We start from the raw sequence: 55,095 nt of genomic DNA on the forward strand, positions 1-55,095 counted from the left end.
CACCAGACACGCCTTGAAGGCTGGGCCAGCTGGGGCGATTACGATCGCAAGCAGTTGCTTCAGGAATGGCAGCGACTGCAACTCGACAGCGCCCTGAGCCGGGTGCCGCACATGAATCTGAAACAGCGCTTTGCCAAGGCCCGACGCCTCGAACGGCCGCTGGGCCTCAATGGCGCGTTGCAACTGGCGGGCATGCAGTTCAACGGTCAACAGCACCGGGCGCTGGAAGATGCGCGCAATACCGCCCGATTATTGCCGTTGGTGCTGCCGCTCTAGCGCAGGTGACGGCGCCAGAAGCCTTGTGCATACTGGCCGACCTTTTTAAGCCCTTTTCGAGAGGAATCGCCCATGTTTAAAGTCAACGAGTACTTCGACGGCACCGTCAAGTCGATCGCTTTTGGCACTGCTGAAGGCCCTGCGACCATCGGCGTCATGGCCCCGGGCGAATACGAATTCGGCACCAGCCAGCGTGAAATCATGCACGTGGTTTCGGGCGCACTGACCGTCAAACTGCCGGACAGCAGCGACTGGGAAACTTTCGCTGCCGGTAGCCAGTTCAACGTGCCAGCCAACAGCAAGTTCCAGCTGAAAGTCGCCGTCGACACCGCCTACCTGTGCGAATACCGCGGCTGAAACCACGGTTTCCTGCGGTCATGAAAAATGCCCGTGTCCAAGGACACGGGCATTTTTCGTTTCAGGAGCGGTTATTCGAGGATTTCCACCGGCATGCCGATTTCAAGCCGGCCATTGCTGTCATTGACCAGGTTCTGGCCAAACATCGCGCCGTCGGCCTGGGCGCGGGTCTTCTGTAAGGTTGCCAGCGGCTCGCGGTCAGCGCTGCGCTCACCGGTCTGCGGATCGATCGTGGTGAGAATGCACCGCGAGCAGGACTTGACCACGCGGAACTCGACATCGCCGATCCGAATCCGCTTCCAGCCATCCTCGGCGTAAGCATCACTGCCTTCGATCACCAGATTCGGCCGGAACCGCAGCATTTCCAGAGGGCGCCCGACTTCCTGCGACAGGTGTTGCAGTGATGCCTCACCAATCAGCAACAGTGGAAAGCCGTCGGCGAACGCCACTTGATCGTCGTCGTTGCCGTACCCGGCCTGAGTCGTACGAGCGCGTTCAAGCGGCACTTGCACCAGGCGCGTCGGTTTGCCGATGAAATCGCTGACCCAACGGGCCGCCTCTTCACCGGCATCCGGTACGCGCAAGGTATCGCGCCAGATGGTCACGCCACGCAGGTCGTCGTCGCTGCCAGGCAAGGCGACATCGATTGCCGAGTGCCCCGGCGCGCTGAGCGTCAGGCCACCGCTGGCGTTCCACAGCGCCGAGAGCTGGCTCATTTTCGCTTCGGCACGCTGGGTCAGGAACCGTCCGCTGGCCTCGTCCACCAGCATCCAGCGTCGGTCGCCCTCAAGCCCCAGTTTGTCCAGGCCGATCCCTTGCAGGACCTCGCCCTTGGCGGATTTCAACGGGTAACGATAAAGCGCGCTCAGACGCAGCATGGCCAGCTCCCTGGTGGGTCAAAAACGCCACCCTATACGAGCTTTGTCAGCGAATCAAAGGCTGACGCGAGGTCAGCCTCGACAGGTTGATCAGGCCGGTACTTCGTCGAGCATCAGACGCTGGCGCACCACGTCGACCAATTTGTCCGGCTGGAACTTGGAGAGGAAATTGTCGCACCCGACCTTCTTCACCATCGAATCGTTGAAGCTGCCGGACAGCGAAGTGTGCAGCACCACATACAGGCCACGCAGGCGCGGGTCGTTGCGGATTTCGGTGGTCAGGCGATAGCCGTCCATCTCCGGCATTTCGGCGTCGGTGAACACCATCAGCAGTTTGTCGGTCATGTTCACCCCGGTGTCCGCCCAGGCCTTGAGCATGTTCAGGGCTTTAAGGCCGTCGCTGGCGATGTGCATCTTCACGCCCAACTGGCCGAGGGTGTCGCGCAATTGCGAGAGCGCCACGTTGGAGTCGTCCACCAGCAACACTTCGCGGCCACGGGCGCGTTCCAGCACCGGATCGTCCAGTTTGTCGCGGGAGACCTTGGCGTTGTACGGCACGATTTCGGCGAGGACTTTCTCGACGTCGATGATTTCCACCAGTTGATCGTCGACCTTACTGATGGCTGTCAGGTAATGCTGGCGACCGGCACTGGTCGGTGGCGGCAGAATGGCTTCCCAGTTCATGTTGACGATGCGATCCACGCCACCGACGAGGAACGCCTGCACCGAACGGTTGTACTCGGTAACGATGATCGTGCTGTTCGGGCCCGGCACCAGCGGGCGCATGCCGATCGCCTGGGACAGGTCGATCACTGGCAGCGTCTGGCCACGCAGGTTGACCACACCGCAGACAAACGGGTGACGCTGGGGCATCAGGGTCAGCTTCGGCAGTTGCAGGACTTCCTGAACCTTGAACACGTTGATCGCGAACAATTGGCGTCCGGCCAGTCGAAACATGAGAATTTCCAGGCGATTCTCACCCACCAGTTGCGTGCGTTGGTCTACCGTGTCGAGAATGCCGGCCATCAATGACTCCTGGGCTTGTTCTGATGAATTCACTATTGGGGGTTATCGGCTGAATCTGGCGGATCTTGATCCCGTCACAAATCACCAACAAAATGCCATGCACAAGCATTGATGTCACATTAACATCATGCTTTACTGGCTCGGTGAAATCATCTGCTACATTCTCTTCGGCGCGACCCCGATTTGCGCCACAGGTTCCCGTGCCTAAGGGAATCCCCTAGTGACAATCAGGCCCAACCTGATGTTCGCGATATCCAATAGCCATTAATGTGACGCCATTCTCATTGCATGAACGGAGTCAGGCTATTGTGTGCGATCGCAGTTCAGTGGAAACACATCCTCTTGAAACCCCAGGTCTGTGCCAATGCACACCGGGGCGCGGTCTCGCGACGGTTCACGATCGTCGACACACACGGCATTCCCTCATCAGACATGACGTGGTGGAGATAAGCATGCCGAACGACCGTAGTGACTGGGCGCAGCGGTTCCCCGAATTTCTCGTCGAGGCTGAAACGCTCCTGGCCAAGTCTGAAGAATGCCTCAGTCACTTGCAGCTGATCAGCAATGACAGGGACGCGATTGACTGCATGCTCAGTACTCTCCTCAAATTGGCAAACAAGGCCGATGCCCTGGCACTTGAGGCGATATCCGAATTTTCCCTGCACCTGCATGGCCTGCTCACCCAGGTTCAGGATCATGTGGATCTGCATGCGCAGGCCCTGGAAGCGCTCAAAGACTGCTTCACCCTGATGGCCTGGCAACTGGAACTGGTTGACCCAAGTACCGGCCAATTAGGCTTGGATGAAAGCGAGCAGGCGTCGCTGATCGAAGCCTTTGCCTGCCAGGTCGGCCAGACCCACTTTCAATTGCCGCACACTGGCAAGTCCCTGACCCTCGTAGCCTGGTCGGAACGGCAAGCGTAACCGGGCACGCCTTGGGCCGTTTGAGCCGGTCAGCTTTCGCAGTCGAATGTCGCTAATGAATAGTTCATGCCTGCCTGCGACACCCCCCAATAAATAATTACGCTCACTGAATGCAGACTACCCTCTGCTGATATCAGGGTTTTCCTGTGTAAAAGAAAACTTGCGACCGCATCGATAATTATCGGATCAGGTATTTCAACTTTCCATTATGGAACCTTCGTCCAACATGGCCTGTTTCCTGACTCTTTGGACATATAGGCCAAACGCGACCAACGGTATGTTAAGTGGTATTATGCCGCCCGTTAGTTGTTTCAGTTAATGGCATTGTGGCTTCGATGATCGGTCACCACCGAACTTGGCGCTCAATTATCGATCACTGAACCATTTTGAAATCAACAACCTGAATGACAGTTTTCCAGACAGAGACCGCCAGCCTTTCTGACCGGTCTGCCCGCAGCGAACATCCATTGGCTCCATCCGCTATGTACGCCAGCCTCAAGTCAATCACCACATGGCCTCCCTCCCGAGAAAATGCCCGCAGGTTCACACTTCTGCTGTGTACAGGTTCGGCTCTGGGCAGTCTGTTGACCTATGGATTGTCAGCGCAGCTGCCGCTCGGCCTGCTGCTGATCAATGTGGCGGCTGCGGGCTGCGTCTGGACACAACATCGCCTGTCGCGCAAATCCATCAAGTTCCAGCCTCAGGAACTGGCCGACCGTTTGCTGGAAGTCCAGGAAAACGAGCGCCATCGCCTGAGCCGTGAACTGCATGACGATATCGGCCAGTTGCTGACGGCCGCCAAACTGCAAAGCGAATGGCTCAAGCGTCGCTTGCCCGCGGACATGCAGGAACACTGTTCGGTACTTTGCGAGACGCTGGAAGAAACCCTCAATAAGGTGCGCGACGTTTCGGCCATTCTCAACCCACGGCAATTGACCAGCCTTGGTCTGGAAGCGAGCCTGCGTGCACACCTGCTCAAGGTACTGACCAATACTTCGGTGCACTGGAGTCTGGACTGCCAGCAGCGCCTGAATGGAATCCCCGAAGAAATGGCCGTCGCCGCCTTTCGCATCACTCAGGAAGCGGTGACCAACATCCTTCGCCACGCGCAGGCCAAAAACCTGTTGATCCGCGTGCAACGCCTGCCACAGGGTCTGACCCTGCTGATCAGCGATGATGGTCTGGGATTTTCCCCGGCGGCCAATCCAGGTCGTGAAGGACAACGGGGCATGGCCGGGATGGCCGAACGCATCGAGCAACTGGGCGGCACACTCAGTGTGACCAGCGAGCCCGGCAAAGGTACTCAAATCGAAGCACTATTCCCCTGGGCGCCCCGTGCACTCGAGCGGGCCAGTACGAATAAGGTTATGCGTTGACTTGTAACTTACTTCTGGTGGATGACCACTCGCTGATCAGGGCCGGCGTGCGCGCCCTGGTACTGGATATTCCCGGTTATGCGGTTATCGGCGAGGCCAATGACGGCTCGCAGTTGCTTGAGATGGTCGAGCTGCTGTCTCCCGATATCGTATTGCTGGATATTTCCATGAAAGAAACCGGCGGTCTGGAGGCCCTGCAACGGCTCAGACGCGTACGCCCGCACGCCAAAGTGCTGATTCTGTCGATGCACACCGACCCCGCGCTGATCATGCAGGCGCTGGAGTCCGGTGCTCACGGCTATCTGCTCAAGGACACCACGGCCACCGAGCTCGAACATGCACTGGAAGCGCTGCGCAACAACGAGCGCTATTTGAGTCCTGCCATCGCCCATACCGTGATCAATCAGGCACTGACCCGTAATCTCAAGCAGCAGCCGGAAGTCGCCGAATCACACAACCTGACGGCTCGCCAGCTGGAAATCCTGCGCTTGATCGTGCGTGGCAAATCCACACGGGAAATCGCCAATGGGCTGGGCCTGAGCATCAAGACCGTGGAAACCCACCGTTCGCAGATCATGAAACGCCTGCAGATCTACGATGTGGCGGGCCTGGTGCTGTTTGCCGTGCGTGAACAGATCATCAGTCTGGACGACTGAGTCGAGGCGTTGCGCTCAACAGCGGCGAATCCTTCGGCAGATGCACACGCAACGCCCCGGCGCGCGCCGCAAACCGCAAACTTTCGCCCTCCAGTGGCTCGCCGTCGAGATTGATGTAAAGCCCTTCGGCGACCTTGATTTCAACCCATGGCAAACGGGCGCGCACAAACATGTTGTCGATGCCGAAGCCGTCGCTGAGCAGATTTTTCAGCGTGCCAACCAACTCCTGCGGCGCCGGCAGGATGCTGATATCCAAGAGACCGTCGTCCACCAGCGCTTCGGGGCACAACACGTGTCCGCCGCCGGCCTGACGACCATTTCCGATACCAAGAGCCAGCAACTCGCCCTGCCAATGAAAATCCGGCCCCTGCAATTCACCGTAAGCGGCATGCAGTTCACTGAACCGCGTCAAACCGGTGAACAGATAGGCTGCGCCACCCAACACCTTTTTCAGATCTTCCGACGTATTGGCCGTTACCTGGCTGCCGAATCCCCCAGTCGCCATGTTCAGGAAGATCTGCCCGCCGACTTCACCCAGATCGATATCGTGGGCGGGCGCTTCAAGCAACTCAAGCGCCTCGGCCGGCTCCAGCGGAATACCCGCCGCGTGGGAAAAGTCGTTGGCAGTTCCCAGCGGTAAAAGCACCAGAGCGGCTTTTCCCGGCTGGGCCGCCAGCGCTTCGGCAATGTCACGCAGAGTGCCATCTCCACCACCGGCGATGATCTGGCGATATCCCGCCGCCAGCGCCTCCGTTACCAGTCGCTGGGCATCGCCAGCTTCCCAGGTCAGGCGCACAGCCAGTTCCCAGCCCTGCTTTCGCTTGTTCTCGACAGCGGCACGAACCGCCTCGTTGAGTGCCTGCTTGCCATGCAGGATCAACAATGCCTTGCGTTCACTCATTTCGATTACTCCCGGAATTGAATCAGTACAAGATATCTTGACCCTCAGCGCGGGTAAAAAAGTCGCACGCCTTCTGATTAATTCCTGAAGCCAGTCCTGCCCGTCCTACATAACCGGTAATTTTTCGTACAGAACATAAGGAATCAGCTCAATTGACCAAGCCTGGTCATTGGTAGAACGTGTGGCGGCGTCAGCAATCTTCAATTCAATTACACAAGGATGTGCATGTAATGAGTGCATACAGTTTCAGGACTTTCGACAATTTGCATTCCGGCATTTGCCCACAAAACCCCATCACATCAGGCGGGTGTTTCCATGCAAAGCCATGAAGCAAGAGTATCCGTGAGTCCGGTTGCCTCTCTCTCCGACAGTCGCGCCAGTATTAAAGACGAATTCAAATGCAACGCCAGAAATACTGGAGAAAACGATATGGAAACGCGCGTCATCGAGCTGGAAACCCACCTCAAGTACATTCGACGTGACATGGACGAAGTCAGAGGCGACGTCAAAGCCATCAAACACCGTCTTGCCTACTCGGCAGGTGCGACAGCGATGGTGCTCGGACTGCTGGGCTGGATTGCCAACAGCCGGTTTGATCAGCTCGTCACACTGCTCGGCCGTTGACCCGTTGAAAGGCAGGCATCGTTTAGCGACTGTGCCTGCCTTTCAAATGCCTGCAATCAATCGAGAAGCTCGCTGAGTGGAATGAATGGCACCTGGTCTCCCTTGGCCAAGACTCGCCCTTCCTGCACTTCCACCAACCCCTCGGCCCAGGCAGCGCTGCGCAGAACACCCGAACTCTGGTTACGGTAGATAATCGCCAGTCCCTGCTCCAGGCGACCACGCAGAAATTCACGACGGTTACCGGCCTGAGGCCAGACAAATCCTGCTGGGACTGAAAACTTCAGCGGCTCGACATCCTGCACGCCTTGGCGACGCAACAGGTAAGGTCGGGTCAACAAGGCAAAAGTCACCAGTGTCGAGGCAGGATTTCCCGGCAATCCAATCACCGGAACGCCACGAAAATGTCCGACCGTCAGCGGCTTGCCGGGTTTGATTGCCAGTTTCCAGAGGGTCAGCTCACCCTCTTCCCTCAATGCAATTCCAAGGAAATCCGCTTCTCCGACCGATACGCCACCGGTCGACAGAATAAGGTCTACATTCTGCAGCTCTCCAAGTCGCTCACGGGTGATGTACAGGTCATCAGGCAGAATACCGGCATCCACCACTTCACATCCCAAACGCTGCAACCAGCTGCACAACAACACCCGATTGCTGTTGTAGATCTGTCCCGGCCCCAGTGTTGTGCCCGGTTCGACTAATTCGCTCCCCGTGGACAGCACCGCCACACGAACCCGGCGAACCACTTCGAGCTCTGCACAACCCAGCGATGCGGCCAGCCCCTGTTCGATCGGCCCCAGCCGGGTTCCGGCGGCCAGGACCAATTCCCCGACAGTCGTTTCCTGCCCTTGCGGGCGAATGTTCTGCCCGGCCACCATCGTTTCGATGAACCTCACGCGCTCATCGGCATGAATCTCGACGTTTTCCTGCATCTCGACACAGTCGGCACCCGCAGGCACCGGCGCGCCGGTAAAGATCCGGGCACAGGTACCCGGCTTCAAGGGCTCGGGCGCCTGTCCGGCAAAGATCTTCTGACTGACCGGCATCGGCTCGCCGGTCCAGTCGGCCAGATTCAAGGCATAACCGTCCATGGCGCTGTTCGGCCATGGCGGCAGATCCAGTGTCGAAACCAGATCCTGCGCCAGCACCCGCCCTTGAACCTGCGCCAGTGGCAAAAACTCGCTCTCGACAATCCGCGAGCCCTCGGCCATTTCCAGCAACCGCGCCAATGCCGCTTCGACAGGCATCAGGCTGCCGGTCTTGCCCGGCTTACCCACGGGATTCACAAGGCGCCGCCTGTTTCAGATGAGTGACGAAATTGCACGGGCGGTGACGTGAGTCCAGTTGCTCGGCGAGTATGCCGTCCCAACCGGTACGGACCGCGTTGGTTGAACCTGGCAGGCAGCAGACCAGCGTGCCATTGGCCAGTCCCGCCAAAGCCCGGGATTGCACGGTGGAGGTGCCGATGTCGGCCACCGAGATCTGGCGGAACAGCTCACCAAAACCATCAACCTGCTTGTCCAGCAGGCAAGCGACCGCTTCCGGGGTGCTGTCGCGGCCGGTGAAACCGGTTCCGCCGGTAATCAGCACCACTTGCACGACGTCATCGGCAATCCACTGAGCGACTTGCGCACGGATTTTGTACAGGTCATCTTTGAGCAGCACCCGCTGCGCCAGATGGTGACCTGCGGCCATCAAGCGGTCGACGAAGACCTGACCGGAAGTATCGGTTTCCAGGGTTCGGGTGTCGCTGACCGTCAGCACCGCGATATTGAGTGGTGCGAAAGGCACATCAGCCTTGGCTTTCATAGGCTCGTCCAGTTGTAGGAGAAACAGCCCGGTGTTATATCACAGCGCCCCCTTTTTACGCCGCCCCTGCGGAGAGCTGCCATGACCTCGAACACGCCATTATCACCCTGCTCCGTCCTGCTGCTGGCGGGTGGACGCGGTCAGCGAATGGGCGGACAGGACAAGGGACTTGTGCAATGGCACGGTGAACCGCTGATTGCGCATCTGCAGCGCAAGGTTCGTCCGATGACAGATGATCTGATCATTTCGTGCAACCGCAATCGTGAGCGCTATGCACCCTTTGCCGACCAACTGGTGAGCGATGACGAGGAAGATTTTCCCGGCCCGCTGGCTGGAATACTTGCGGGTCTGAAAGCCGCTCGCCACCCCCATCTGCTGGTGCTGCCCTGCGATGTGCCGCGAATCGATCTTGCGCTGTTGCGAGACATGCGCGAGGCGGCCGGTCTGAATCCTGAAAAACCTTTAATGTTGCGACATGACGAACATTGGGAGCCCCTGCTTTGCGTGATTCCCGCGGCACTCCTGCCCGCATTCGAAAGAGCCTGGAACGCGGGAGAACGCAGCCCCGGCCGGCTGATGCGCGACCTTGATGCCCAGGCCCTGATTTGCCCTGACAACGACCCACGCCTGGCTAACCTCAACACCCCTGAACTGTTGAGTTCACACAACACTGTGTCAGACTGACAGCATTCAAGGAACTTGCACGCCTTGTATACGTCTCAAGCTCAGTAACCAAAAGAATTTCCCTTCGGAGACACACTCATGACTCAACGGACCCTCGCCACTTTCATGCTCGCACTGGGCCTCGCCACCCTCGCCGGTTGCGCTTCGCCAACAGTGATCACCTTGAATGACGGTCGCGAAATCCAGGCTGTCGACGCCCCCAAGTATGATGAAGATTCGGGCTTCTACGAATTCGAACAACTGGACGGCAAGCACACTCGCATCAACAAGGATCAGGTTCGTACTGTCAAAGAGCTCTGATTTTTCAGTTCGACACCCGATACAGAAAAGCCCGCAATATGCGGGCTTTTTCGTATCTGACCGAAAAGGATCGATGTCGGGATCACCAATCCAGCGTTATGCGGCTCTCGAACTCACGGGGCTCTCCCGTAACCGGATCAATGAACCGCAGGCCTTGCGCCAGGAGTTTCAGCGGATTGGCATAATCATCCACCGCGTCTTTGAGCACTTCAGGGTAAAACGGATCATTGCAGATGCTCGCCCCGAGCGCCGTCATGTGTACCCGCAGCTGATGCTTCTTGCCGGTTACCGGATAGAGGCCGTACCGCCATAGGTCACCATTCTTTTCACGCACCTCCACCGCCGTTTCGGTGTTACTCACACCCGGCCCTTCCTGCATGCGGAAAAACGGTTCGCCATCGATCATGCGACTCTTGTGCACCAACGGGAATTCCAGCCCGGGCAGCGCGGCAGCAATGGCCTCATAGCGCTTCTCGATCTGCCGCGTCGGGAACAGCGACTGATACGCCGACCGCGTCTGCGGGTTGGCAGAGAAAATCACCAGCCCAGCCGTGTGCCGGTCAATCCGGTGCAGCGGCACCAGATGAGGATTGTCCAGACGCCGGATCAACCGGCGAAGCAACGTCTGTTCGACGTACTCGCCTGCCGGGGTCACAGGAAGGAAATGCGGCTTGTCCGCCACCACCAGATGATCGTCCGCATACAGGATCGACTCGACTACCGGGATCGGCTTTTCATCCGGCACTTCTCGAAAGTAGTGAATACGCAGCCCTTCTTTGTAAGGCAAATCCAGCGCGATTGGTTGGCCGTGGCCATCAAGCACCCGCCCCCGGGCGATTCGATCCAGCCACTGGTCGCGCCCGATGGCACTGAAATGCTCACACAGACAGTCGAGCACTGTCCGCCAGTTACCGGGGGGCAGATAAAGCGTGCTGGCCTGATTCTGTGCGGCGGAAAACGTGGGCGTACTGGACATATGGAGAACTCGAACCCTCAAAGCAGAACGGCATTATCCAACACCGAACGCAGCAGACCTAGCGCAGAATCAGGCGGGGATCGATTTGAGCGCCGCCGCCTCGGTGAACTCTTTGAGCCAGCGCAACACATCCACGGCCTCCCAGCGGCCCGGATCGTACAAGGCGTACAGAAGTCCCTGATATCCGACCACATCCAGTTGCTTGTGATAGCCAGCACGCTGGAACAAGGCTTCGATCTCGGCAAAACACGTATTGAAATGCAGCTTGTTGAAGGGTGTCTTGCCTTCCGTGACCAGACCGTCCAGGCGCAATTCGCGAACGGCCTCGCTCACCACGTCAATCGACATCCCGTTCACGCTGCTTTTCAACTGTTCGACATTGACCACGGTTGCTCCCTCTGACATCCGGCTTGCCCCGATGAATGCCCGAAAACGGCATGGCAGGCCAATCCAATTACTGTATGCGCATACAGTAACCGAATAACCCGAACAGTGCCAAGCCGTGATTGAGCGAAGGTGACGAGCGCCATCAACGCAGAAAATAAAAAAACCTCAACGCAGGAAGGCCACCACCTGATCGGCACTGAATGGCCATCCCAGTTCCGCGCCGGTATCGACCCTGCGCAAGACCGGGATCCGCAGGCTGTAGGCCTCGAACCACGATTCATCGTCAGCAATATCCACCAGCTCAACCAGCAGACCATGCTCGACAAACGGCATCAGTTCGGCCTCCGCGACTTCACACAAATGGCACCCCAGGGTGCCGAACAACTGGCATTCAGGAAGCATGTGCGCTCAACCCCAAAAATCGAGTGATCATTCTAGGCTTGCCCGCAAAGCCCGTCGACCCACCCTCCGGGTTCGATCCCGCCCCTCGTAAAACCCTGATGTAAATCAGCCCACAAAATCGCCATTTACGCGATGCTCCGGTGTTTTTTACCTCTACGCTTGAAGAGCCTGACCTGTCCCGGAGTGTCTTGTGTTTGCCAATCTGCTGATCATTCTGGCGTCGTCCCTGGTGATGATTGCCCTGTTCCGACGCCTGCGCCTGCCCCCTGTGCTGGGCTACCTGTGTGTGGGGTTGATGGTCGGGCCGAAGGCGTTCGACTGGATCAATGAAAGCGAACACTTGCCGGATCTTGCCGAACTGGGCGTGGTGTTTCTGCTGTTTTCCCTGGGGCTGGAATTCTCTCTGTCGAAAATGATTGCCCTGCGCCAGGTGGTTTTCCGTCTGGGCAGCCAGCAGGTAGTGATCACCACACTTTTGCTGGGAAGCGTGCTGATGCTGCTGGGCATGCCGGCCATACCGGCCTTGCTGCTGGGCGCCGGCCTGTCGCTGTCATCCACGGCGATTGTGACCAAGGAATTGGGCAGTCTCGGCGAAATCTTCAGCAGCCACGGCCAGAACGCCGTCGGCGTTCTGTTGTTTCAGGATGTGGTAGCCGTATTGCTGCTCACGCTGGTACCGGTATTCGCCGGCAGCAGTGATCAGGCCTGGTACTGGGCGCTGCCCCTGACCTTGTTGAAGACCGTATTGCTGTTTTTCGGTTTGTTGCTGGCCAGCCGCTGGCTGCTGCCCCGCCTGTTCCAGGAAGTCGCGGCGTCGCGCTCGCCGGAGCTGTTCGTGCTGCTGGCCCTGGTGATCGTATTGCTGACAGCCTGGCTGACCCACCTGCTGGGCCTGTCTCCGGCCCTCGGCGCCTTCCTCGCGGGCATGCTGCTGGGCGAGAGCCATTACCGGCATCAGATCGAGGCCGATATCCGGCCGTTTCGCGACATTCTGCTGGGACTGTTTTTCGTCAGCATCGGCATGCTGATCGACCTGCAACTGTTTGCCAGCCACAGCCTGCTGATTATCGGCATGACTCTGGGATTACTGGTTATCAAAGGTCTGGTGGTGGCGCTGTTGGTGAAATGGCGCGGCAGCGACAGTGAAACGGCCTGGCGCAGCGGCCTTGCCCTCGCCCAGGGCGGTGAGTTCTGCTTCGCCCTGATGGCGCAGATGCAACAGACACGGCTACTCCCCGCCGAACTCGGTGCCCTGCTGCTCGCCGCCACGTTCTGCTCGATGCTGCTGACACCCCTGCTGTTACGCGCCGCTCCACGCATCGCCGCCGCCCTGCACCGCAAGCCCAATCAGGAAGCACAGATCGAGGAAATCAGTGCCCTCAATGCCGGGTTCGACGGGCATGTGGTGATCTGTGGCTACGGCCGTGTCGGCCAGTCGATCGGACGCTTCATGCGCAATGCCGGGCAAACCTACGTCGCGCTGGACAACGATCCGGTGCGGATCCAGGAAGCCGCCACCGCCGAACGCGACGTCCACTACGGCGATTCAACCCGCGGCGATCTTTTGATCGCCGTCGGCTTATTGCGCGCCAGATTGCTGGTGATTGCCGTGGACCAAGCCGACGTGGCCCTGCGGGTTCTCAAGGAGGCCCGACGCCTCAACCCGACCGTGCCGATCCTGGTGCGAACCCGGGACGACAGCCAGTCGGCCGAGTTGAAAGCAGCCGGCGCCAGCGAAGTGGTGCCGGAACTGCTGGAGTCGAGCCTGATGCTCGGTTCCCATGCCCTGATCCTGCTTGGGTTTCCCGCGCACCGGGTGCAGGAGAAAGTCGATCAGGTGCGCATTGATCGTTATCGCCTGCTTCACGGTTTTTACCCCGGAGCCGACGATGAAGAGACCTAGTCCTGGCTCACCGCGCCGATCTTGTGCAGCGACAGGTCAGCGCCGTAGTACTCCTGTTCCTGGCTCAGGCGCAGACCATGCAGCGCCTTGATCGAGCCGTACACGGCGAAACCGCCGATCAACGCCACCGCCACTCCAAGGGCGGTGCCGATCAACTGGCTGATCAGGCTGACACCACCGAGCCCACCCAGCGCGGTCGAGCCGAAAATTCCGCAGGCAATGCCGCCCCACACGCCACACAGACCGTGCAATGGCCAGACACCCAGCACATCGTCGATCCGCCATTTGACCTGCGCCGCCGTGAAGCACCAGACAAACAGGGCACCGGCAATCGCGCCGGTCATCAGCGCGCCGACCGGGTGCATCAGGTCGGAACCGGCGCACACCGCCACCAACCCGGCCAACGGGCCGTTGTGCAGGAAGCCCGGATCGTTGCGCCCGACGATCAACGCCGCCACCGTGCCGCCGACCATCGCCATCAGCGAGTTGACCGCCACCAGTCCGCTGACCCCTTGCAGAGTCTGCGCGCTCATCACGTTGAAGCCAAACCAGCCGACGATCAGAATCCACGAACCCAAGGCCAGAAACGGAATGCTCGACGGCGCGAACGCGACCAGCTTGCCGTCACGATAGCGTCCGTTGCGCGGCCCGAGCAGCAGCACTGCCGCCAACGCCAGCCAGCCGCCCATGGCATGCACCACCACCGAACCTGCAAAGTCATGGAAAGCGGCGCCAAACTGCGCGGTCAGCCAGGCTTGCAGACCGTAGTTGCCGTTCCAGATCATCCCTTCGAAAAACGGGTAGATGAACGCTACGATCAGCGCCGTGGCGCACAGTTGCGGCACAAACCGCGCCCGCTCGGCGATGCCGCCGGAAATGATCGCCGGGATCGCCGCTGCAAAGGTCAGCAGGAAGAAAAACTTCACCAGTCCATAACCATGATCGGCACTGAGCACCGCCGCCGGTTGCAGGAAGGTCACACCATACGAAAGCCAGTAGCCTATAAAGAAATAGGCCAGGGTCGACACCGCGAAGTCGCTGAGAATCTTCGACAGTGCGTTGACCTGGTTTTTCTGGCGAACCGTTCCGACCTCCAGAAACGCGAAACCGGCGTGCATGGCCAGAACCATGACTGCACCGATCAGAATGAACAACGTATTGGAACTGTGGACCAGCGTGTCCACAGCGCTTTGCAGATTTTCCATGAGGAGGCAGACCCGAGGCTGAAAAAGGCACCAAAGCGGTTCATGCGCACATTTCATGCACCAAGTTGCGACCACGCAGTCACTGATCCGGTAGGTCGGTGAACCGCTTTGGCGCACAAGGTCGATGGGCTGACATGAACCTTCATCATCCGGGCCTTGCTCTGCCCGGCTTCGCGCCCGGCAACAGCGCACTGCCACCGATCGACGCACCACGACACAGCAAAAGTTGTACCAGCCATTTGCACTGAACCTTCACTCTTGGCTCATACTCGAACGCTTCAGAACACCGCTTCAGAACGCCACTTACGGAGATCCCCCATGGCCAGCATCAAGGCAAAGACTGCTCAAGAAATCCTGATGAACGACTTCCAGACCCTGGTCAGCGACACTGAACGCTTGCTGGAGCACACCGCCACGCTGGCCGGTGATCAGGCTGACGAGCTGCGCGAACAGATCCACGAAAGCCTGCTGCGCGCGCGGGAAACCCTGAAGCTGACCGAAGACACCCTGCGCGAGCGCGGTCAGGCGGCGGTCACCGCGACCGAGGAATATGTGTCGACCAACCCTTGGCAATCGGTGGGCATTGCTGCTGGCGTCGGCTTCCTGATTGGCCTGCTGGCCACGCGGCGCTGATCATGTCGATCGGTGAATCCGGCCCGAACTCGGGCACCGCCTCCTCCACGCGTCGTCTGGGTGCTGCCGTTCTCGGTCTGCTGCACAGCCATGTCGAGTTGTTCGGCATCGAACTGCAGGAACAGAAAGCACGCACCGTCAGTCTGTTGCTGTTCGCCGGCCTGGCGCTGGTGTTTGCGCTGCTGTTGCTGGTCGGCCTGTCGACCCTCGTACTGATCGTGTTCTGGGATACGTATCGCCTGGCTGCAATCATTGGTCTGTGCGTGTTCTACACCCTGGCGGCAATCTTTTGCGCGCTGCGTCTGAAGGCCGCAATCTTCGATGAATCCTCGCCCTTCCACGGCACGCTGGAAGAACTGGCCAATGACCGGGAGCGCCTGCTGCCATGAGCCTGCCTGAACTTCCGCACAACAGCTCACGCCGGGAAATGCGCAAGGCACTGATCCGTCTGCGCATGGAAATGCATCGTCAGGAAATCCGCCACGAAACCGGCCAGGTACTGCAACCTCTGCAACGCATGCGTGGCATGACGCAAAACCTGCAGGGCGGTTTCGGCATCAAGCACGCGCCGTTATGGGGCGTGGCGGCCGTGACGCTGCTGGGCTTCATCACCGGTAAAGGGGCCAAAAACGGTGGTGTCGGCGGCTTGACCCGCCTGATCCGCCTCGGCACCAGCCTCGCTCCGCTGATCAAGCTGGTCATGCAGAGTTCGAACAAGCGCTGAAACCCTCGCATCTGGCTGCATTCTTGCAACACCAGCGGGATTGAATCTCTTATCCGGAGGTTCAATCCCGCTTGCCTATCCGGCCGGCAGAATTCGACCAGAACAAGAACGACAAGGAGGCCCCGTGATCGACGGGCAACCGCTCGCCTGCTTTCAACCCTTCATCGATACCGCCACCGGACGCATTGCCGGCGTCGAGGCACTGGGTCGTCTGCGTCAGGCCGATGGCCAACTGGCATCCGTCGGACCGCTGTTCGCCGACCCGCGTACACCGGCCATCGCGCTGCGCCGACTGGATCGGCAGATACGCGACAACGCGCTGAGCCGATTGCACGAAGCACCGCCGGACTGGTTTCTCAGCCTGAACATGTCACCGCGCTGGATCAGTCGCTTGCGGGCCGACCAGGCACTGCCGAGCCTGAAACAGCTCGCCCGGCATGGTATCGACCCGCAACGGATTGTTTTCGAGATCACCGAACTCGGCGGTAACAGTCAGCGCCTGAGCGAAGTCGTGGCACGCTATCGCGATGCCGGCGCCCGGATCGCCATCGACGATTTTGGCGCCGGTTATTCGCAGCTCGATCGAGTGCTGGCGCTGCAACCGGACATTCTCAAACTCGACATGCGCCTGTTTCAGGCGGCCGCACTGGGCGGGCCAAGCAGCGACGTGGTCAAGGCCCTCGCGCAAATGGCCGAAAAAACCGGCTGCTGGATCATTGCCGAAGGCGTGGAAACCGATGCGCAACTGAATTTTGCGCTGGAATGTGGATCGCGCTACGTTCAGGGTTTTCTGTTCGCCCGGGCACAGGAGGCGCTTTTCGGTACCAATGACTTCGTTGAACGCTTCGCCGGCCTGCGCCAGTCGTATGTGCGTCAGAAGCTGGCCGAACGCAGCAAATGGATGTTCATGCGCCAGCAACTCAGTGAACTCATGACCATCCTGCAAACCTGGGCCCAGGCCCGTGCCCCGCTCAGTGCCCTGCCGCAGCTCGATGCCTTCCCGTGGCTGCTGCGTTTTTACCAATGCGACCGTCACGGCACCCAACTGACGCCGAACCTGGAATGGCGCTCCAGCGGCTGGGTCGCCGACAATCGCTACCTGGGTCACAACTGGTCGTGGCGACCGTACTTCTATCATCTGCTGGCTGAGGGCTGGGAAGAACGGCGACTGACCCTTTCCAACACCTATCGCGATGCCACCAGCAATCAATATTGCCTGACCGCCGGACAGTTTTTCGATAACGGCGAGCGCCTGCTGCTGATCGACATCGATGCTGCGGGCTTGTAGTTGCGCTTGCAGATGCCAGCCTGAACCGGGAAGCTAGGGAACCAGTCACCCGACGGAGAGAATCAGCCTTGGATTGGCATACCCTGCTCAACCGCGAACGTCTCGGCAAACCGTTGCACAGCCCGCAGGAACTTGGCCGCAGCCCGTTCCATAAAGACCATGACCGTATCATTTTCTCTGGCGCCTTCCGCCGCCTGGGGCGCAAGACCCAGGTGCATCCGGTGTCGAGCAACGACCACATTCACACGCGCCTGACCCATTCGCTGGAAGTCAGTTGCGTCGGCCGCTCGCTGGGCATGCGCGTCGGCGAAACCCTGCGCCGCGCCCTGCCCGAATGGTGCGAACCTAGCGATCTGGGCATGGTGGTCCAGTCGGCCTGCCTGGCGCACGATATCGGTAATCCACCGTTCGGCCACTCCGGCGAAGACGCGATCCGTCACTGGTTCCAGCAGGCTGCCGGGCGCGGCTGGCTGGACGCGATGAGTGACGCCGAGCGCGGCGACTTCCTGAACTTCGAGGGCAATGCCCAGGGTTTCCGAGTGCTCACGCAGCTGGAATACCACCAGTTCGACGGCGGAACCCGGTTGACCTACGCCACCCTCGGCACCTACCTGAAGTACCCGTGGACCGCCCGTCACGCCGACTCCCTCGGTTACAAGAAGCACAAATTCGGCTGCTATCAGAGCGAGCTGCCGTTGCTTGAGCAGATCGCTCACAAACTCGGTCTGCCGCAACTGGAGGAGCAACGCTGGGCGCGCCATCCGCTGGTGTATCTGATGGAGGCGGCGGACGACATCTGTTACGCCTTGATCGATCTGGAAGATGGCCTGGAAATGGAGCTGCTGGAGTACGCCGAAGTCGAGTCGCTGCTGCTTGGCCTGGTAGGCGATGATCTGCCGGAAACCTATCGTCAGCTCGGCCCGCAGGATTCACGCCGGCGCAAACTGGCGATCCTGCGCGGCAAGGCCATCGAGCACCTGACCAACGCCGCCGCCCGGGCCTTCGTCGAACAGCAGGACGCATTGCTGGCCGGTACGCTGCCGGGGGATCTGGTGGAACATATGCACGGTCCGGCCAAGCGCTGCGTGCTGAACGCCAAGGACATCGCCCGCAAGAAAATCTTCCAGGACAAGCGCAAGACCCTGCATGAGATCGGCGCCTACACGACCCTGGAAATTCTGCTTAACGCGTTCTGTGGTGCAGCCCTGGAACAGCACAACGGCCGCACACCGTCGTTCAAGAGTCGTCGAATTCTCGATTTGCTGGGGAACAATGCGCCGGATCCGCACGGCCCTCTGCACGCGTCATTCCTGCGAATGATCGATTTCATCGCTGGCATGACCGACAGCTACGCCAGTGACATGGCGCTGGAAATGACCGGACGTTCCAGTCATTGACACTTGCCACCCGATCGGTCTGCAATGGATCGGTCGGGCCCGGGGAGGCGGAAGCGAAACGACAAATACTTCCGTCGGGACTTGTTCAGAAAGCTCAAAGATAAAAGCAGAAACAATCAATTGCGCCTCACTCTTTTAAACTTCCCCGGCATCGATGATGCTTGATCATGAACAATCCTTGAACATCTCACGCCTCTACCTACGCCAAACTCAGTTAACACGTAGTCTGATTCCTCTTTGTTTGTAGGATTACTCCTAGATTGCCGCTACCCCCCTGTCAGTTCATGCGAGCGTTCATTCATCTGAGCTAAGGTTCGCCCTTTATTTGCGCTCGTATGGGATTTGATTATGAACTCCGTTTTTATTGTCGACGATCACCCGGTCATCCGCCTTGCCGTTCGAATGTTGCTGGAGCATGAAGGCTATAAAGTCGTTGGAGAAACCGATAACGGTGTCGACGCCATGCAGATGGTTCGCGAATGCATGCCCGACCTGATCATTCTCGACATCAGCATTCCCAAGCTCGATGGCCTGGAGGTCCTGGCCCGCTTCAACGCCATGAGTTCGCCCTTCAAGACGCTGGTATTGACTGCGCAATGTCCGACCCTGTTCGGCATTCGCTGCATGCAGTCAGGTGCATCGGGTTATGTGTGCAAACAGGAAGACCTGAGCGAACTGGTCAGTGCGATCAAGGCAGTTCTTTCCGGCTACAACTATTTCCCCAGTCAGGCGTTGAACCCTGTTCGTCACGATGACGTGCGTTATGCGGAGCTGGAGCTCTTCAAATCCGTCAATGATCGTGAACTTATGGTCTTGCAACTTTTTGCCCAGGGCCGCACCAACAAGGAAATTGCCAAAGGCATGTTCCTCAGCAACAAAACTGTAAGCACTTATAAAAAACGACTGATGCAAAAACTGAAAGCCAAGTCTCTCGTAGAACTTATTGAAATGGCCAAACGTAACGCACTCGTGTGAGAGTCAACATGTCCAGCCGTTTAATGAGTGTTCTGATTGCATGGAGTGCATGTCTGGGGTTTTGCACCTCTCTGACAGCCGCATCACCCTCCTCGCAAGACTTCACCCTGCTGGGTCGCTCGACCGAGCGGACAGTGCAGGCTGTGTTCGACCCATCGCAGGTGGCGTGGCTGCACAGTCGCAGCGAGTTGATTCTGGGGACCTCCGCACCCGACTATCCTCCCTTCGACATGACAGCCAGCGGGCATGACTACGAAGGATTCACGGCGGATTACGCCATGCTCGTTGGTCAGGCAACCGGTCTGCCGATAAGGGTCAAACGGTTCTCCTCGCGGGAAGGGGCCATACGGGCATTGATCGACGGTCACATCGACATGCTTGGCACTTCCAACGGATTTGAAGCAGAGAACACCGATATCGTGCTGTCCAGGCCCTACGCCATTGATCAACCAGTCCTTGTGACGCGCGAAGGCGAAACCCGCACGCTGACCGAAGGTCTGGCAGGCCTGCGGCTGAGCATGCTGTATCACTACTTGCCGCTGGAAGATGTCAAGGCCATCTATCCCAAAGCCCTCATCACCTCCTATCCGTCCTATCAGAACGCAATCAATGCGGTAGCGTTCGATCAGGCGGACGTGTTCCTCGGTGACACCATTTCCACCCATTACATGATCAGCAAGGGATACCTGAACAACATCCGCATGGCCAACTTCGGCAAGCACGAAGCCCATGGTTTCAGCTTCGCCGTGCATCGCAACAATCCGCAGCTGCTTGCCATCATCGATACCGTGCTCAAGGCCGTGCCCGGCAGCGAGCGCGAAAACATCGCCAAGCGCTGGAGCGTCGGCAGCGACACACTTCTGACCGACCAGAAACTGCAACTGACCAAGCGCGAAGAGCAATGGCTGAAAAAGAATTCGGTCGTGAGCGTGGTGGTCAACGAAGCTTTCGCACCTCTGACGTTCTTTGACAGTGACGGCAATTTTCGCGGCATCAGCGCCGACTTGCTCGAACTCATCCGGCTGCGCACCGGACTGCGCTTCGAAATTCGCCGCAGCCGCAGCGACGCCGAAATGATCAAGCAGGTCGAGCACCACCAGGCTGACCTGATTGCGGCCCTGCTGCCTACCGCTCAACGCGAGGAAACCCTGAACTTCAGCCGCCCCTATCTGGAAAATTCATACGTACTGTTGACCCGGAAAGCCGCCGACAGTCCCACGCACCTTGGGCAACTCAAACGCAAGCGTCTGGCGATCGCTCAGGGCAATCCGATGATCGAATACCTGCGCAGGGAGTTTCCACGCATTCAACTGATCGAAACGCCGGATACTTTCAGTGCCGTGGCGCTGCTGGACGAAGGTCAGGTCGAAGGCGCAGTCAACTCCCTGGTCATCGCAAACTACTTCATTGCATCGCGAACCTTCGAGCATCCCTTGCAGATCACCACCACCATCGGCACCCGTCAGGCGGCTTTTTCTCTGGCGACTGCGCGGGACAACACAGAACTGAGCTCGATCATCGATAAATCGCTGATGAGCATCACGCCCGAAGAACTGGGCATCATCAATGGGCGCTGGCGTGGCTACTCAAGCGTTTCGCAAGGCACCTGGCGTCAATATCAACGCTTTTTCTATCAAGTCATCGGCGGCGCCTGCCTGCTGTTGCTGCTGTCACTGCTCTGGAATGCTTACATGCGGCGCCAGATCAAACAGCGCAAGTCGGCGGAACGGGCCTTGAGCGATCAACTGGAATTCATGGGTTCACTGGTCAACGGTACGCCCCATCCAATCTACGTGCGAGATCGTGAGGGTCTGCTGCAAAGCTGCAATGACAGTTATCTTCAGGCGTTCAATGCCCGGCGCGAAGACGTCATCGGCAAAAGCGTGATGCAGGGCGCCTTGAACAACGCTTGCGAGGCCCTGACCTATCAGGCCGACTATCAGCGGGTAGTGGCCGAAGGCCGACCGCTTGTGCTCGACCGGCCGCTCCAGATCGGCAACCGACACCTGACGATCTATCACTGGATCCTGCCGTACCGGGACTCCAGCGGCGAAGTCCAGGGAATCATCGGCGGCTGGATCGACATCAGTGAACGCCGCGAGCTGCTCGATGAGCTGCGTGCAGCAAAGGAGCGGGCGGACGATGCCAGCCGGGCCAAGAGTACGTTTCTGGCGACCATGAGCCACGAGATCCGCACGCCGATGAACGCGGTGATCGGCATGCTCGAATTGACGCTCAAGCGCATGGACAAGGCTCATCCGGATCGCTCCGGAATCGAAACGGCCTACCATTCGGCCAAGGACCTGCTGGGCCTGATCGGCGACATACTGGACATTGCCCGCATTGAGTCCGGGCGACTGAGCTTGAACCCCGAGCGAATCAATCTGGTCGACACCATTGGCTCGGTGGTCAGAATCTTCGAAGGGCTCGCCCGGCAGAAACAGCTGTCACTGACCCTGTCCGTCTCTCCCCCTGAACTGAATGTCGATGTGCACCTCGACCCTCTGCGCTTCAAACAGGTGCTGTCGAACCTGATCAGCAATGCCATCAAGTTCACTGAAGCAGGACAGATCAGGATCACGCTGGATGTACTACCCACCGATGATCCCGAACGCTCGATGATGCAATTGACCGTACAGGACAGTGGCATCGGGATATCGACGCAGGATCAGTTGCGATTGTTCGAACCCTTTGCCCAGGCCGGCAACGGCGGGCCGCGAACGGTAAGCGGCACAGGGCTGGGGCTGGTTATCAGCCGCAACCTCTGCGAAATGATGGGTGGAAAGCTGCGGTTGAGCAGCCTGGCCGGAATCGGCACCCAGGTCACTCTGTCGCTGCCGCTGGCCATTCTGCCTGCAGAAGTGCCAAGCACCGAAGACGAACCGCAGATCCAGGCGTCTCTCACTCCGCTGACCGTTCTGGTGGTTGATGACCATCCGGCGAATCGGCTGCTGATGTGCCAGCAGCTGGAATACCTCGGCCATCGTTTCTGTATCGCCGAAGATGGCCAGCAAGGGCTGGAGCAATGGAAAAACGGCGAATTCGATCTGGTTATCGCCGATTGCAACATGCCCGTCATGAGCGGTTACGAGCTGACCCGGGCCATTCGTCAGCACGAAAAGCTCACCCGCCGACCTGCCTGCACGGTGCTGGGGTTCACCGCCAATGCCCAGCCGGAAGAGATTCTGCGCTGCAAGCAGGCAGGCATGAACGACTGCCTGTTCAAGCCCCTTAGCCTGACCAGCCTGAGTCAATGGGTCGACAGTGTTCAGCCACTGTTCCGCGCACCTGTGTTCAATCTGCAGGGACTGACGCTGCTGACCGGTGGCAATCCTGCCCAGACCCATCGATTGCTGACAGAACTGCTCAGCAGCAGTCGCCTTGACCGACAGGAGTTGCAGGCGCTGTCCCTCACCCGGGATCCCCCCGCACTGGCCGTCATCGCACACAAGATCAAGGGCGCCGCGCGCATTGCCCAGGCGTCGCGCCTGATCGACTGTTGCGATGCGCTTGAACAGGCCTGTCTGCAAGCACTGCCGGAGGATGAGATCGAGCGTCGCTGCCGGGCCAGCCGTCTTGCCATCCTGGAACTGGAGCAGGCACTGGAGCAGCAACTGGTCCGGCTCACCCGAAGCAAAGTGGCCGGAGCTTAACTATGCTTGAACGCTGAGCAGTGTGCTTACCTACACGGAGAGTCCGCAATGCCCAGCCCACTGCGCCCGGAACAACGCCGGTTTCCGCTGCACGTGCATATCAGCGTCATGTTCACCTTTCTGCTGTTGCTCACCGGAGTGGTGCTGGGTCTGTTCAACTATCGGCAGACCACGCAGATCATCCTGTCGAGCAGCGAAAAGCTGTTCAACCGCATCGAGCAGGATGTGCGCCTCGATCTGCAGGCCACTTACGCACCGATCCGACACCTGCTGAGCCTGCTGGCGGAGACCCCCGCCGCCCGCTCTTCCGGCCTCGAAGCGCGCCTGGCGTTGCTCAAGCCGTTCAGCCAGTCCCTGACGGACAATCCGGATCTGGCCTCGCTGTACCTGGGGTATGGCAACGGCGATTTCTTCATGGTCCGTCCGTTGCGCACATCAGCGCTGAAAACCCTGCTCAAGGCGCCGGACTCGGCGGCCTTTCAGGTCTGGAGCATCGAGCACGACGCCAGCGGCCAGACGCATTCACAGTCGTTGTTCTTCGACCAGGCACTGTCCCCGGTCGGCCGGCAGGACAACCCCGACGACCCTTATGATCCCCGCAGCCGGGCGTGGTACATCAACGCGCGGCAACAGACCGAACAGATCACCACCGAACCCTACGTCTTTTTCTCCACCCACAACGTCGGCACGACACTGGCCCGGCGCAGCGGTGAAGACGCCGTGATCGGTGCCGACCTGACCCTCGACGCACTCTCCGCAACCCTGATCAAGCACGTGGTGACACCGGCCACGCAAATCGTCCTGTTCGACGCCGATGGCAACGCCGTGGCCTACCCCGACAGCAGCCGACTGATCGTCGATGACCGAACGGCGCGTCTGGCCAAGGCTGCCGACTTGAGCCCCGCCCTTGACGCCTTGTTGTCCGGCCATCAGGGCAATCGGCTCAAAGCCGACGGCCGGCTATGGATCGTCGCCCGCAGCCAGTTGCAGGAAGGAGGACCGAAAGGTTTGCAGATGGCGTTGCTGGTGCCGGAGGACGAGTTACTGGTCGACGCCTATCGCATGCGCTGGCAAGGCGCACTGATCACATTGGCCACCCTGCTGCTCTGTCTGCCGCTGGGCTGGCTGATCTCGCGAATTCTGGTCAAGCCGCTGCATGCGCTGGTCAAGGAAGCCGATGCGATTCGCAGTTTCGACTTCAACTTTCCCATGACCCGTCGATCGCTGGTGCTGGAGATTGATCAGTTGAGCCTGTCGATGGCGCGCATGAAAGACACCCTGGCCAGTTTCTTTCGGATCACCGACAGCCTGACGGCGGAAACCCGCTTCGAACCGCTGCTGCAGAGGGCGCTGTTCGAAACCGTGCAGATCGCCCAGGCTCAGGCGGGCCTGATCTATCTGCGGGAAAACGACGGCAATCGCATGGAGCCCTACGGGCTGGTGGTCGATGGCGCCTCTCAAGCCCTGACCGCGTTCGACATTCAGGGACGCAACCTTGACGCTACTCAGGGGCCCGAATGGTTTCGGCAATTGGCGAGCGCCGACACAGTCGTGAGCAATCTGGGCTTCGAACAGGCCACCGATCTGCGCAAAGTGCTGCTGGCCATGGCGTCACCGAGGGTTCATCTGATCGGTATCCGTTTGCATAACCGGCACAACGAAACCGTCGGCCTGCTGGTGCTGCTGATCAATGACAGCGGCACGGCGAGTGATCTGGAAAAGCTGCGGCCCGACCGTATCGCCTTCCTGCAAGCGGTGTCCGGGGCGGCGGCGGTGAGTATCGAGAGCCAGCGCCTGCAAGCCCGGCAGAAACAACTGCTGGACGCGTTCATTCAATTGCTGGCCGGCGCCATCGATGCCAAGAGCCCTTATACCGGCGGGCATTGTCAGCGCGTGCCGGAACTGACCCTGATGCTCGCCCAGGCCGCTGCAGCCAGTCAGGCGCCGGCCTTCAGCGCTTACCAGCCGAACGAAGATGAATGGGAGGCCTTGCACATCGCCGCCTGGCTGCACGATTGCGGCAAAGTCACGACCCCGGAATACGTGGTCGACAAAGCCACCAAACTGGAAACCCTGAACGATCGCCTGCACGAAATCCGCACTCGCTTCGAAGTGCTCAAGCGCGACGCCTGGGTCAGCTACTGGCAAGCCTTGGCGATGGGCGGCGAAGCGCAGCAACTGGCCGACCTGCGTGACGCAACCCTGACAGCGCTGGATGATGATTTTGCATTCGTCGCCCACTGCAATCTGGGCAGTGAAGCGATGGCCGAGGCCGACCTGCAACGTCTGCAAGGCATCGCCCGACGTACCTGGACGCGCACGCTGGATGATCGGCTGGGCCTGTCATGGGAGGAGAACCGGCGTCAGGCACGCACCCCGGCACCGCCCTTGCCGGTCACCGAACCATTGCTGGCAGACAAGCCGGAGCATCTGCTGGAGCGCGCCGAAGGTGAGTTGATTCCAGAGGACAATCCGTGGGGCTTCAAGCTCGACGTGCCGCCCTATAAATACAATCGCGGCGAACTGTACAACCTGAGCATCCCCCGGGGCACGCTGACCCGCGAAGAACGCTACATCATCAACCACCACATGGTGCAGACGATCCTGATGCTCAGTCACCTGCCCTTCCCCGGGCATCTGAACAGCGTCGCGGAAATCGCCGGCGGGCATCACGAAAAAATGGACGGCACCGGTTATCCCAAGCGCCTGAAGCGCGAAGACATGAGCCTGCCGGCGCGCATGATGGCGATTGCCGACATCTTCGAAGCCCTGACCGCCGCCGACCGCCCTTACAAAAAGGCCAAGTCCCTCAGTGAAGCGCTGGGGATCATGGCCACCATGTGCCGCGAAGCGCACATCGATGCCGAGCTGTTCGGGCTGTTCATCCGCGATGGCGTGTATCTGCAGTACGCCACGCGGTTTCTCGATCCACGGCAGATCGATGCCGTGGATCCGGCGGCCGTGCTGCTCAAGGCGGGCCTGGCGGCGTGATCAGCAGTCGGTCAGGCGCAGGAAGATCGCCGCCAGTTGCTCGATCCCGGCCTGATCGTCTGCACCGAAACGCGCGAGCTTCGGGCTGTCGAGGTCGAGCACGCCGATCAGGCGACCGTCCTTGACCAACGGGACCACCAGCTCGCTGTTCGACGCGCTGTCGCAGGCGATATGGCCGGGGAACGCGTGAACGTCTTCAACCCGTTGCGTTTGCAAACTGGCAGCTGCCGCGCCGCACACGCCGCGTCCGAACGGAATGCGCACGCAGGCGATCTGGCCCTGGAACGGACCGAGCACCAGCTCCTCGTTGCGATTGAGGTAGAAACCGGCCCAGTTCAGATCATCGAGCTGGTTGAACAGAAACGCCGAAAACTGCGCGGCGTTGGCGATGAAATCGCGCTCGTCCGCCAGCAGCGACTCCAGTTGTGCGGCCAACATGCCATAGCCTTCGAGGCCTTGGCCGCTCTGTTGCAAATCAATCATGCCTTGTGCTCCAACAATTTCAGTCCCACCCAGTAACGGGCGAATTGGTAAGCGCAACGTCCGTTGCGGTTGCCACGGCCGGTTGCCCAGCGCACGGCGAGGATGTCCAGTTGTTCGTCGCGCTGCCAGTCCAGACCGGCCTTGGCGGCCAACTGGCCGATCCAGTGCTCGACGACGTTGAGGAAATGCTCCTGGGTAAACGGATAGAACGACAGCCACAGGCCGAAGCGATCCGACAGCGCGATCTTGTCTTCCACCGCTTCGCTCGGATGCAGCTCACCATCGACGCGCTTCCAGTTTTCGTTGTCGCTTTCCTTTTCCGGCACCAGATGGCGACGGTTGGAGGTGGCGTACAGCAACACGTTGTCCGGCGCCTGTTCGAGCGAGCCGTCCAGCACGCTTTTCAGTACGCGGTAGTCGCCTTCGCCGGACTCGAACGAGAGGTCGTCGCAGAACAGCACAAAGCGCTGCGGCAGCTTGGCGATCTGCTCCACCACCCGTGGCAGGTCCGCCAGATGATCGCGCTCGATTTCGATCAGACGCAAACCGGCCTTGGCGTGTTCAGCCAGCAGCGCGCGCACCAGCGACGATTTACCGGTGCCGCGCGAACCCCAGAGCAGCGCATGGTTGGCCGGCATGCCGTCGAGAAATTGCTGAGTGTTGCGGCCCAGTTGCTCCAGCTGGCGGTCGACGCCTATCAGGTCCGACAGACGCATGTCGAGGCTGACTTCCAGCGGCAGCAGATAACCGCTGCGCCCGTCACGCTGCCAGCGTGCGGCGAGGCAGGTGCCCCAGTCGATGACCGGGCGTGGAGCCGGCAGCAGCGGTTCGATCCGCGCCAGAACCGACTCGGCGCGCTCAAGAAAAGCATTCAATCGGGAATCCACGTCTTCTCCTCGGGCTCGTTCACAGTGATGATGGCGGTGCAGCGACGACAGACAGCGTTCGAAACCTGTCCCGGGCCTTGTTACAAGGCGCTTCGGGAACCCCGGAATCCGTGCATGATCGACTATGCTTGAGCAGCGAAGGGAAACGGAAGTGGTTCAACACCCCATGGATATCAAATTCACCCACCGGCTGTCGTACAAACAGGCGCGGCTTACCGTGCTGGTCGGGTTCATTCTGGGCACGCTGCTCAGCCTGCTGCAAATCGGCATCGATTATGCCAGTGAAGACGCGTCCATCAATCGTGAAATCCTGTCTTTGTTGGAAATCAGCCATAACCCGGCCTCACGCATCGCCTACAACATCGATGCCGAACTGGCGCAGGAACTGACCCTGGGCCTGCTGCGTTCGCCGGCCATCATTTCCGCAAGACTCACCGATAACAACCAGACGGTATTGGCCAGCGTCAAACGCCCGGAGCTGCAAAGCGGCTACCGGATGATCAGCGACTTCCTGTTTGGCGCCAAACGTCAGTTCGAAGACCGTCTTTATCTCGATCACTTGCCCAACGAATCCCTCGGCACCCTGAGCCTGGAAGTCGATACCTTCGCCTTTGGCAGCCGCTTTCTGCGCCGCGCGGAAGTCACGCTGCTCAACGGTTTCGCCCGCAGCCTGATCCTGACCGGGATCCTGCTCGCGCTGTTCTACGTGATGCTCACCAAACCCCTGGTGCGAGTGATCCGTGAACTCAGCGGCCGCGACCCGCGCAGTGCCGAGCCGACCACCCTGGAATGTCCGGGTGGGCACGCCAATGACGAGATCGGCGTGCTGGTCAAAGTTGCCAATCAGCAGTTCGAGAACATCGCCACGGAAATCCAGCAACGGCGCAATGCGGAAAACCGTCTCACCGACTACCTCGCACAACTCGAAGACATCGTCTCGGCGCGTACCGCCGAGCTCAAGGCGATCAACGCGCGACTCAGCCAGTCCAACCAGGAACTGGAAGTGGCCCGCAGCACGGCACTGGACATGGCCGAGGCTCGCTCGGCATTCCTCGCCAACATGAGCCACGAGATCCGTACCCCGCTCAACGGCTTGCTGGGAATGATTGCTCTGTCGCTCGATGGTCCGCTCAACGCCGAACAGCAGCAACAACTGTCCATCGCCCACGACTCCGGCAAGGTATTGGTGGAATTGCTCAACGACATTCTCGACCTGTCCAAATTCGATGCCGGGCAGCTGGAGCTCGAACACATTCCCTTCGATCTCGGCTCACTGATCGAAGACACTGCCAACCTGCTGTCGCAAAACGCGGCGCCGAGTGTCGAGCTGACCTGCCTGATCGATCCGTACTTCCCGGCGCTGGTGCTTGGCGATCCGACCCGGGTCAGGCAGATCGTCAGCAACCTGCTGTCCAATGCCCTGAAATTCACTCGTTTCGGCCGGGTCGATGTGCGTTTGTCCACCTGGAAGGACGGTGTCCGGATCGAGGTCTGCGACACCGGCATCGGCATCGCCCAGGAAGCGCAGGTGAAGATTTTCCAGCCGTTTACCCAGGCGGGTGCCGGGATCACTCGCCAGTACGGCGGCACCGGGCTCGGTCTGGCACTGACCTACAACCTGTGCGAAGCCATGCAGGGGCGTCTGACCATCAGTTCCGAAGTGGGTTTCGGCAGTCAGTTCTGCGCTGAGCTGCCACTGCCCTGCCACACCCGCGCGGTGATTCCACCCCCGTTGCACGGAAAGGTGCTGGCGATCACCAACGCGGTCAGCGGGCTGGCGGAGCTGCTGGAAAGCCTGCTGCCGGTCTGGGGATTGACCTACGAGCAGCGAACCCTGGACGACCCGCTGCTCGGTCTCTCCCCCGACGTCATCATCACCGACTGCCCCGAATGCCTGTTCGGTCTGCGTCCGGCGATGACGGCGCCGATTCTGCTGGTGACGGCTTATGGCAGTTTCATGCCGGGTGAAGAAGCCACTGCCCTTGCCCCATTGCAGCAGCAGGCTAGACCGCTGGCCCGCAACGCGCTGTATCAGAATCTGCGTCGGACACTGCAGCCGGACCTCACCACCATCGACCGCGCACGCCTCGAAAGCGTGCCGTCGCAGCGGCGCGGTCGGGTACTGCTGGTGGAGGACAACCCGGTCAATCAACTGGTGGCCAAGGGCATGCTGGGGAAACTCGGGTGCGATGTCGTGGTTGCTGCCCACGGTGTGGAAGCGCTGGATCAGTTGGAACACGACGAATTCGATCTGGTGCTGATGGACTGCAACATGCCGGTGATGGACGGCTACGAAGCCAGCCGTCAGATTCGCCAGAGCGGACGCTGGCCGCATCTGCCGATTGTCGCCCTGACCGCCAACGCCATGTCCGAGGAACGCGAACGCTGCCGGGCGGCGGGCATGAGCGACTATCTGGCCAAGCCGTTCCGTCGTGAAGAACTGGCGGCGTTGCTGGACCAGTGGATTCCGACTACGACAGTGCTTTGATCTGCCCCAGCAAGTGATCAAGACCGCTACGCAAGTCATTGAGCCGGTCCAGATCAACCCCGCTGTCGCACAACAGCCGCGCCTTCAACGGCCCGACCTGTTCACGCAGCGCCTGCCCTTGCTGCGTAAGGCTCAGATGAACTTCACGCTCGTCCCGGGCCGAGCGCTGACGCTGAACCAGTTGCAGTTGCTCCAATCGCTTGAGCAGCGGCGTCAGCGTGCCGGAGTCCAGTGCCAGACGCTCACCCAGCGCCTTGACTGTCGGTTGCTCCGGCGCAGTTTGCTGCCATTCCCACAACACCAGCATTGCCAGATATTGCGGATAGGTCAGGCCGAGCTGATCGAGCATCGGCTTGTAGGCACGGATCACCGCCCGCGACGCGGCGTACAACTTGAAGCACAGCTGACTGTCGAGCTTCAGCGAATCGGCGGACAGGTTGTTCATTTGAGCAGGGCTTCGATCTCACGGCTCAGATCCTGCGGCTTGGTGGCCGGGGCGAAGCGCTTGACCAGCTGGCCGTCCTTGCCGATCAGGAATTTGGTGAAGTTCCACTTGATGCCCTGGGAGCCCAGCACGCCTGGCGCGCGCTTCTTCAACTGCACGAACAGCGGGTGCGCCCCGGTACCGTTGACTTCGACCTTCTTGAACAGCGGGAAGCTGACACCGTAGTTCAGCTCGCAGAACTCGCTGATGGCGCCTTCGTTCCCCGGCTCCTGCTTGCCGAACTGATTGCAAGGAAAGCCCAACACCACCAGGCCCTGATCCTTGTAGGTCTGCCACAGTTCCTCGAGGCCTTTGTACTGCGGCGTGAAACCGCATTTGCTGGCGGTATTGACCACCAGCACTGCCTTGCCGGCGAAATCGGCAAGGGTCTTTTGCTCGCCTTTGATGGTGGTGCACGGGATATTCAGCAGGTTGTCGCTCATGGTGCGCACTCTTGAAAAAATGGGTAGACGGCAAAAATAGCGAGCAATTGAATTGTGTGCAATTTAATTATCCGAAAGGCGACCCGTGGATCGCCCGTATCGACTACTCGCGCGGCACGAGGTCCAGGCACACCGAGTTGATGCAATAGCGCAGGCCAGTCGGTGGAGGGCCATCAGGGAAGACGTGACCCAGATGCGCATCGCACTTGGCGCACTTCACTTCGGTGCGGATCATGCCGTGGCTGGTGTCACGGATTTCGGTCATGGCGCTCTCGCCGATCGGCGCGTAGAAGCTTGGCCAGCCGCAACCGGAATCGAATTTGGTTTTGGAATCAAACAACGGCTCGTTGCAGCAGACGCAGTGATAGACACCGTCAGTCTTGGTGGCGTTGTATTTACCCGAGAACGGTCGCTCGGTAGCACTGAGACGACACACGTTGTATTGCTCGGGGTCGAGCATCGCCCGCCATTCTTCCAGGGTCTTTTCAATCTTTTCCATCATCACACCTCAGCGGCTGAAAAAGCCCGATCTGTACCTTTTCCACGGATCGGGCGGCACGTATGATTGCGCCTCGTCACACGCCAGTCTGGCAGCGGGTTCCTGCGCATTCAAACGGATTGTTGGAAACCGCCGCTCGAGACACTTGCCTGTGTGAAGACGCAGGATTCCCAGCACGGTTGTCCACCCGCCGCCTGGATCGTTCATTTTCGGGATCACATCGCCATGCAGTTCAGCAAATCGAACAAGCTCGCCAACGTCTGCTACGACATTCGCGGCCCGGTGCTCAAGCACGCCAAACGCCTGGAAGAGGAAGGCCATCGCATCCTCAAGCTGAACATCGGCAACCCGGCGCCCTTTGGTTTCGAAGCGCCGGACGAAATTCTCCAGGATGTGATCCGCAACCTGCCGACCGCCCAGGGCTACAGCGATTCCAAAGGCCTGTTCAGCGCGCGCAAGGCGGTGATGCAGTATTACCAGCAGAAGCAGGTCGAAGGTGTCGGCATCGAAGACATCTACCTGGGCAACGGCGTGTCCGAGCTGATCGTGATGTCGCTGCAGGCGCTGCTCAACAACGGCGACGAAGTGCTGGTGCCGGCCCCGGACTACCCGCTGTGGACCGCAGCCGTGAGCCTGGCCGGCGGCAACGCGGTGCATTACCTGTGCGACGAGGGCGCCGACTGGTTCCCTGACCTGGCCGACATCAAGGCCAAGATCACCCCGAACACCAAGGCGATGGTGATCATCAACCCGAACAACCCGACTGGCGCGGTGTATTCGAAGGAAGTGCTGCTGGGCATGCTCGAACTGGCCCGCCAGCACAACCTGGTGGTGTTCTCTGACGAAATCTACGACAAGATCCTCTACGACGACGCCGTGCACATCTGCACCGCTTCGCTGGCCCCGGACCTGCTGTGCCTGACCTTCAACGGCCTGTCCAAGTCGTATCGCGTGGCCGGTTTCCGTTCCGGCTGGATCGCCATTTCCGGGCCGAAACACAACGCCCACAGCTACATTGAAGGCATCGACATGCTGGCCAACATGCGCCTGTGCGCCAACGTGCCGAGCCAGCATGCGATCCAGACCGCCCTGGGTGGCTATCAGAGCATCAACGATCTGGTACTGCCGCAAGGTCGCCTGCTGGAACAGCGCAACCGCACCTGGGAGTTGCTCAACGACATTCCCGGCGTGAGCTGCGTGAAGCCGATGGGCGCACTGTACGCATTCCCGAAGATCGACCCGAAAGTCTGCCCGATCCACAACGACGAGAAATTCGTGCTCGACCTGCTGCTCTCCGAGAAGCTGCTGGTGGTGCAGGGCACGGCGTTCAACTGGCCGTGGCCTGACCACTTCCGCGTGGTCACCCTGCCGCGGGTCGATGACCTGGACATGGCCATCGGTCGCATCGGCAACTTCCTCAAGTCCTACCGCCAGTAACCGGCGCTCAGTGCGCAACGGCCCGAACGTTGCGCACTGTCTGATTCAGCAACACTTCTGCTGCGCCCCTCCTCCAGCACCTTCTACACTTGCGACTCATACGAATCATGCGTGCCTGACGCAATGAGACCGGGTGGCACGTGCCTGTCATCCATACCGGATCAAGAAGTGGGAAATGTCCCATGGCACAGCGAATCCGGTGTAGGACACAGTTTGAAATAGTCACTCGGTTGAATCGCCAGGTGCCGCACCTTATATACCCCGCAGTACGCTACATCTTTAGCTTGAGGAGACTTCTACAACCATGATGCGCATCCTGCTGTTTTTGGCCACTAACCTGGCGGTCGTGCTGATAGCCAGCATCACCCTGAGCCTTTTCGGCTTCAACGGGTTCATGGCGGCCAACGGGGTTGATCTCAACCTCAGTCAGCTGCTGGTTTTCTGTGCAGTCTTTGGTTTTGCCGGTTCCCTGTTCTCGCTGTTCATCTCCAAGTGGATGGCGAAGATGAGCACCGGCACCCAGATCATCACCCAGCCACGCACTCGTCACGAGCAATGGCTTCTGCAAACCGTCGAGCAATTGTCCCGGGAAGCCGGAATCAAGATGCCCGAAGTCGGGATTTTCCCGGCCTACGAAGCGAACGCCTTCGCTACCGGCTGGAACAAGAACGACGCACTGGTCGCGGTCAGCCAGGGCTTGCTCGAGCGCTTCAAGGAAGACGAAGTGCGGGCCGTGCTGGCTCACGAGATCGGTCACGTGGCCAACGGCGACATGGTTACCCTGGCGCTGATCCAGGGTGTGGTGAACACCTTCGTGATGTTCTTCGCGCGGATCATCGGCAACTTCGTCGACAAGGTGATCTTCAAGAACGAAGAAGGCCAGGGCATGGCCTACTACATCGCGACCATCTTCGCCGAACTGGTACTGGGCATTCTGGCCAGTGCGATCGTGATGTGGTTCTCGCGCAAGCGCGAGTTCCGTGCCGACGATGCCGGTGCCCGCCTGGCCGGTACCGGCGCGATGATCAACGCCTTGCAACGCCTGCGCGCCGAACAAGGCCTGCCGGTGCACATGCCGGACACCCTGAACGCCTTCGGCATCAACGGTGGCATCAAACAAGGGTTCGCCCGCATGTTCATGAGCCACCCGCCGCTGGAAGAGCGTATCGACGCCCTGCGTCGTCGCGGTTGATCAAACCGGCGTACCAATGAAAAGGCCCGCAGTGATGCGGGCCTTTTTTTGCCTGTCGTTTACGCCCCGCAAATCCGGTAAACCCGTTCCTCAAGCCGGGTTACGCCGGCCTGCACGAACTTCCAGCTGTCACCGAGTACATCCTGCTGCTCCAGCATTTCGACGCGCCAGACACTGCCCAGCAAACGCTGCACTTCGGCATCATCCACGGAAAATGGCGGCCCTGGCATCTGCGACTGATCGTAATCCAGCGTTACCAACAGTCCTCGACACGTCGGCAGAATGCTCTGCAGGTGCGCCGCGTAGCGCTCGCGCATCATCGGCGGCAAGGCAATCAGCGCCGCCCGGTCGTACAGCGCGGTGCAACCCGCCACGTTAGCCGCCGTCAGCGAAAAGAAATCCCCACACCACAATTCGATCGCGCCAGCGCGATAAACCTTGAAGCCGCCCTCTTCGCTGATCTGCGGCTGCAGTTGCTGCTCACGGAAGAAGTCTTCGACAGCCCTCTGCGACAGCTCGACGCCGAGCACCCGATGCCCACGCCCGGCAAGCCACAGCAGATCCAGACTTTTACCGCACAACGGCACCAGCACACGCGCCGGCGCCGGGATGGCCAGATCGGGCCAGTGCCGCTGCAAATACGGGTTCACCTCCGGCTGGTGAAAGCCGATCTGGTTCGATTCCCACTTCTTGTGCCAAAACTCCGGCTGCATGCATCCTCCCAGGAATTCGATCAAAAGGCGTTAAAACTTATATTGGAATTAGATCAATGAACTGACTGAAGATGAACCATCTTAACGCTCAGGAACCCTTCCATGTTTCCCAGCCTGTTTATCTCTCACGGCTCGCCCATGCTGGCGCTGGAGCCTGGTGCCAGTGGCCCGGCCCTGGCGCGGCTGGCGGCCGAACTGCCACGCCCGGAAGCCATCGTCATCGTTTCCGCTCATTGGGAAAGCCATGAGCTACTGGTCAGCAGCCATCCGCAGCCGGAAACCTGGCACGACTTCGGCGGTTTCCCCCGCGCGTTATTTGAGGTGCAGTATCCGGCCCCGGGCAATCCGCAACTGGCCCGCGAGGTTGCCGACCTGTTGACTTCCAACAACCTGCCGGCGCGCCTCGACCCGCAACGACCGTTCGATCACGGCGTGTGGGTGCCACTGTCGCTGATGTACCCGCAGGCCGATATCCCGGTGGTTCAGGTTTCCCTGCCCAGCCGTGGCGGCCCGGCGTTGCAGAACCGCGTCGGCCAGGCGCTGGCCAGTCTGCGCGATCAGGGCATTCTGTTGATCGGTTCTGGCAGCATCACCCACAACCTGCGAGAACTGGACTGGCACGCCGGCCCGGAAAGCGTCGAGCCGTGGGCCCGGGACTTCCGCAACTGGATTGTCGACAAACTGGCTGCCAACGACGAAGCCGCATTGCACGATTACCGCCAGCAGGCGCCGAACGCAGTACGCAACCATCCAAGTGACGAGCACCTGTTGCCGCTGTACTTCGCCCGAGGTGCCGGCGGCGACTTCAGCATTGCCCATCAAGGCTTCACCATGGGCGCGTTGGGCATGGACATCTACCGCTTCGGCTAATGCCCAAATCGCAGGCAAAAAAATCCCCGAACCAGTCGGGGATTTTTTATGTTCGATCAATCAGCCCAAGGGCGGATCAATCCTCGCGGTAGCGACGCAGTTTCAGCTGCTTACCGGCAACGCGAGTGTCCTTCAGTTTGGTCAGGAGTTTGTCCAGACCATCTTCCGGCAGCTCGACGAGGCTGAAGCTGTCACGCACCTGGATGCGACCGATGGCTTCACGTGCCAGACCACCTTCGTTGAGGATGGCGCCCAGCAGGTTTTTCGCCGCGATACCGTCACGCGCGCCCAGCGCGGTACGGCAACGGGCACGGCCTTCGCCCAATGGCATCGGAGCACGACGCTCGCGATCACCACGGTCCGGACGATCACCGGAGCGCTCAGGACGGTCGCCACGTGGCGCGCTGTTCGGCACCAGTGGACGTTCCTTCTCGATCGCTGCCAGGTTCAGCGCCTGACCATTGGTGGCCTTGCGCAGCAGAGCGGCAGCCAGGGCGCGTGGGGTGCAACCGATGTCGGCAGTCAGGCGATCCAGCAGATCACCGTGAGTCGATTCGGCGTCAGCCACCAGCGGCGACAGGCTGTTGGTCAGTTTCTTGATGCGGGCATCGAGAACGGCCTGGGCGTCCGGCAGACGCACTTCGGCAACTTTCTGACCGGTCACACGCTCGATTACCTGCAGCATGCGGCGCTCACGCGGCGTCACCAGCAGCAGCGCGCGGCCTTCGCGACCGGCACGGCCGGTACGGCCGATACGGTGCACGTAGGATTCCGGATCGTACGGCATGTCCACGTTGAACACGTGGGTGATGCGTGGAACGTCCAGACCACGGGCGGCAACGTCGGTCGCCACAACGATGTCCAGACGGCCATCTTTCAGCGAGTCAATGACGCGCTCACGCTGGTTCTGGGCGATGTCGCCGTTCAACGCGGCGGCTTTGTAGCCTTTGGCGTCGAGGGCGCTGGCCAGATCCAGGGTCGCTTGCTTGGTGCGCACGAACATGATCAGAGCGTCGAAATCTTCCACTTCCAGCAAGCTGAGAACGGCAGAAGTCTTCTGGTCAGCGTGAACCAACAGGTGAGCCTGTTCGATCGCGGTAACGGTCTGGGTCTTGCTCTGGATCTTCACGTGCTTTGGATCGCGCAGGTGACGCTCGGCGATGGCACGGATCGATTGCGGCAGGGTCGCCGAGAACAATACGGTCTGACGGGTTTCCGGCATGGCCTTGAAGATCACTTCGAGGTCGTCCATGAAGCCCAGTTTGAGCATTTCGTCTGCTTCGTCGAGAACCAGGTGGTTCACAGTCTGCAGTACTTTTTCGTCGCGACGCAGGTGGTCGCACAGACGGCCCGGAGTGGCGACAACGATCTGTGCGCCATTACGGATTGCTTTCAATTGTGGGCCCATCGGCGCGCCGCCGTAGACAGCCACAACAGTCACGCCCGGCATTTGCTTGGCGTAGGTTTCGAAAGCGGTTGCAACTTGTAGCGCCAACTCACGAGTTGGGGCCAGGATCAGAGCTTGCGGCTCGCGCTTGGACGGATCAATGCGGTGCAGGATAGGCAGGGCAAAGGCAGCGGTTTTACCGGTACCGGTTTGCGCCTGACCAATCATATCGTGACCGGCGAGGATGATCGGGATCGACTGCTGCTGAATGGCCGAAGGCTCTTCATAGCCGGTAGCGACTACTGCAGCGACAATATTGGGATGAAGTTCAAGAGCGGCGAAGCCGCCGATTTCCTGGGTCATGGGTCTGCCTCTAAGTGCATCCGCAAAGACCCATGCTCCAAAGCTGCACATGCCGTGTTGAGACTCAAGAGTCGCCCTGGCAGCTTTGTCGGCGGGGATTTGCGAAAACGAATGAATGAAAAAGAATCGTCAAGGAAGAGCCCGCAGCGCGGACGTGCAGCCGAAGCTGACTTCGGGGAATTGCGCTACCTAAACGCGGCCCGGTTAAAGGCCGGCGCGCACTATACCGGAATTTGCCCAAAAAGGGAGCATTTTTTTATCGGCAAAATACAGTTGTCACCGCTGTGTAACGGGGTTTTGCGGATAATCGGGCAAAGGTCTACTTTTCAAAGACCCCGGCCCTGCGGGCGATGGCGCTTAAACGATTCACCGATGTGCGGCATCTGGTCGCTGCACCTTTTCTTCCCCTGCGAGGAAACACCCATGAATCAGCCCTGCCCCGGCCGCGTGAGCCGTGCGCGCCACGGTCATGTGCATTTGATCGGTCTGGACCGCGCTGCCAAGCGCAACGCCTTCGACCTCGACCTGCTCAACGACCTGGCCCTGGCCTATGGCGAATTCGAGGCCGACAGTAACGCACGGGTGGCGGTGGTGTTCGGGCATGGCGAGCATTTCACCGCCGGGCTCGATCTGGTCAACGCCAGTTCTGCCCTCGCCCAGGGCTGGCAGGTGCCGCCCGGCGGTTGCGATCCGTGGGGCGTTTTCGTCGGACCACGGGTCAGCAAACCGGTGATCGTCGCTGCGCAGGGTTACTGCCTGACCATCGGCATCGAGCTGATGCTCGCCGCCGACATCAACCTGTGCGCCAGCAATACTCGATTCGCGCAGATGGAAGTGCAGCGTGGGATCTTTCCGTTCGGCGGTGCGACATTGCGCTTTCATCAGATCGCCGGCTGGGGCAATGCCATGCGCTGGCTGCTGACCGGCGATGAGTTTGATGCCCATGACGCCTTGCGCCTAGGGCTGGTGCAGGAAGTCATGGCCAGCGAGGATCTGCTGCCACGCGCCATCGAACTGGCCGAACGGATTGCCCGGCAGGCGCCGCTGGGCGTGCAGGCGACGCTGATGTCGGCGCGTCAGGCGCGCTATGAAGGCGAGACCGCAGCGGCTAAGAGCTTGCCGCCGCTGGTGAAGAAATTGCTGGCCACTGAAGACGCCAAGGAAGGTGTGCGCTCGCTGGTGGAGCGCAGGCCCGGCGTTTTCAAAGGCCTTTGAAGATCAGGTCGCCGGACGGATGCAGTTGATCAACGTCTGCAACGAGTAGCCCAGCTTAGGCGCCAGCACTTCAGCCCGGGCGGTCAGCGCCTGCATGTCCAGCACCTGATCAAGATCCGCCGGCACGATCAGAATCACGTTGCCCTCCTTCACCGGCAGCTCCCAGTAATGCCGGTGATAGAGCCCGCGCAGCAGCGCCGCGCCCAAGGGTTTGCCATCATCGGTGGCCCATTGGTTGATCACCAGCCAGCCACCGGGATTCAGACGTTTCTGACAATCGCCGAGGAAATTCCACGCAAGGTGCCCGGCGCCGGGGCCGACATCGGTATAAAGGTCGACGAAGATCAGATCCGCCGGTTCTGCTGTCGGCAGCAGTTCTAGAGCATCGCCAACGCGGATGTACAGCCGTGGATCGTCATCCAGCCCGAGGTATTCGATGGCCAGACGCGGTACGTCGGGGCGCAGCTCGATGGCTTCGACATCTTCCAGCGGCAGGAACTTGAGGCAGGCCTGGGTCAGCGTTCCTGCGCCCAACCCGAGAAACAACGCGCTCTCCGGTTGCTCATGGCACAGCGCACCAATCAGCATCGCCCGGGTGTAGTCGTACTCCAGCCAGCTCGGGTCGGCGGTAAACACGCAGCTTTGCTCGATCGCATCGCCGAACTCCAGAAAGCGGTAGTCGGCCACTTCCAGCACGCGAATCACGCCGAACTCATCCTGTACCTCGGCGAGCAACAGCTCGACGCGCTCCTCAGTCATTTCGTCTCCTGGTGGTCACCGGGCGCGGTGACGCGATGGCACCGCTGTGGTGCCGTGGCAAAGCGGCGATTGTCGGCGAAGCGGCGGGAGCAGGTCACGCACTAATTGCTGCTAACATGGCCGTCCGTGCGTAGAACCTTAGAGACCGTGATGAGCCAACCCTGGAGCCCTGACAGCTGGCGCGCCCTGCCGATCCAGCAACAACCCCAATACCCCGACGCCGCGCATCTGCGCCAGGTCGAGCAGACGCTGGCCAGCTACCCGCCGCTGGTGTTTGCCGGCGAAGCGCGCGAGCTGCGTCGTCAGTTTGCCGAAGTCACCCAGGGCCGGGCGTTCCTGCTGCAAGGCGGCGACTGCGCCGAAAGCTTTGCCGAGTTCTCCGCCGCGAAGATTCGCGACACCTTTAAAGTGTTGCTGCAAATGGCGATCGTCATGACCTTCGCTGCCGGTTGCCCGGTGGTCAAGGTCGGGCGCATGGCCGGCCAGTTCGCCAAGCCGCGCTCGGCCAACGACGAAACCATCGACGGCGTGACCCTGCCGGCCTACCGGGGCGACATCGTCAACGGCATCGGTTTCGACTCGGCCAGCCGCGTACCGGATCCGGAGCGTCTGCTGCAGTCGTATCACCAGTCCACCGCCACCCTCAACCTGCTGCGCGCTTTCGCGCAAGGCGGTTTTGCCGACCTGCATCAGGTGCACAAGTGGAACCTGGACTTTATCGCCAACTCGGCGCTGGCGGAGAAGTACAGCCACCTCGCCGACCGCATCGATGAAACCCTGGCCTTCATGCGCGCCTGCGGCATGGACAGCTCGCCGCAACTGCGCGAGACCAGTTTCTTCACCGCCCACGAAGCACTGCTGCTGAACTACGAAGAAGCCTTCGTGCGCCGCGACAGCCTGACCAACGATTACTACGATTGCTCGGCGCACATGTTGTGGATCGGCGACCGCACCCGTCAGCTCGACGGCGCCCACGTCGAATTCCTGCGCGGAGTGAACAACCCGATCGGGGTCAAAGTCGGCCCGAGCATGAACCCCGACGACCTGATCCGCCTGATCGACGTGCTCAACCCGGACAACGATCCGGGCCGCCTCAACCTGATCGCGCGGATGGGCGCGAACAAGGTCGGCGATCACCTGCCGGCGCTGATCCGCGCGATACAGCGCGAAGGCAAGCAGGTGCTGTGGAGCTCCGACCCAATGCACGGCAACACCATCAAGGCCAGCAGCGGTTACAAGACCCGCGACTTCGCGCAGATCCTTGGCGAAGTGAAACAGTTCTTCCAGGTACATGAAGCGGAAGGCAGCTACGCGGGCGGCATCCACATCGAGATGACCGGGCAGAACGTCACCGAGTGCATCGGTGGCGCGCGGCCGATCACTGAGGATGGCTTGTCGGATCGCTACCACACCCACTGCGACCCGCGGATGAATGCCGATCAGTCGCTGGAACTGGCGTTCTTGATCGCTGAAACGCTGAAGCAGGTTCGTCGCTAAGGTTTGATATCTTTAGCGTCTGAGCTGGCCTCTTCGCGGGCAAGCCCGCTCCCACAGAGTTTGTGTCGTACGCAATTTATGTATTCGACACACTACTTGTGGGAGCCTGGCTTGCCAGCGATGGCGGCAGTTCAGTCACCACCAAACCGAGCCAGCGCCATCCGGAGCCGACCGGCACTTTCCCGCTGACAATTGAGCTGCACCTGCTCAAGCCCCAACCAGTCCGCCATGCGCCGCAAGTTCAGCGCCAGCGCCAGCATCCCCGCCTCGTCCAGCCCCGTTTCTTCCTCGTGCACCGCATGCACCGCCAACCGCCCAGCCGCCCGTTCGGCGCGCAGATCAACCCGCGCAGCGATCCGTTCGTTGTGCAGAAACGGCAACACGTAATAGCCGTAGACCCGTTTATCCTGCGGCGTGTAGATCTCCAGCCGATAGCGGAAATCGAACAGCCGCTCGGTGCGGCTGCGTTCCCAGATCAGTGAATCGAAGGGTGACAGCAGCGCGCTGGCTTCGACTTTTCGAGGGACTTTCGGCTCGGGCAGGCAATAAGCAATCTGGCGCCATCCGGCGACTTCGCAAGTCAGCAGTTGTCCGTCCTCGACCAGTTCGGCCAGACGCGGGCGGGCATCGGAAGGATTCAGGCGGAAGTAATCACGCAAGTCTTTTTCCGTGCCGACACCGAGCGCCTGCGCTGCATGCAGCAGCAAACCGCGCTGCGACTCAGCCTCATCGGGCAATGGCTGTTGCAGCACTGAAGCCGGAATCACCCGCTCCGGCAAGTCATACAACCGCTCGAAACCACGACGCCCGGCCACAGTGACTTCGCCGGCAGCGAACAACCATTCCAACGCGTGCTTCTCCGCGCTCCAGTCCCACCACGGTCCGGCCTTTTCCTGGCGGGTCGACAGGCTGCCGGCGCCCAATGCACCCTGCTCTTCGACCGACGCCAGCACCCGGCGGATGGTGTCCTGTTGCTCGCGACCGAAACGCGCCAATTGCTGATAGATGTCTTCACCGCGCCTGGCCCGCTGCATGCGCCAGCCCATCATCGGGTACATCGACAACGGCAGCAGCGACGCTTCATGGCCCCAGTATTCGAACAGCGAACGACGTCGCCCCGAACTCCAGGCAGCCTGGTCGAGCAAGTCAGCAGAATAGGAACCGAGACGGGAAAACAGTGGCAGGTAGTGCGAGCGCACTACGGCGTTGACGGAGTCGATCTGCAACAGGCCGAGACGCTCGATCAGCCGGTTGAGGTGCATGGCCTTGACAGCCGGCGGCCGGCGCCCGTGAAACCCTTGGGCAGCCAGTGCCAGACGTCGAGCCTGTTTAAGGGGAAAGGACAGCGTCGCGGGCATGTGTACCTCCATGTCTGCTCGCAACCTACCTCACTTGAAAGTGGTTTGTGTAGCAATGGCCTCATCATTTATGCATCGGATCGTCCCAGAACGGCCGCACCGACTCATGTTCGACATCGGCACGGCTGACCCCGATGTCCTTGAGCGCTTCGTCGCTCAGGCTGGCGAGCAGTTCGCGTTCGCGGTGAAGTTCGTACCAACGGCTAAACTTGTGCAGCAGATCGGAAATCAGATGCATCGGTACAGCTTTTTGATCGCTTACATAGAGTTTTTGACCTTTCATCGTGTTGCCCTCCTTTAGGGATGGCTCAAGTCTCGCGCCAGCGCTACGATCAATCCAACGAATGTTTCTGATGGCATGCATCACGGAGATTCATCAATTGTCGGCGTATCCCAGTATCGATACCGATGTCCTTCGCACCTTTGTCGCAATTGCCGATCAGGGCGGTTTCACCCGTGCCGGCGAGATGGTCAACCGCACCCAATCGGCGGTGAGCATGCAGATGAAGCGTCTGGAAGAGGATGTGTTGCAGCGCCAGCTGTTCGAACGCGACGGGCGTCAGGTGCGCCTGACCGCCGAAGGCCAGGTGTTGCTTGGCTACGCGCGGCGCATCCTGAAATTGCACAGCGAGGTGTTCAACACCCTGCGCGAGCCGCACATGGTCGGCACGGTGCGGATCGGGACGCCGGATGACTACGTGATGCGGTTTCTGCCGGGAATCCTGTCGCGCTTTGCCCAGTTCTATCCGCTGATCCAGATCGAAGTGCATTGCGAGTCGACCAGACAGTTGCTGCAACGCACGGATCTGGATCTGTCGATTGTCACCCGTGAGCCGGGCAACGAAATTGGCCAGTTGTTGCGCAAGGAGCGTTTTGTCTGGGCCGAGGCGCAGAACTTCAGCGCCCACGAACAGACGCCGTTGCCACTGGCAATGTTCAACAGTGATTGCTTCTGCCGCCTGTGGGCCTGCAATGCGCTGGACGCAATGGGCCGCGAGTACCGGATTGCCTACAACAGCACGAGCCTGTCGGCGTTGATGGCAGTGGTGAGCGCCGGCCTGGCGATCACCGCGCAACTGGAAAGCCTGATTACCCCCGACATGCGGATTCTTGGAGATGCCGAAAATCTGCCACTGCTGCCCGAGGCCAGCATCATGCTGATCCGCAACCTCAACAATCCCTCGCCGATCACCGAATGCCTGGCCGAGCACATCGTCGAAGGCTTCAAACTTTAAACGCGAGCATCACCGCGCACAGCACCAGGAACCCGCAGAACAGCCCACGCAGGAGTTTTTCCGGCATCGCGTGGGCCACTTTCACGCCCCAACTGATGCTGGCCAGACCGCCGATGGCCAGCGGCAGGCCGATCATCCAGTCCACTTCGTGGTGCACCGCGTACGTCACCAGCGTGACACCGGTGCTCGGCAACGCCAGCGCCAGAGACAGCCCCTGAGCGACCACCTGAGTGGTGCCGAACAGGCTGGTCAGCACCGGCGTCGCCACCACCGCCCCGCCGACACCGAACAAACCGCCCATCGCGCCCGACGCCGCGCCGAGTACGCCCAGCCATGGCCATGAATAACGCATCTCGGAAGTCGCCGCCGGGCGAGTGCCGAACATGCGCACCAGATTGTAGGCCGACAGCGCCACGAGGAACGCGACAAACCCGATGCGCATGGTTTGCGCGTCGATACCCACGGCCCAGATCGAACCGATCCACGCGAAACAAAATCCCATCACCGCCAGCGGCAACGCATGGCGGAGTTCAATGCGGTTGCGCTGGTGATAACGCCACAGCGCCAGCATCACGTTCGGCACGACCATCACCAGCGCCGTGCCTTGGGCGATTTGCTGATCAAGCCCGAACCACACGCCCAGCAGCGGAATGGCGATCAAGCCACCGCCGATGCCGAATATCCCACCCAGAGTGCCGAGGGCGGCGCCAAACAACAGGTACAGCAAAAACTCGATCACAGCACAATTCCTCATACGTCAGTCAGCTCATCGTACGCAGTCGGCGCTGGCACGGAAACGCACAGCAACGCACAATGGCTGTGCCAACTTCGCATAGGCGCTGAGCTGATCGATGAACCCCAATCAATTGACCGAACAACTCGGGCTGTTTCTCGATGTGCTGGAGAGCGGCAGCTTTTCTGCGGCTTCGCGCCGGCATCCGCTGACGCCATCCGCCGTTGCCCGGCGCATAGACAGTCTGGAAAGCGCTGTCGGCAGTCAGCTGTTCATCCGCAGTACCCATGCGGTGCGGGCCACGCCAGCGGGTCTGGCATTTGCCGAACGGGCGCGGCGGATTGTGGCCGAGTTGCAACTGGCCCGGGCCGAAGCGGTGTCCCTGAGCAGCGCGCCGGAAGGCCTGATTCGGGTGGATGCGCCGGCGGCGTTCGGGCGGCGGCATCTGGCGCCGGTGATTGCCGATTTTCTGGTGCTGTATCCGGGGCTCGACGTGCAACTGCATCTGATCGACAGCTTTGTCGATATGGACGGTTCGAACCTGGGCAAGGTCGATCTGGTGTTGCGCGCCGGGCAGATGGCCGACACCCGGCTGGTGGCCACGCCATTGGCGAGCATCGTGCGCATTGCCTGCGCCAGCCCCGACTATCTGAAGCGTCGGGGCGTGCCGGGCGAGCCCGCGCAATTGAGCGAGCATGACGGCCTCGATTGGGACGGCCTCGCCCCGCCCTTCGCCTGGCGATTCGCGCAGGACGGGCAAATGCAACTGCACCGCCCGGCGCGGGTGCGCATGAGCGCCAACAACGCCGAGGCGCTGGTCTGCGGTGCACTGGCGGGGCTTGGGATTGCGCATCTGCCGACCTGGCTGGCCAGCGAATACCTGTTGCGTGGCGAGTTGCTGCCGCTGTTCTGTGAAAATGGCCTGCCAACGCCGGAAAGCGCCGGCATTTACGCGCTGCGGCTGCAACAGCAGGCCAGCTCCCGCAGCCGCCTGTTGCTGGAGTACCTCAAGACCCGGTTCAGCCCTGTGCCGCCGTGGGATCTGGCCCTGCAACGGGAGCTGGGCCGGCACTGACCGATTCACCACCGGGCACAATTGTCTGGCGCATTAAAGATTCGAGCGCTAGATTCATCTGCATTACCGTTCAAGGCACCGACATGACCACCGACCGCAACACCACCGATCATTGCGAAGACCTGCTGCTCGACAATCAGGCCTGCTTCGCCCTGCATTCCACTTCGCTGATGATGACCAAGGTCTACAAGCCACTGCTGCAAGCGCTTGGTCTGACCTATCCGCAGTACTTGGCGATGATGGTGTTGTGGGAGAAGGATGGTTTGACCGTCGGAGAAATCAGCACGCGCCTGCTGACCGATCCAGGGTCGCTGACCCCGTTGCTCAAGCGTCTGGAAGGTGAAGGATTGCTCAGCCGAACGCGAAGCCGTGAGGATGAGCGAGTGGTGATCGTAGAGCTGACTGCCCAGGGACGCGCCTTGAAAGACAAGGCCCGGACCGTGCCGCAATGCATCCTGGGGGCCAGCGGCTTCACGCTGGAGCGCCTGCAAAACCTGCAAGCCGAGTTGCAGGCCTTGCGGGGTCATTTGCAGGACAGCCTCACTTAAAGATTCCCCTTTCCTGTGGGCGCTGCCTTGCGCCCGCAGGCATATCGCACCTTCCCCCGCTTATCCTCGAAAAAATTTTCCTCTCGTTTCAGATTCAAAAAAACCTTCTATATCAAAAACTTGAGATCACGACCCTGCCCGATTCAAGTGTCAATTCCCGCTCTCTTCAAAAATTTATCTTGCGCGCTAAATATTTGCGCAGTACATTCACTTCGCACCTAGTTAGCGCGCAAATAATTAGCGCAACAAACCACACTTGATGAGGCTCACACCATGCAAACTCTCTACACCGCAATCGCAACTTCCACTGGCGGCCGTGACGGTCGTGCGATTTCCAGCGACAACGTCCTCGACGTCAAACTGGCCACCCCGAAAGAACTCGGCGGTGCTGGTGGCGCGGCTACCAACCCTGAGCAACTGTTCGCCGCCGGCTACTCGGCCTGCTTCATCGGCGCCCTGAAATTCGTCGCCAGCCAGACCAAACGCAAAATCCCGGACGACGCCTCGATCACCGCTCACGTCGGCATCGGCCAGATTCCTGGTGGTTTCGGTCTGGACATCGACTTGCACATCAGCCTGCCGGGTCTGGAACAGGCTGACGCACAAAGCCTGGTCGACGCAGCCCACCAGGTCTGCCCGTACTCCAACGCCACCCGTGGCAACGTCGATGTGCGTCTGCACGTCACCGTGTAATCACTGACACTCAGGCCCGTACAGGAAATGAACATGAACACTTTCAGCAAAGTCTTGACCGGTACCCTTCTCGCCCTGTCCATCCACAGCGCATTTGCCGGGGAGGTTGAGCACAACACCCAGGCGTTTCTCGATGTGCTGAATGCCGGCACCGGCAAACCGATGGAACAGCTGACGCCCAAGGAGGCCCGCGCCGTGCTGACGGGCGCGCAGTCGGGGGTCAAACTGACGCTGCCCAAGGCGGACGTCAGCGAGAAAACCATCCAGGTCGATGGCCAACCGTTGAGCCTGACCATCGTCCGGCCGGCCGGGGTCAAGGGCGAGCTGCCGGTGTTCATGTTCTTCCACGGCGGCGGCTGGGTGCTGGGGGATTTCCCGACCCACGAACGTCTGGTGCGGGATCTGGTGGTCGGCTCGGGGGCGGCGGCGGTGTTCGTCAATTACACCCCCTCGCCGGAAGCGCATTACCCGGTGGCGATCAACCAGGCTTATGCCGCTACAAAATGGGTGGCCGAACACGGCAAAGAAATCAACGTCGACGGCAAGCGTCTGGCAGTGGCGGGTAACAGCGTCGGCGGCAACATGGCGGCAGTCGTCGCCTTGATGGCCAAAGACAAAGGCACCCCGGCGATCAAATTCCAGGTGCTGCTGTGGCCGGTAACCGATGCCAATTTCGACACCGGTTCGTACAACCAGTATGCCGAGGGACACTTCCTCACCCGCAACATGATGAAGTGGTTCTGGGACAACTACACCACCGACGCCAACCAGCGGAACGAGATCTACGCCTCGCCGCTGCGCGCAACCACCGCGCAGTTGAAAGGTCTGCCGCCTGCTCTGGTCCAGACTGCGGGGGCCGACGTGCTGCGTGACGAAGGTGAAGCCTATGCCCGCAAACTCGACGAAGCCGGCGTGCCGGTGACCTCGGTGCGCTACAACGGCATGATCCACGACTACGGTTTGCTCAACGTGGTCAGCCAGGTACCGGCGGTACGTTCGGCGATGCTGCAGGCCTCGGAAGAACTGAAGCAGCACCTGAAAAAGTAATTTTCATCAGGCACAAAAAAGCCCGACTCAATGGTCGGGCTTTTTCTTTCCTCAAAAAGCAGTGCTTATTTGGCACGGCCTTTGTAGGAACCGCCTTCGCGGGTATCGATCTCGATCATGTCGCCGATTTCGATGAAGTCAGCAACCGACAGCTCGGTACCGTTCTTCAGCTTGGCAGGCTTCATCACCTTGCCGGAAGTGTCACCGCGAGCGGAACCTTCGGTGTAGTCGACCTGACGCACGATGGTGGTCGGCAGCTCTACGGAAACCAGACGCTCTTCGAAGAACACGGCTTCACAAACGTCGGTCATGCCTTCTTCAACGAAAGGCAGAACGCTTTCGATGTCTTCGGCGTTCAGCTCGTACATGGTGTAGTCGGTGGTGTCCATGAACGTGTAGGTGTCGCCGCTGATGAAGGACAGGGTCGCTTCTTTGCGGTCCAGGATCACGTCGTCCAGCTTGTCGTCCGCACCGTAGACGGTTTCGGTCTTGTAACCGGTCAGCAGGTTCTTCAGCTTGGTCTTCATGATCGCGCTGTTACGGCCCGATTTGGTGAATTCAGCTTTCTGAACCAACCAAGGATCGTTGTCGATACGGATCACGGTACCGGGTTTGAGTTCTTTACCAGTTTTCATTGCGAATATCCGAATTTGGATGGGATTTACAAAAATCTAGGCCGCGTATCATATCCAATTTCGGTAAAACTGTACCAGCGCCGTCGCAAGATCCGCCTGCAAGGCCTGTTCCAGACACCACGCGCGGGCATTTTCCTGCAGTTCGGGCCAGTGTTTGCGGGCCTCGAGCCAGTGGTCGCCGATAGGCTGCCCGGCACTCCAGGCCCGCCAGAGACCGTTCATCGCCTCGGCGGCGGCAGGCGAAAGGCGGTTTGTGTAGAGCGCAAGAAAGGCGTCGAGCTTGTCCAGATGGATGTCTTCGTCCTGCTGATAGATGTGCCACAACATGGGACGGCCAGCCCACTGGGCCCGGACAAACGAATCCTCGCCGCGTACCGCGTTGAAATCGCAGCACCAGAGCAATTGATCGTATTGATCCTGACGGACGAACGGCAGCACCTGCACGGTCAGCGACTGACGAACGTGCATTGCCCCGACCGCCAGCAACTCGACCCCGAGCCAACGGGCGACATCGCCGAGAATCCGCCCTTCCGGCACCAGCAGATGGGTAGGCTTGGAGTCAGCCGCGAGCACATCCAGCCAACTGGCGAGCCCGGCATTCTCGTAGGCAAACAGCGAGATCAGTTGCGCATCGGGTGCAGGAACGATCCCCAGACCTTGCAGGAATTGTCGCTGCACCTTGGGATCCTGCTGAAACTGCTGACGCCGCTCCAGCAAACCCCTTTCACGCAACAAGCCGCCAGTTCCAGGCTGAAATCCCGGAAAGAAAAAGTACTTCTGCACCGACTTGTACTTCACCGACGGCAGTCCGTGGCACCCGACCACCCAGTCTTCGGCACTGAGGTAGTCGAGGTTCATCCACAACGGCGGTTTTTCCCTTGCGGCCATGGCGTCCATGTAGACGCTTGGCAACTGGCAGGCAAACGCAGCGATCACCACGTCGGCCGCATCGGCCTCCTGCCACTCGGCTGGCCAGTGCCGGACTTCGACGCCCTGCTGCCATTGCTGATCGAGGCCGATGTCGATTTCGGGACAAATGCGTTCGAAAGCGCGCAGATCATCGACCCACAGTCGCACCGCCACTGCGTGCTCGCTGACCAGTTGTCGGGCCAGACGCCAGGTCACGCCGATGTCGCCGTAGTTGTCGACGACCGTACAAAAAATGTCCCAGCGGGTGTTCAGTTGCGGCATTCAAGGCTCCCGTTGGCAAAAGCACCGATTGTCCGCATAAATCCCTCCATGCAGAAGAGCCGACGACAATTAATCTTCGTGCGACAATCGACTCCCGCCCGCACTCATCCGCCAGGAGGCAGTCATGCCCTATCGTCCCAACCCGCGTCGCCCCTTGCCTGTTCAGCTTAGCGCGCTGCAATTGACCGGCAGCATTGCCTTGGGTGTGTGGCTGGGTTTCCTGGCCATCGCGCTGACATGCTGGCTCGCTTCTTTACTCTTCAGCCGTCAGTTGCAACCCGTGGCGGAGGCGGTGCAACAACTGAGCAAGCCTCCGGTGGCCGCCCAGCCACAGCCGGAACCTGAACCACAAAACCGCCTGTTCGAGCAGTACGAAGAAAACCTGCGCAAGAACGAGCAACAGGCACGCCTGGATCAGGCCCGTGGCAGCACACGCAATCTGTCGAACCCCAAATGCCAGTTCTGGCTGCAACAGGATCAGACGGCCCCTAGCGAAAAGAGCCGCGCCAATGTCCTGCAATTCTGCGATTGATCATGAATAAACAGACGGTTCACCAACTGATTCTCGACAAACTGCGCGTTGACCTCGACATCGCCGAACGCGCGGCGCTGACCGCTTACGAAACCGCGACCCACGAAGAGAACATCGCCGAAAACAAGTACGACACCCTGGGACTCGAGGCGTCGTACCTGGCGGCAGGCCAGGCGAAACGGGTCGAGGAGATTCGACAGTCACTGGCGCTGTGCCAGAACCTGACGCTGCGCGCGTATGACGCTCAACGAGGGATTGAAGTCGGCGCCCTGCTCGGTCTGGAGGATGAAAAGGGTCGCGAGCAATGGCTGTTTCTGGCGCCGGATGCGGCGGGCGTGAAAGTCGACGTGGTAGGCCAGCCGATTACCGTCATCACCCCCCGCTCGCCGCTGGGCAAAAGCCTGCTGGGCAAGTTCGAGGGTGACGAGGTGGAGATTCTGGTGGCGGGCACCCGGCAACAGTTTGCTGTCACCGAGGTGCTGTAAACAGGGACTTAATGGACGGGGAGTTCGACACCATCGAACAGCTCTTCCAGTTCCTGCTTGTTGTGGCACTGAATGGCCTTGGCCATGACTTCGCGGGTCAGGTGCGGCGCAAACTTCTCGATGAAGTCGCACATGAAGCCGCGCAGGAAGGTGCCGCGACGGAAACCGATCTTGGTCACGCTGGACTCGAACAGTTCGCTGGCATCGAGCACCACCAGGTCGTTATCCAGTTTGGTGTCGACCGCCATTTTCGCCACGATGCCAACACCCAGGCCCAGGCGCACGTAGGTTTTGATCACGTCGGCATCGGCAGCGGTGAACACCACTTTCGGCGTCAGGCCGCGGTGGCTGAAGGCTTCGTCGAGTTTCGAACGACCGGTGAAACCGAACACGTAAGTCACGATCGGGTATTCGGCCAGTGCTTCGAGAGTCAGCTTCGGCAGCTTGGTCAGCGGGTGGCCCTGAGGCACGACCACGCAGCGGTTCCAGCGGTAGCACGGCATCATCACCAGATCGCCGAACAGCTCCAGCGCTTCGGTGGCGATGGCGAAATCGACGGTGCCGTCAGCGGCCATTTCGGCGATCTGCATCGGCGAGCCCTGGTGCATGTGCAGCGCCACGTCCGGGTATTGCTTGATGAAATTGCTGATCACCGGCGGTAGTGCATAACGTGCCTGGGTGTGGGTGGTGGCGATCGACAGGGTACCTTTCTTCTCATTGGAGAATTCCTGGGCGATCTGCTTGATGCTTTCGACCTTGCGCAGAATCTCACCGGCAGTGGTGATGATGCGCTCGCCGGCTGGAGTGACGCGGGTCAGATGCTTGCCGCTGCGGGCGAACACTTCGACGCCCAGTTCGTCTTCCAGCAGACGGATTTGTTTACTGATGCCCGGTTGCGAGGTGTAGAGGCTTTGGGCTGTAGCGGAAACGTTGAGGTCGTGGTGCGCCACTTCCCAGATGTAGCGCAATTGTTGAAGCTTCATATGAATCCCTCAAAGCAGGTAGACGCCACGGGCATCAGCGACGGTATATAACTATATTAATGGTTTGAAGAATAAATCTAGAACTTTTTTATCAAAGTGCCATTATTCCTGCTTCAGCGATCCTCCCGACGCCGACGCTCCACCAGCGGCACCAGATAAACCGGTACCTTGGACAATTGCAGCAGCCGGGCTGCCGTTCGCCCCAAAGGCGTTTCCGCCCCGACCCCGTGGCTGTGACTTCCTACGATCAGCAAATCGACAGAGAGTTTCTGCACCTGATCGAGAATCACCTGTGACGGATCGCCCTGCAGCACCCGCACCGCGCGTATCCGTTGCAGGTCCTGCTCGCCCTCGTCCCCCAGCTCTTCACGAAAACTGTCGAGCACCCGCTGCTCGATATTGGCGATGACAGTTTTCAGACCCTGACTGTGAAATTCGTTCAACGCCTGTTCGTCGAGATAGCTCTGCAACACCGATTCGGCGAACAGCCCCATGGGTTCCACTGCGTGCACCACGTACAGGTCGGCATTGAACGTTCGCGCCATCGCCAGGGCATGCTGCATCACTAACGGTGCGTACAGACCCAGGTCAGTGGCGTACAGCATCGAACGAATCATATGACCTCCTCGCGTGCCAACATGGCGGAGATTTGATTCAGCTTAGCAGTGCCTTGGCGAGTACGACGTGCGACGCAACGTCTTGAACCACGTGGGCTTTAGACCGCCGGTTCGTTGCTGATGCCGTGGGGCACGTGACCGGTTGCCACAACCTCCCGGGCCAGCTCGCAGTGACCGGCCTGATCATCGAAAAACACATCGGCCGCAAAGGCTTCGAGGAACGCCGACTTGGTCAGGCCACCGAGAAACAGCGACTCGTCCAGACGAATGTCCCATTCGCGCAAGGTGCGGATCACCCGCTCGTGGGCCGGCGCCGAACGCGCGGTGACCAGGGCGGTGCGAATCGGGCACTCCTCATCGGAGAACTCGCGCTGCAACAGGTTGAGCGCCGCAAGAAAGCCCTTGAACGGTCCGCCGCGCAACGGTTCGCGAGCGGATTCACGCTCCTTGGCCTGGAAGGCTTCGAGGCCACCGGATTGATAGACGCGCTCCGACTCATCGGAAAACAGCACTGCGTCACCGTCGAAGGCAATACGCAATTCATCGCTGGCCGCGCGACTGGCGCCGCCGGACAGAATGGTCGCCGCCGCGAAACCGGCATCCAGCGCAGCGCGCACATCTTCGGCATGGGTGGAGAGAAACAGGTCGCAACCAAAAGCCTTCAGGTACGGATAAGGACTGCGCCCGCCGACGAACGCCGCGCGGGAAATCGCCAGGCCGTAATGCCCAATGGAATTGAAAACGCGCAGGCCGGTATCAGCACTGTTGCGCGACACCAGAATCACCTCGACCCGGGCGCGGCCGAGGCGACTGTTCAGGTTGAGGAGTTTTTCCACCAGCGGGAAGGCATCACCCGGCGCGAGGATTTCGTCTTCGTGTTCGATCTGATATTGGCGATAGGCTTCCACGCCACTCGACAGGTAGACCTTGTGACTCTCGCTCAGGTCGAACAGGGCACGGGACGAGATCGCCAGCACCAGTTTGTCATCGATGTTCTTGGCCATGCCTTTCCCCGAGTGCGACCGGTTTAAACGTTGCGCCGGTCGATAAAGCTCAATGTGCGATACAACGATTCGATTCGCGGCAACTCGCAGCCTGCCGCTTTCGCCGCCGCCAAAGGACGAGCGTAGATCGCCTCCAGCTCCAGCGGTCGCTTGTGCAGAAAGTCGTGGTACATGCTCGGCCAATAATCGGGCATTTTCTCGGTCATCATGAACAGGTATTCGGCGTAACCGGGTGGCATGTCGTGGCCGCAGGCCTTGGCGCCCTGCACCACTTCAGCCATCAGCGCCTGAATCAATGCGCGGCTGTCCGTGTCGGCCATCAACGGCGTGGTGCCGGCGCCGAGCAACACCGAAAGGCCGTTGTAGGGAATGTTCCACACCAGTTTCTGCCAGCGCGCCTGATGCAGGTTCGGCATCGCCTGGGAATCAAGACCGGCGGCGCGGAACAGGCTGGCGCCCTCTTCGACGATTGCCATGCGCGCCGCGTCATCCGCTGCCGGGCCGCTGTGATAGCCGACGTTCACTGCGCCCAGCGCCTGGTGGGTGATCTGGCCCGGCCGCTCGCGATGAACGCAAATCAGGCACAAGCCGCCCAGCAAATGCAGGGAATCGGGCAGCAACGCACGCAAACTGTCTTCGACGTCGAGGCCGTTTTGCAGCACCAGCACTTTCGCATCGGGCTTCGCCGCCTGAATGATCGACGGCGCCAGCCCGGCATTGCTGGTGGTCTTGGCGCCGACCAGCAGCCAGTCGCATGGCGGCATGTCTTCCGCTGACGAATAGGCCTGCACCGGGTTCAGCGCCAATGCGCCATGCACAGCACTGTCCACTTGCAAGCCGCGCTCGGCGACTGCGGAAAATTCGCTGCGCAACAGAAAATGCACATCGAACCCGGCCCGGGCCAGCATCACCCCGTAGAACCCTCCGATGGCGCCGGTGCCAATGATCCCCACCACCGGTTTTTTCACTGCTCCCATCACGGCAACTCCTCTGCAATTCGACCCAGCGCCTGCGTCACGGCTGCATTCAGCTCATCGACATTCAGGCGCGTGTGCACAGCCCCAAAGAACTCGCCGTCACGCACCACAAACAGCGCCGGCAAATGAAAGATCTGATAACGCTCGACCAGTCCACCGTTGTCACCGGCATCGATCCAGCACACGCGATCGACAGCCAGATCGAAACCCGGCAACACCTCACGGGCATAGCGGCAACTGGCGCAGCCGACGCTGGTAAAAACCACCAGCGAAACACCGCTCATCGCCAGCAGCCGTTGGTCGGCGTCGAAATCGGTCAGCTGCGATTCGACCACTATACTGGGGGAAACAATGTCAAATGGCCGACACAGGGAGTCTGTGCTCATGGGACGGTTTATTCCTCATCCGGATGATGTGCCCGTTGAATTGACCTTGCTCACACCGGAGTGTATTTCGCGTCAACGGCTGCACACTATCAGCCTCGGCGGCATCGCTTGCAATTACCACCGCGCCTGGCGCCATGGAACCGCCTTGCAGGTTCGTATGCCGACCCTCAATGCCGACATCTGTTATCCGGGCTACGTGGCCTGGTGCCTGCGACGTAAAAAAGGTTATCTGGTGGGCATCGCCTTCACCGACGAACAGACGCTGTTCAGCGCGCGAATGGGTGAGCAGGTGTGTCAGATCGAACGCTATTGCCGACTCAACGACGCCCACGATGACCTCCAGGATATTCAGGCCCTGGCCCTGCAATGGGTCGAACAACACGCCGACGAGTTCTCCCACGACACCGTTCGCAAGGCTTTTGCGCAACCTGTGCTGGACTGAACAGCGACTTGCCCATTGTCTAGCAGGCGTCTAACGCGATAAGGTTCGGCTCCCCGACGCGCTTAAATCCGCTGTGCTCCGCCGCGCGGGGATCGC

The 55,095-nt window shown here is 60.1% G+C and carries 58 protein-coding genes (1 of these 58 cut by a window edge); 31 read left to right on the forward strand and 27 right to left on the reverse strand.

Going from position 1 to position 55,095, the window contains the following annotated elements:
- Both CAF77_RS18875 and CAF77_RS18880 read left to right on the forward strand, forming a co-directional pair.
- On the forward strand, positions 1 to 276 hold the 3' portion of the coding sequence (locus CAF77_RS18875; RefSeq protein ID WP_064383252.1) for an exonuclease domain-containing protein. Its footprint begins 267 nt before the window's first position; 276 of the gene's 543 nt are visible here — the last part of the coding sequence; its start codon lies off the left edge, out of view; it ends in the stop codon at positions 274 to 276.
- A gap of 72 nt (positions 277 to 348) precedes the next feature.
- Complete coding sequence (locus CAF77_RS18880) at positions 349 to 633, forward strand: pyrimidine/purine nucleoside phosphorylase (protein WP_007940055.1); 285 nt, start codon at positions 349 to 351, stop codon at positions 631 to 633.
- A gap of 71 nt (positions 634 to 704) precedes the next feature.
- Here CAF77_RS18880 and CAF77_RS18885 read toward each other — a convergent pair whose 3' ends face one another.
- Positions 705 to 1,511, reverse strand: a complete 807-nt coding sequence (locus tag CAF77_RS18885; protein WP_064383254.1) for an MOSC domain-containing protein — start codon at positions 1,509 to 1,511, stop codon at positions 705 to 707.
- 90 nt (positions 1,512 to 1,601) lie between these two features.
- Positions 1,602 to 2,537 (reverse strand): chemotaxis protein CheV, encoded by a 936-nt coding sequence (locus CAF77_RS18890; RefSeq protein ID WP_003226705.1) that lies wholly within the window; start codon positions 2,535 to 2,537, stop codon positions 1,602 to 1,604.
- A 452-nt stretch (positions 2,538 to 2,989) separates the two neighbouring features.
- Between CAF77_RS18890 and CAF77_RS18895 the strand changes: the two genes are divergently transcribed.
- From CAF77_RS18895 to CAF77_RS18905, 3 genes are all read left to right on the forward strand, one after another.
- Positions 2,990 to 3,460 (forward strand): hypothetical protein, encoded by a 471-nt coding sequence (locus tag CAF77_RS18895; RefSeq protein WP_011335268.1) that lies wholly within the window; start codon positions 2,990 to 2,992, stop codon positions 3,458 to 3,460.
- A gap of 482 nt (positions 3,461 to 3,942) precedes the next feature.
- Positions 3,943 to 4,836: a sensor histidine kinase gene (locus CAF77_RS18900; protein WP_041475383.1), complete on the forward strand. Its 894-nt coding sequence runs from the start codon at positions 3,943 to 3,945 to the stop codon at positions 4,834 to 4,836.
- Positions 4,833 to 5,492, forward strand: coding sequence for a response regulator transcription factor (locus CAF77_RS18905; protein ID WP_007955750.1), 660 nt, complete (start codon positions 4,833 to 4,835; stop codon positions 5,490 to 5,492). Before CAF77_RS18900 ends, CAF77_RS18905 begins: the two co-directional genes overlap by 4 nt.
- Here CAF77_RS18905 and yegS read toward each other — a convergent pair.
- Positions 5,476 to 6,393, reverse strand: coding sequence for a lipid kinase YegS (yegS, locus tag CAF77_RS18910; protein WP_085655128.1), 918 nt, complete (start codon positions 6,391 to 6,393; stop codon positions 5,476 to 5,478). The two genes, CAF77_RS18905 and yegS, sit on opposite strands and share 17 nt — an antisense overlap.
- Before the next feature lie 315 nt (positions 6,394 to 6,708).
- Between yegS and CAF77_RS29375 the strand changes: the two genes are divergently transcribed.
- Positions 6,709 to 7,017 (forward strand): hypothetical protein, encoded by a 309-nt coding sequence (locus CAF77_RS29375; protein WP_170928973.1) that lies wholly within the window; start codon positions 6,709 to 6,711, stop codon positions 7,015 to 7,017.
- A 56-nt stretch (positions 7,018 to 7,073) separates the two neighbouring features.
- On the opposite strand, the gene glp is transcribed toward CAF77_RS29375, so the two are convergent.
- Entirely contained in the window at positions 7,074 to 8,300 is a 1,227-nt protein-coding gene (glp, locus tag CAF77_RS18920; RefSeq protein ID WP_085655131.1) for a gephyrin-like molybdotransferase Glp, read from the reverse strand.
- Positions 8,284 to 8,823, reverse strand: coding sequence for a molybdenum cofactor biosynthesis protein B (gene moaB / locus CAF77_RS18925; RefSeq protein WP_064383262.1), 540 nt, complete (start codon positions 8,821 to 8,823; stop codon positions 8,284 to 8,286). Before moaB ends, glp begins: the two co-directional genes overlap by 17 nt.
- Before the next feature lie 81 nt (positions 8,824 to 8,904).
- On the opposite strand from moaB, the gene mobA reads away from it, so the two are divergent.
- Together mobA and CAF77_RS18935 are read left to right on the forward strand one after the other, a co-directional pair.
- Positions 8,905 to 9,507: a molybdenum cofactor guanylyltransferase MobA gene (mobA, locus tag CAF77_RS18930; protein ID WP_085655133.1), complete on the forward strand. Its 603-nt coding sequence runs from the start codon at positions 8,905 to 8,907 to the stop codon at positions 9,505 to 9,507.
- A gap of 78 nt (positions 9,508 to 9,585) precedes the next feature.
- The gene (locus CAF77_RS18935) at positions 9,586 to 9,807 is read left to right on the forward strand and encodes a YgdI/YgdR family lipoprotein (protein ID WP_039770418.1); all 222 of its coding nucleotides are present in this window, start codon (positions 9,586 to 9,588) and stop codon (positions 9,805 to 9,807) included.
- Between the two features lie 82 nt (positions 9,808 to 9,889).
- Here CAF77_RS18935 and CAF77_RS18940 read toward each other — a convergent pair whose 3' ends face one another.
- The 3 genes from CAF77_RS18940 to CAF77_RS18950 form a co-directional block, all read right to left on the reverse strand.
- Positions 9,890 to 10,783 (reverse strand): pseudouridine synthase, encoded by an 894-nt coding sequence (locus tag CAF77_RS18940; protein ID WP_064383265.1) that lies wholly within the window; start codon positions 10,781 to 10,783, stop codon positions 9,890 to 9,892.
- A 69-nt stretch (positions 10,784 to 10,852) separates the two neighbouring features.
- Positions 10,853 to 11,170, reverse strand: a complete 318-nt coding sequence (locus CAF77_RS18945; protein ID WP_085655135.1) for a transcriptional regulator — start codon at positions 11,168 to 11,170, stop codon at positions 10,853 to 10,855.
- 165 nt (positions 11,171 to 11,335) lie between these two features.
- Positions 11,336 to 11,572, reverse strand: a complete 237-nt coding sequence (locus tag CAF77_RS18950; protein ID WP_007955734.1) for a glutaredoxin family protein — start codon at positions 11,570 to 11,572, stop codon at positions 11,336 to 11,338.
- A 190-nt stretch (positions 11,573 to 11,762) separates the two neighbouring features.
- Between CAF77_RS18950 and CAF77_RS18955 the strand changes: the two genes are divergently transcribed.
- Positions 11,763 to 13,475 (forward strand): monovalent cation:proton antiporter-2 (CPA2) family protein, encoded by a 1,713-nt coding sequence (locus CAF77_RS18955; RefSeq protein ID WP_085655137.1) that lies wholly within the window; start codon positions 11,763 to 11,765, stop codon positions 13,473 to 13,475.
- On the opposite strand, the gene CAF77_RS18960 is transcribed toward CAF77_RS18955, so the two are convergent.
- Complete coding sequence (locus CAF77_RS18960; RefSeq protein WP_064383270.1) at positions 13,472 to 14,680, reverse strand: ammonium transporter; 1,209 nt, start codon at positions 14,678 to 14,680, stop codon at positions 13,472 to 13,474. The two genes, CAF77_RS18955 and CAF77_RS18960, sit on opposite strands and share 4 nt — an antisense overlap.
- 318 nt (positions 14,681 to 14,998) lie before the next feature.
- Between CAF77_RS18960 and CAF77_RS18965 the strand changes: the two genes are divergently transcribed.
- The 8 genes from CAF77_RS18965 (at position 14,999) to CAF77_RS19000 (ending at position 26,341) form a co-directional block, all read left to right on the forward strand.
- Positions 14,999 to 15,313 carry a YqjD family protein gene (locus CAF77_RS18965; RefSeq protein ID WP_064383271.1) on the forward strand — a complete coding sequence of 105 codons (315 nt, stop codon included), beginning with the start codon at positions 14,999 to 15,001 and terminating at the stop codon, positions 15,311 to 15,313.
- Between the two features lie 2 nt (positions 15,314 to 15,315).
- Positions 15,316 to 15,702 (forward strand): phage holin family protein, encoded by a 387-nt coding sequence (locus CAF77_RS18970; RefSeq protein WP_011335280.1) that lies wholly within the window; start codon positions 15,316 to 15,318, stop codon positions 15,700 to 15,702.
- The gene (locus CAF77_RS18975; RefSeq protein WP_064383273.1) at positions 15,699 to 16,037 is read left to right on the forward strand and encodes a hypothetical protein; all 339 of its coding nucleotides are present in this window, start codon (positions 15,699 to 15,701) and stop codon (positions 16,035 to 16,037) included. The genes CAF77_RS18970 and CAF77_RS18975 overlap by 4 nt, the downstream gene beginning before the upstream one ends.
- A 124-nt stretch (positions 16,038 to 16,161) precedes the next feature.
- A complete protein-coding gene (locus tag CAF77_RS18980) occupies positions 16,162 to 17,325 on the forward strand; it encodes an EAL domain-containing protein (RefSeq protein ID WP_064383275.1) in 1,164 nt (387 codons plus the stop codon).
- Positions 17,326 to 17,393: 68 nt separating this feature from the next.
- On the forward strand, positions 17,394 to 18,722 hold the full coding sequence (locus CAF77_RS18985; RefSeq protein ID WP_064383277.1) for a deoxyguanosinetriphosphate triphosphohydrolase: 1,329 nt from the start codon (positions 17,394 to 17,396) through the stop codon (positions 18,720 to 18,722).
- A gap of 348 nt (positions 18,723 to 19,070) precedes the next feature.
- Positions 19,071 to 19,697: a response regulator transcription factor gene (locus CAF77_RS18990; protein WP_011335284.1), complete on the forward strand. Its 627-nt coding sequence runs from the start codon at positions 19,071 to 19,073 to the stop codon at positions 19,695 to 19,697.
- Between the two features lie 8 nt (positions 19,698 to 19,705).
- Positions 19,706 to 23,350: a transporter substrate-binding domain-containing protein gene (locus tag CAF77_RS18995; protein ID WP_085655138.1), complete on the forward strand. Its 3,645-nt coding sequence runs from the start codon at positions 19,706 to 19,708 to the stop codon at positions 23,348 to 23,350.
- Between the two features lie 48 nt (positions 23,351 to 23,398).
- Positions 23,399 to 26,341: an HD domain-containing phosphohydrolase gene (locus CAF77_RS19000; protein WP_085655139.1), complete on the forward strand. Its 2,943-nt coding sequence runs from the start codon at positions 23,399 to 23,401 to the stop codon at positions 26,339 to 26,341.
- On the opposite strand, the gene CAF77_RS19005 is transcribed toward CAF77_RS19000, so the two are convergent.
- Positions 26,342 to 26,824, reverse strand: coding sequence for a GAF domain-containing protein (locus CAF77_RS19005; protein WP_011335287.1), 483 nt, complete (start codon positions 26,822 to 26,824; stop codon positions 26,342 to 26,344). It lies immediately after the preceding gene.
- Positions 26,821 to 27,711 (reverse strand): ATP-binding protein, encoded by an 891-nt coding sequence (locus tag CAF77_RS19010; RefSeq protein ID WP_064383282.1) that lies wholly within the window; start codon positions 27,709 to 27,711, stop codon positions 26,821 to 26,823. Before CAF77_RS19010 ends, CAF77_RS19005 begins: the two co-directional genes overlap by 4 nt.
- A gap of 166 nt (positions 27,712 to 27,877) precedes the next feature.
- Here CAF77_RS19010 and CAF77_RS19015 point away from each other — a divergent pair, with 166 nt between their 5' ends.
- Positions 27,878 to 30,199 (forward strand): response regulator, encoded by a 2,322-nt coding sequence (locus tag CAF77_RS19015; protein WP_064383283.1) that lies wholly within the window; start codon positions 27,878 to 27,880, stop codon positions 30,197 to 30,199.
- Here CAF77_RS19015 and CAF77_RS19020 read toward each other — a convergent pair.
- The 3 genes from CAF77_RS19020 to msrB all read right to left on the reverse strand — a co-directional run bounded on the left by CAF77_RS19020 (position 30,183) and on the right by msrB (position 31,625).
- Positions 30,183 to 30,644 (reverse strand): MarR family winged helix-turn-helix transcriptional regulator, encoded by a 462-nt coding sequence (locus CAF77_RS19020; RefSeq protein WP_064383285.1) that lies wholly within the window; start codon positions 30,642 to 30,644, stop codon positions 30,183 to 30,185. The genes CAF77_RS19015 and CAF77_RS19020 overlap by 17 nt on opposite strands.
- The gene (locus CAF77_RS19025) at positions 30,641 to 31,126 is read right to left on the reverse strand and encodes a glutathione peroxidase (RefSeq protein WP_064383287.1); all 486 of its coding nucleotides are present in this window, start codon (positions 31,124 to 31,126) and stop codon (positions 30,641 to 30,643) included. The genes CAF77_RS19020 and CAF77_RS19025 overlap by 4 nt, the downstream gene beginning before the upstream one ends.
- Before the next feature lie 103 nt (positions 31,127 to 31,229).
- Complete coding sequence (gene msrB, locus CAF77_RS19030; RefSeq protein ID WP_064383288.1) at positions 31,230 to 31,625, reverse strand: peptide-methionine (R)-S-oxide reductase MsrB; 396 nt, start codon at positions 31,623 to 31,625, stop codon at positions 31,230 to 31,232.
- Positions 31,626 to 31,850: 225 nt separating this feature from the next.
- Between msrB and CAF77_RS19035 the strand changes: the two genes are divergently transcribed.
- Together CAF77_RS19035 and htpX are read left to right on the forward strand one after the other, a co-directional pair.
- Positions 31,851 to 33,062 carry a pyridoxal phosphate-dependent aminotransferase gene (locus CAF77_RS19035; RefSeq protein ID WP_007955711.1) on the forward strand — a complete coding sequence of 404 codons (1,212 nt, stop codon included), beginning with the start codon at positions 31,851 to 31,853 and terminating at the stop codon, positions 33,060 to 33,062.
- A gap of 304 nt (positions 33,063 to 33,366) precedes the next feature.
- Positions 33,367 to 34,254 (forward strand): protease HtpX, encoded by an 888-nt coding sequence (gene htpX / locus CAF77_RS19040; RefSeq protein ID WP_011335292.1) that lies wholly within the window; start codon positions 33,367 to 33,369, stop codon positions 34,252 to 34,254.
- 59 nt (positions 34,255 to 34,313) lie between these two features.
- On the opposite strand, the gene CAF77_RS19045 is transcribed toward htpX, so the two are convergent.
- On the reverse strand, positions 34,314 to 34,967 hold the full coding sequence (locus CAF77_RS19045) for a thiopurine S-methyltransferase (RefSeq protein ID WP_064383291.1): 654 nt from the start codon (positions 34,965 to 34,967) through the stop codon (positions 34,314 to 34,316).
- Positions 34,968 to 35,069: 102 nt separating this feature from the next.
- Here CAF77_RS19045 and CAF77_RS19050 point away from each other — a divergent pair, with 102 nt between their 5' ends.
- Complete coding sequence (locus CAF77_RS19050) at positions 35,070 to 35,837, forward strand: class III extradiol ring-cleavage dioxygenase (RefSeq protein ID WP_085655140.1); 768 nt, start codon at positions 35,070 to 35,072, stop codon at positions 35,835 to 35,837.
- Between the two features lie 76 nt (positions 35,838 to 35,913).
- Here the strand turns inward: CAF77_RS19050 and CAF77_RS19055 are convergent, their stop codons facing one another.
- Complete coding sequence (locus CAF77_RS19055) at positions 35,914 to 37,587, reverse strand: DEAD/DEAH box helicase (protein ID WP_007955707.1); 1,674 nt, start codon at positions 37,585 to 37,587, stop codon at positions 35,914 to 35,916.
- Between the two features lie 423 nt (positions 37,588 to 38,010).
- Between CAF77_RS19055 and CAF77_RS19060 the strand changes: the two genes are divergently transcribed.
- A complete protein-coding gene (locus CAF77_RS19060) occupies positions 38,011 to 38,802 on the forward strand; it encodes a crotonase/enoyl-CoA hydratase family protein (protein WP_064383294.1) in 792 nt (263 codons plus the stop codon).
- Between the two features lie 3 nt (positions 38,803 to 38,805).
- Here the strand turns inward: CAF77_RS19060 and CAF77_RS19065 are convergent, their stop codons facing one another.
- Positions 38,806 to 39,561 carry a spermidine synthase gene (locus tag CAF77_RS19065; protein WP_085655141.1) on the reverse strand — a complete coding sequence of 252 codons (756 nt, stop codon included), beginning with the start codon at positions 39,559 to 39,561 and terminating at the stop codon, positions 38,806 to 38,808.
- A gap of 150 nt (positions 39,562 to 39,711) precedes the next feature.
- Between CAF77_RS19065 and CAF77_RS19070 the strand changes: the two genes are divergently transcribed.
- Positions 39,712 to 41,058 (forward strand): class II 3-deoxy-7-phosphoheptulonate synthase, encoded by a 1,347-nt coding sequence (locus CAF77_RS19070; RefSeq protein ID WP_085655142.1) that lies wholly within the window; start codon positions 39,712 to 39,714, stop codon positions 41,056 to 41,058.
- Between the two features lie 131 nt (positions 41,059 to 41,189).
- Here CAF77_RS19070 and CAF77_RS19075 read toward each other — a convergent pair whose 3' ends face one another.
- Both CAF77_RS19075 and CAF77_RS19080 read right to left on the reverse strand, forming a co-directional pair.
- Positions 41,190 to 42,416 (reverse strand): winged helix-turn-helix domain-containing protein, encoded by a 1,227-nt coding sequence (locus CAF77_RS19075; protein ID WP_085655143.1) that lies wholly within the window; start codon positions 42,414 to 42,416, stop codon positions 41,190 to 41,192.
- 64 nt (positions 42,417 to 42,480) lie between these two features.
- The gene (locus CAF77_RS19080; RefSeq protein WP_064383300.1) at positions 42,481 to 42,699 is read right to left on the reverse strand and encodes a DUF1127 domain-containing protein; all 219 of its coding nucleotides are present in this window, start codon (positions 42,697 to 42,699) and stop codon (positions 42,481 to 42,483) included.
- Between the two features lie 97 nt (positions 42,700 to 42,796).
- Between CAF77_RS19080 and CAF77_RS19085 the strand changes: the two genes are divergently transcribed.
- Entirely contained in the window at positions 42,797 to 43,651 is an 855-nt protein-coding gene (locus CAF77_RS19085) for a LysR substrate-binding domain-containing protein (RefSeq protein ID WP_170928979.1), read from the forward strand.
- Here the strand turns inward: CAF77_RS19085 and CAF77_RS19090 are convergent.
- Complete coding sequence (locus tag CAF77_RS19090; RefSeq protein ID WP_064383301.1) at positions 43,641 to 44,390, reverse strand: sulfite exporter TauE/SafE family protein; 750 nt, start codon at positions 44,388 to 44,390, stop codon at positions 43,641 to 43,643. The genes CAF77_RS19085 and CAF77_RS19090 overlap by 11 nt on opposite strands.
- 112 nt (positions 44,391 to 44,502) lie before the next feature.
- Between CAF77_RS19090 and CAF77_RS19095 the strand changes: the two genes are divergently transcribed.
- The 4 genes from CAF77_RS19095 (at position 44,503) to CAF77_RS19110 (ending at position 47,747) form a co-directional block, all read left to right on the forward strand.
- Positions 44,503 to 45,459, forward strand: a complete 957-nt coding sequence (locus CAF77_RS19095; protein ID WP_085655145.1) for a LysR family transcriptional regulator — start codon at positions 44,503 to 44,505, stop codon at positions 45,457 to 45,459.
- Between the two features lie 83 nt (positions 45,460 to 45,542).
- Positions 45,543 to 46,007: a MarR family winged helix-turn-helix transcriptional regulator gene (locus CAF77_RS19100; RefSeq protein WP_064383306.1), complete on the forward strand. Its 465-nt coding sequence runs from the start codon at positions 45,543 to 45,545 to the stop codon at positions 46,005 to 46,007.
- A gap of 273 nt (positions 46,008 to 46,280) precedes the next feature.
- The gene (locus tag CAF77_RS19105) at positions 46,281 to 46,700 is read left to right on the forward strand and encodes an organic hydroperoxide resistance protein (RefSeq protein WP_007940002.1); all 420 of its coding nucleotides are present in this window, start codon (positions 46,281 to 46,283) and stop codon (positions 46,698 to 46,700) included.
- 33 nt (positions 46,701 to 46,733) lie between these two features.
- Complete coding sequence (locus CAF77_RS19110) at positions 46,734 to 47,747, forward strand: alpha/beta hydrolase (protein WP_011335302.1); 1,014 nt, start codon at positions 46,734 to 46,736, stop codon at positions 47,745 to 47,747.
- A gap of 65 nt (positions 47,748 to 47,812) precedes the next feature.
- Here the strand turns inward: CAF77_RS19110 and CAF77_RS19115 are convergent, their stop codons facing one another.
- The gene (locus CAF77_RS19115; protein WP_003226785.1) at positions 47,813 to 48,382 is read right to left on the reverse strand and encodes an elongation factor P; all 570 of its coding nucleotides are present in this window, start codon (positions 48,380 to 48,382) and stop codon (positions 47,813 to 47,815) included.
- A 48-nt stretch (positions 48,383 to 48,430) separates the two neighbouring features.
- Entirely contained in the window at positions 48,431 to 49,573 is a 1,143-nt protein-coding gene (gene earP, locus CAF77_RS19120) for an elongation factor P maturation arginine rhamnosyltransferase EarP (RefSeq protein WP_064383308.1), read from the reverse strand.
- Positions 49,574 to 49,697: 124 nt separating this feature from the next.
- Between earP and CAF77_RS19125 the strand changes: the two genes are divergently transcribed.
- Together CAF77_RS19125 and CAF77_RS19130 are read left to right on the forward strand one after the other, a co-directional pair.
- Positions 49,698 to 50,105 (forward strand): hypothetical protein, encoded by a 408-nt coding sequence (locus CAF77_RS19125; RefSeq protein WP_011335304.1) that lies wholly within the window; start codon positions 49,698 to 49,700, stop codon positions 50,103 to 50,105.
- A gap of 2 nt (positions 50,106 to 50,107) precedes the next feature.
- Positions 50,108 to 50,590 (forward strand): GreA/GreB family elongation factor, encoded by a 483-nt coding sequence (locus CAF77_RS19130; protein ID WP_064383310.1) that lies wholly within the window; start codon positions 50,108 to 50,110, stop codon positions 50,588 to 50,590.
- Between the two features lie 8 nt (positions 50,591 to 50,598).
- Here CAF77_RS19130 and cysB read toward each other — a convergent pair whose 3' ends face one another.
- The 5 genes from cysB to CAF77_RS19155 all read right to left on the reverse strand — a co-directional run bounded on the left by cysB (position 50,599) and on the right by CAF77_RS19155 (position 54,557).
- On the reverse strand, positions 50,599 to 51,573 hold the full coding sequence (cysB, locus tag CAF77_RS19135) for an HTH-type transcriptional regulator CysB (RefSeq protein ID WP_003183769.1): 975 nt from the start codon (positions 51,571 to 51,573) through the stop codon (positions 50,599 to 50,601).
- Between the two features lie 113 nt (positions 51,574 to 51,686).
- Complete coding sequence (locus CAF77_RS19140; protein WP_007955683.1) at positions 51,687 to 52,190, reverse strand: universal stress protein; 504 nt, start codon at positions 52,188 to 52,190, stop codon at positions 51,687 to 51,689.
- Between the two features lie 98 nt (positions 52,191 to 52,288).
- Complete coding sequence (locus tag CAF77_RS19145) at positions 52,289 to 53,194, reverse strand: 5'-nucleotidase (RefSeq protein WP_039770472.1); 906 nt, start codon at positions 53,192 to 53,194, stop codon at positions 52,289 to 52,291.
- Between the two features lie 23 nt (positions 53,195 to 53,217).
- Positions 53,218 to 54,174, reverse strand: coding sequence for a putative 2-dehydropantoate 2-reductase (locus CAF77_RS19150; RefSeq protein WP_170928974.1), 957 nt, complete (start codon positions 54,172 to 54,174; stop codon positions 53,218 to 53,220).
- On the reverse strand, positions 54,171 to 54,557 hold the full coding sequence (locus tag CAF77_RS19155; RefSeq protein WP_064383315.1) for a co-chaperone YbbN: 387 nt from the start codon (positions 54,555 to 54,557) through the stop codon (positions 54,171 to 54,173). Before CAF77_RS19155 ends, CAF77_RS19150 begins: the two co-directional genes overlap by 4 nt.
- On the opposite strand from CAF77_RS19155, the gene CAF77_RS19160 reads away from it, so the two are divergent.
- Positions 54,556 to 54,999 (forward strand): PilZ domain-containing protein, encoded by a 444-nt coding sequence (locus CAF77_RS19160; RefSeq protein ID WP_011335308.1) that lies wholly within the window; start codon positions 54,556 to 54,558, stop codon positions 54,997 to 54,999. The two genes, CAF77_RS19155 and CAF77_RS19160, sit on opposite strands and share 2 nt — an antisense overlap.
- Positions 55,000 to 55,095: the final 96 nt, after the last annotated feature.

Source organism: Pseudomonas sp. R15(2017) (genome assembly GCF_002112685.1).
GTDB classification, from domain to species: Bacteria; Pseudomonadota; Gammaproteobacteria; order Pseudomonadales; family Pseudomonadaceae; genus Aquipseudomonas; species Aquipseudomonas glycinae.

Bases quoted from the DNA above. Each gene is read 5' to 3' on its own strand.
- CAF77_RS18880 (WP_007940055.1), top strand. From the start codon at position 349: ATGTTTAAAGTCAACGAGTACTTCGACGGCACCGTCAAGTCGATCGCT.
- CAF77_RS18885 (WP_064383254.1), bottom strand. From the start codon at position 1,511: ATGCTGCGTCTGAGCGCGCTTTATCGTTACCCGTTGAAATCCGCCAAG.
- CAF77_RS18890 (WP_003226705.1), bottom strand. From the start codon at position 2,537: ATGGCCGGCATTCTCGACACGGTAGACCAACGCACGCAACTGGTGGGT.
- CAF77_RS18895 (WP_011335268.1), top strand. From the start codon at position 2,990: ATGCCGAACGACCGTAGTGACTGGGCGCAGCGGTTCCCCGAATTTCTC.
- CAF77_RS18900 (WP_041475383.1), top strand. From the start codon at position 3,943: ATGTACGCCAGCCTCAAGTCAATCACCACATGGCCTCCCTCCCGAGAA.
- yegS (WP_085655128.1), bottom strand. From the start codon at position 6,393: ATGAGTGAACGCAAGGCATTGTTGATCCTGCATGGCAAGCAGGCACTC.
- CAF77_RS29375 (WP_170928973.1), top strand. From the start codon at position 6,709: ATGCAAAGCCATGAAGCAAGAGTATCCGTGAGTCCGGTTGCCTCTCTC.
- moaB (WP_064383262.1), bottom strand. From the start codon at position 8,823: ATGAAAGCCAAGGCTGATGTGCCTTTCGCACCACTCAATATCGCGGTG.
- mobA (WP_085655133.1), top strand. From the start codon at position 8,905: ATGACCTCGAACACGCCATTATCACCCTGCTCCGTCCTGCTGCTGGCG.
- CAF77_RS18935 (WP_039770418.1), top strand. From the start codon at position 9,586: ATGACTCAACGGACCCTCGCCACTTTCATGCTCGCACTGGGCCTCGCC.
- CAF77_RS18940 (WP_064383265.1), bottom strand. From the start codon at position 10,783: ATGTCCAGTACGCCCACGTTTTCCGCCGCACAGAATCAGGCCAGCACG.
- CAF77_RS18950 (WP_007955734.1), bottom strand. From the start codon at position 11,572: ATGCTTCCTGAATGCCAGTTGTTCGGCACCCTGGGGTGCCATTTGTGT.
- CAF77_RS18960 (WP_064383270.1), bottom strand. From the start codon at position 14,680: ATGGAAAATCTGCAAAGCGCTGTGGACACGCTGGTCCACAGTTCCAAT.
- CAF77_RS18965 (WP_064383271.1), top strand. From the start codon at position 14,999: ATGGCCAGCATCAAGGCAAAGACTGCTCAAGAAATCCTGATGAACGAC.
- CAF77_RS18970 (WP_011335280.1), top strand. From the start codon at position 15,316: ATGTCGATCGGTGAATCCGGCCCGAACTCGGGCACCGCCTCCTCCACG.
- CAF77_RS18975 (WP_064383273.1), top strand. From the start codon at position 15,699: ATGAGCCTGCCTGAACTTCCGCACAACAGCTCACGCCGGGAAATGCGC.
- CAF77_RS18990 (WP_011335284.1), top strand. From the start codon at position 19,071: ATGAACTCCGTTTTTATTGTCGACGATCACCCGGTCATCCGCCTTGCC.
- CAF77_RS18995 (WP_085655138.1), top strand. From the start codon at position 19,706: ATGTCCAGCCGTTTAATGAGTGTTCTGATTGCATGGAGTGCATGTCTG.
- CAF77_RS19000 (WP_085655139.1), top strand. From the start codon at position 23,399: ATGCCCAGCCCACTGCGCCCGGAACAACGCCGGTTTCCGCTGCACGTG.
- CAF77_RS19005 (WP_011335287.1), bottom strand. From the start codon at position 26,824: ATGATTGATTTGCAACAGAGCGGCCAAGGCCTCGAAGGCTATGGCATG.
- CAF77_RS19015 (WP_064383283.1), top strand. From the start codon at position 27,878: ATGGATATCAAATTCACCCACCGGCTGTCGTACAAACAGGCGCGGCTT.
- CAF77_RS19020 (WP_064383285.1), bottom strand. From the start codon at position 30,644: ATGAACAACCTGTCCGCCGATTCGCTGAAGCTCGACAGTCAGCTGTGC.
- CAF77_RS19025 (WP_064383287.1), bottom strand. From the start codon at position 31,126: ATGAGCGACAACCTGCTGAATATCCCGTGCACCACCATCAAAGGCGAG.
- msrB (WP_064383288.1), bottom strand. From the start codon at position 31,625: ATGGAAAAGATTGAAAAGACCCTGGAAGAATGGCGGGCGATGCTCGAC.
- CAF77_RS19035 (WP_007955711.1), top strand. From the start codon at position 31,851: ATGCAGTTCAGCAAATCGAACAAGCTCGCCAACGTCTGCTACGACATT.
- htpX (WP_011335292.1), top strand. From the start codon at position 33,367: ATGATGCGCATCCTGCTGTTTTTGGCCACTAACCTGGCGGTCGTGCTG.
- CAF77_RS19045 (WP_064383291.1), bottom strand. From the start codon at position 34,967: ATGCAGCCGGAGTTTTGGCACAAGAAGTGGGAATCGAACCAGATCGGC.
- CAF77_RS19050 (WP_085655140.1), top strand. From the start codon at position 35,070: ATGTTTCCCAGCCTGTTTATCTCTCACGGCTCGCCCATGCTGGCGCTG.
- CAF77_RS19055 (WP_007955707.1), bottom strand. From the start codon at position 37,587: ATGACCCAGGAAATCGGCGGCTTCGCCGCTCTTGAACTTCATCCCAAT.
- CAF77_RS19060 (WP_064383294.1), top strand. From the start codon at position 38,011: ATGAATCAGCCCTGCCCCGGCCGCGTGAGCCGTGCGCGCCACGGTCAT.
- CAF77_RS19065 (WP_085655141.1), bottom strand. From the start codon at position 39,561: ATGACTGAGGAGCGCGTCGAGCTGTTGCTCGCCGAGGTACAGGATGAG.
- CAF77_RS19070 (WP_085655142.1), top strand. From the start codon at position 39,712: ATGAGCCAACCCTGGAGCCCTGACAGCTGGCGCGCCCTGCCGATCCAG.
- CAF77_RS19075 (WP_085655143.1), bottom strand. From the start codon at position 42,416: ATGCCCGCGACGCTGTCCTTTCCCCTTAAACAGGCTCGACGTCTGGCA.
- CAF77_RS19080 (WP_064383300.1), bottom strand. From the start codon at position 42,699: ATGAAAGGTCAAAAACTCTATGTAAGCGATCAAAAAGCTGTACCGATG.
- CAF77_RS19095 (WP_085655145.1), top strand. From the start codon at position 44,503: ATGAACCCCAATCAATTGACCGAACAACTCGGGCTGTTTCTCGATGTG.
- CAF77_RS19100 (WP_064383306.1), top strand. From the start codon at position 45,543: ATGACCACCGACCGCAACACCACCGATCATTGCGAAGACCTGCTGCTC.
- CAF77_RS19105 (WP_007940002.1), top strand. From the start codon at position 46,281: ATGCAAACTCTCTACACCGCAATCGCAACTTCCACTGGCGGCCGTGAC.
- CAF77_RS19110 (WP_011335302.1), top strand. From the start codon at position 46,734: ATGAACACTTTCAGCAAAGTCTTGACCGGTACCCTTCTCGCCCTGTCC.
- CAF77_RS19115 (WP_003226785.1), bottom strand. From the start codon at position 48,382: ATGAAAACTGGTAAAGAACTCAAACCCGGTACCGTGATCCGTATCGAC.
- earP (WP_064383308.1), bottom strand. From the start codon at position 49,573: ATGCCGCAACTGAACACCCGCTGGGACATTTTTTGTACGGTCGTCGAC.
- CAF77_RS19125 (WP_011335304.1), top strand. From the start codon at position 49,698: ATGCCCTATCGTCCCAACCCGCGTCGCCCCTTGCCTGTTCAGCTTAGC.
- CAF77_RS19130 (WP_064383310.1), top strand. From the start codon at position 50,108: ATGAATAAACAGACGGTTCACCAACTGATTCTCGACAAACTGCGCGTT.
- cysB (WP_003183769.1), bottom strand. From the start codon at position 51,573: ATGAAGCTTCAACAATTGCGCTACATCTGGGAAGTGGCGCACCACGAC.
- CAF77_RS19140 (WP_007955683.1), bottom strand. From the start codon at position 52,190: ATGATTCGTTCGATGCTGTACGCCACTGACCTGGGTCTGTACGCACCG.
- CAF77_RS19145 (WP_039770472.1), bottom strand. From the start codon at position 53,194: ATGGCCAAGAACATCGATGACAAACTGGTGCTGGCGATCTCGTCCCGT.
- CAF77_RS19160 (WP_011335308.1), top strand. From the start codon at position 54,556: ATGGGACGGTTTATTCCTCATCCGGATGATGTGCCCGTTGAATTGACC.
- CAF77_RS19155 (WP_064383315.1), bottom strand. From the start codon at position 54,557: ATGAGCACAGACTCCCTGTGTCGGCCATTTGACATTGTTTCCCCCAGT.